This window comes from Streptomyces sp. EDA2-14 (assembly GCF_054963755.1).
On the sequence record NZ_JBUEGE010000012.1, the window covers coordinates 171,487 to 227,354 of the forward strand.

The 55,868-nt window shown below is 71.0% G+C and carries 54 protein-coding genes (2 of these 54 only partly in view); 31 read left to right on the top strand and 23 right to left on the bottom strand.

What is annotated here, in order from left to right:
* Positions 1-870 carry the 3' portion of a purine-cytosine permease family protein gene (locus ACY34M_RS26410; RefSeq protein ID WP_462721004.1) on the top strand. It extends 543 nt beyond the left edge of the window, so 870 of the gene's 1,413 nt are visible here — the last part of the coding sequence; its start codon lies off the left edge, out of view; the stop codon is at positions 868-870.
* 11 nt (positions 871-881) lie between these two features.
* Entirely contained in the window at positions 882-1,313 is a 432-nt protein-coding gene (locus ACY34M_RS26415) for a hypothetical protein (protein WP_462721005.1), read from the top strand.
* Positions 1,314-1,382: 69 nt separating this feature from the next.
* Here the strand turns inward: ACY34M_RS26415 and ACY34M_RS26420 are convergent, their stop codons facing one another.
* The 5 genes from ACY34M_RS26420 to ACY34M_RS26440 all read right to left on the bottom strand — a co-directional run bounded on the left by ACY34M_RS26420 (position 1,383) and on the right by ACY34M_RS26440 (position 5,089).
* The gene (locus tag ACY34M_RS26420) at positions 1,383-1,757 is read right to left on the bottom strand and encodes a hypothetical protein (RefSeq protein WP_462721006.1); all 375 of its coding nucleotides are present in this window, start codon (positions 1,755-1,757) and stop codon (positions 1,383-1,385) included.
* A gap of 44 nt (positions 1,758-1,801) precedes the next feature.
* A complete protein-coding gene (locus ACY34M_RS26425; RefSeq protein WP_462721007.1) occupies positions 1,802-2,311 on the bottom strand; it encodes a roadblock/LC7 domain-containing protein in 510 nt (169 codons plus the stop codon).
* A gap of 59 nt (positions 2,312-2,370) precedes the next feature.
* A complete protein-coding gene (locus tag ACY34M_RS26430; protein WP_462721008.1) occupies positions 2,371-3,135 on the bottom strand; it encodes a transcriptional regulator in 765 nt (254 codons plus the stop codon).
* The gene (locus tag ACY34M_RS26435) at positions 3,132-3,545 is read right to left on the bottom strand and encodes a hypothetical protein (RefSeq protein WP_462721009.1); all 414 of its coding nucleotides are present in this window, start codon (positions 3,543-3,545) and stop codon (positions 3,132-3,134) included. The genes ACY34M_RS26430 and ACY34M_RS26435 overlap by 4 nt, the downstream gene beginning before the upstream one ends.
* Positions 3,546-3,724: 179 nt before the next feature.
* On the bottom strand, positions 3,725-5,089 hold the full coding sequence (locus ACY34M_RS26440) for an APC family permease (RefSeq protein WP_462721010.1): 1,365 nt from the start codon (positions 5,087-5,089) through the stop codon (positions 3,725-3,727).
* Between the two features lie 162 nt (positions 5,090-5,251).
* Between ACY34M_RS26440 and hutU the strand changes: the two genes are divergently transcribed.
* The 5 genes from hutU to ACY34M_RS26465 all read left to right on the top strand — a co-directional run bounded on the left by hutU (position 5,252) and on the right by ACY34M_RS26465 (position 11,581).
* Positions 5,252-6,910, top strand: a complete 1,659-nt coding sequence (gene hutU / locus ACY34M_RS26445) for a urocanate hydratase (protein WP_462721011.1) — start codon at positions 5,252-5,254, stop codon at positions 6,908-6,910.
* 104 nt (positions 6,911-7,014) lie between these two features.
* On the top strand, positions 7,015-8,217 hold the full coding sequence (locus ACY34M_RS26450; protein WP_462721012.1) for an allantoate amidohydrolase: 1,203 nt from the start codon (positions 7,015-7,017) through the stop codon (positions 8,215-8,217).
* Positions 8,214-9,566, top strand: coding sequence for a formimidoylglutamate deiminase (locus ACY34M_RS26455; protein ID WP_462721013.1), 1,353 nt, complete (start codon positions 8,214-8,216; stop codon positions 9,564-9,566). Before ACY34M_RS26450 ends, ACY34M_RS26455 begins: the two co-directional genes overlap by 4 nt.
* A gap of 134 nt (positions 9,567-9,700) precedes the next feature.
* Positions 9,701-10,882: an imidazolonepropionase gene (gene hutI / locus ACY34M_RS26460; RefSeq protein ID WP_462721014.1), complete on the top strand. Its 1,182-nt coding sequence runs from the start codon at positions 9,701-9,703 to the stop codon at positions 10,880-10,882.
* Between the two features lie 150 nt (positions 10,883-11,032).
* The gene (locus ACY34M_RS26465; protein ID WP_462721072.1) at positions 11,033-11,581 is read left to right on the top strand and encodes a Uma2 family endonuclease; all 549 of its coding nucleotides are present in this window, start codon (positions 11,033-11,035) and stop codon (positions 11,579-11,581) included.
* A gap of 33 nt (positions 11,582-11,614) precedes the next feature.
* Here ACY34M_RS26465 and ACY34M_RS26470 read toward each other — a convergent pair whose 3' ends face one another.
* Positions 11,615-12,019, bottom strand: coding sequence for an ATP-binding protein (locus ACY34M_RS26470; protein ID WP_462721015.1), 405 nt, complete (start codon positions 12,017-12,019; stop codon positions 11,615-11,617).
* Positions 12,020-12,132: 113 nt separating this feature from the next.
* Here ACY34M_RS26470 and ACY34M_RS26475 point away from each other — a divergent pair, with 113 nt between their 5' ends.
* The 3 genes from ACY34M_RS26475 to ACY34M_RS26485 all read left to right on the top strand — a co-directional run bounded on the left by ACY34M_RS26475 (position 12,133) and on the right by ACY34M_RS26485 (position 14,061).
* A complete protein-coding gene (locus ACY34M_RS26475) occupies positions 12,133-12,915 on the top strand; it encodes a helix-turn-helix domain-containing protein (RefSeq protein ID WP_462721016.1) in 783 nt (260 codons plus the stop codon).
* Positions 12,912-13,109, top strand: coding sequence for a DUF397 domain-containing protein (locus ACY34M_RS26480; protein WP_462721017.1), 198 nt, complete (start codon positions 12,912-12,914; stop codon positions 13,107-13,109). Before ACY34M_RS26475 ends, ACY34M_RS26480 begins: the two co-directional genes overlap by 4 nt.
* A gap of 103 nt (positions 13,110-13,212) precedes the next feature.
* Positions 13,213-14,061: a hypothetical protein gene (locus tag ACY34M_RS26485; protein WP_462721018.1), complete on the top strand. Its 849-nt coding sequence runs from the start codon at positions 13,213-13,215 to the stop codon at positions 14,059-14,061.
* Between the two features lie 3 nt (positions 14,062-14,064).
* On the opposite strand, the gene ACY34M_RS26490 is transcribed toward ACY34M_RS26485, so the two are convergent.
* Together ACY34M_RS26490 and ACY34M_RS26495 are read right to left on the bottom strand one after the other, a co-directional pair.
* Complete coding sequence (locus ACY34M_RS26490) at positions 14,065-15,699, bottom strand: ricin-type beta-trefoil lectin domain protein (RefSeq protein WP_462721019.1); 1,635 nt, start codon at positions 15,697-15,699, stop codon at positions 14,065-14,067.
* 217 nt (positions 15,700-15,916) lie between these two features.
* Positions 15,917-16,816 carry an RNA polymerase sigma factor SigF gene (locus ACY34M_RS26495; protein ID WP_462721020.1) on the bottom strand — a complete coding sequence of 300 codons (900 nt, stop codon included), beginning with the start codon at positions 16,814-16,816 and terminating at the stop codon, positions 15,917-15,919.
* Positions 16,817-17,071: 255 nt separating this feature from the next.
* Between ACY34M_RS26495 and ACY34M_RS26500 the strand changes: the two genes are divergently transcribed.
* The 6 genes from ACY34M_RS26500 to ACY34M_RS26525 all read left to right on the top strand — a co-directional run bounded on the left by ACY34M_RS26500 (position 17,072) and on the right by ACY34M_RS26525 (position 22,738).
* Positions 17,072-17,455 (top strand): STAS domain-containing protein, encoded by a 384-nt coding sequence (locus tag ACY34M_RS26500; protein WP_356384460.1) that lies wholly within the window; start codon positions 17,072-17,074, stop codon positions 17,453-17,455.
* Positions 17,456-17,738: 283 nt separating this feature from the next.
* Positions 17,739-18,230: an ATP-binding protein gene (locus tag ACY34M_RS26505; RefSeq protein WP_462721021.1), complete on the top strand. Its 492-nt coding sequence runs from the start codon at positions 17,739-17,741 to the stop codon at positions 18,228-18,230.
* Positions 18,231-18,374: 144 nt separating this feature from the next.
* A complete protein-coding gene (locus tag ACY34M_RS26510) occupies positions 18,375-19,088 on the top strand; it encodes an LPXTG cell wall anchor domain-containing protein (RefSeq protein WP_462721022.1) in 714 nt (237 codons plus the stop codon).
* Positions 19,089-19,206: 118 nt separating this feature from the next.
* Positions 19,207-20,187, top strand: a complete 981-nt coding sequence (locus tag ACY34M_RS26515) for a COG1470 family protein (protein ID WP_462721023.1) — start codon at positions 19,207-19,209, stop codon at positions 20,185-20,187.
* Positions 20,184-21,317, top strand: coding sequence for a hypothetical protein (locus ACY34M_RS26520; RefSeq protein ID WP_462721024.1), 1,134 nt, complete (start codon positions 20,184-20,186; stop codon positions 21,315-21,317). Before ACY34M_RS26515 ends, ACY34M_RS26520 begins: the two co-directional genes overlap by 4 nt.
* Before the next feature lie 38 nt (positions 21,318-21,355).
* Entirely contained in the window at positions 21,356-22,738 is a 1,383-nt protein-coding gene (locus ACY34M_RS26525) for a hypothetical protein (protein ID WP_462721073.1), read from the top strand.
* Positions 22,739-23,040: 302 nt separating this feature from the next.
* Here ACY34M_RS26525 and ACY34M_RS26530 read toward each other — a convergent pair whose 3' ends face one another.
* On the bottom strand, positions 23,041-24,540 hold the full coding sequence (locus tag ACY34M_RS26530; RefSeq protein WP_462721025.1) for a peptide MFS transporter: 1,500 nt from the start codon (positions 24,538-24,540) through the stop codon (positions 23,041-23,043).
* Between the two features lie 458 nt (positions 24,541-24,998).
* On the opposite strand from ACY34M_RS26530, the gene ACY34M_RS26535 reads away from it, so the two are divergent.
* Positions 24,999-25,676: a response regulator transcription factor gene (locus ACY34M_RS26535; RefSeq protein WP_462721026.1), complete on the top strand. Its 678-nt coding sequence runs from the start codon at positions 24,999-25,001 to the stop codon at positions 25,674-25,676.
* 121 nt (positions 25,677-25,797) lie between these two features.
* Positions 25,798-27,072: an ATP-binding protein gene (locus ACY34M_RS26540; protein ID WP_462721027.1), complete on the top strand. Its 1,275-nt coding sequence runs from the start codon at positions 25,798-25,800 to the stop codon at positions 27,070-27,072.
* A 31-nt stretch (positions 27,073-27,103) separates the two neighbouring features.
* Here ACY34M_RS26540 and ACY34M_RS26545 read toward each other — a convergent pair whose 3' ends face one another.
* Positions 27,104-27,628 carry a GtrA family protein gene (locus ACY34M_RS26545; RefSeq protein WP_462721028.1) on the bottom strand — a complete coding sequence of 175 codons (525 nt, stop codon included), beginning with the start codon at positions 27,626-27,628 and terminating at the stop codon, positions 27,104-27,106.
* A 117-nt stretch (positions 27,629-27,745) separates the two neighbouring features.
* On the opposite strand from ACY34M_RS26545, the gene ACY34M_RS26550 reads away from it, so the two are divergent.
* The 4 genes from ACY34M_RS26550 (at position 27,746) to ACY34M_RS26565 (ending at position 31,955) form a co-directional block, all read left to right on the top strand.
* Positions 27,746-28,945, top strand: a complete 1,200-nt coding sequence (locus ACY34M_RS26550) for a 5-(carboxyamino)imidazole ribonucleotide synthase (RefSeq protein ID WP_462721029.1) — start codon at positions 27,746-27,748, stop codon at positions 28,943-28,945.
* Positions 28,942-29,487, top strand: coding sequence for a 5-(carboxyamino)imidazole ribonucleotide mutase (purE, locus tag ACY34M_RS26555; protein ID WP_462721030.1), 546 nt, complete (start codon positions 28,942-28,944; stop codon positions 29,485-29,487). The genes ACY34M_RS26550 and purE overlap by 4 nt, the downstream gene beginning before the upstream one ends.
* A 5-nt stretch (positions 29,488-29,492) precedes the next feature.
* A complete protein-coding gene (locus ACY34M_RS26560) occupies positions 29,493-30,680 on the top strand; it encodes a dipeptidase (RefSeq protein WP_462721031.1) in 1,188 nt (395 codons plus the stop codon).
* A gap of 135 nt (positions 30,681-30,815) precedes the next feature.
* Complete coding sequence (locus ACY34M_RS26565; protein ID WP_462721032.1) at positions 30,816-31,955, top strand: dipeptidase; 1,140 nt, start codon at positions 30,816-30,818, stop codon at positions 31,953-31,955.
* Positions 31,956-31,965: 10 nt separating this feature from the next.
* On the opposite strand, the gene ACY34M_RS26570 is transcribed toward ACY34M_RS26565, so the two are convergent.
* Positions 31,966-32,328 (bottom strand): VOC family protein, encoded by a 363-nt coding sequence (locus tag ACY34M_RS26570; protein WP_462721033.1) that lies wholly within the window; start codon positions 32,326-32,328, stop codon positions 31,966-31,968.
* A gap of 90 nt (positions 32,329-32,418) precedes the next feature.
* Here ACY34M_RS26570 and ACY34M_RS26575 point away from each other — a divergent pair, with 90 nt between their 5' ends.
* Positions 32,419-32,922, top strand: a complete 504-nt coding sequence (locus tag ACY34M_RS26575) for a CGNR zinc finger domain-containing protein (protein WP_462721034.1) — start codon at positions 32,419-32,421, stop codon at positions 32,920-32,922.
* A 15-nt stretch (positions 32,923-32,937) separates the two neighbouring features.
* Here ACY34M_RS26575 and ACY34M_RS26580 read toward each other — a convergent pair whose 3' ends face one another.
* Positions 32,938-34,263, bottom strand: a complete 1,326-nt coding sequence (locus ACY34M_RS26580) for a UDP-glucose dehydrogenase family protein (RefSeq protein WP_462721035.1) — start codon at positions 34,261-34,263, stop codon at positions 32,938-32,940.
* A 191-nt stretch (positions 34,264-34,454) separates the two neighbouring features.
* Here ACY34M_RS26580 and ACY34M_RS26585 point away from each other — a divergent pair, with 191 nt between their 5' ends.
* The 3 genes from ACY34M_RS26585 to ACY34M_RS26595 all read left to right on the top strand — a co-directional run bounded on the left by ACY34M_RS26585 (position 34,455) and on the right by ACY34M_RS26595 (position 36,219).
* A complete protein-coding gene (locus tag ACY34M_RS26585) occupies positions 34,455-35,615 on the top strand; it encodes an acyl-CoA dehydrogenase (protein ID WP_462721036.1) in 1,161 nt (386 codons plus the stop codon).
* A 109-nt stretch (positions 35,616-35,724) separates the two neighbouring features.
* Positions 35,725-35,913 (top strand): hypothetical protein, encoded by a 189-nt coding sequence (locus ACY34M_RS26590; protein WP_462721037.1) that lies wholly within the window; start codon positions 35,725-35,727, stop codon positions 35,911-35,913.
* A 6-nt stretch (positions 35,914-35,919) separates the two neighbouring features.
* Positions 35,920-36,219, top strand: coding sequence for a hypothetical protein (locus ACY34M_RS26595; protein WP_462721038.1), 300 nt, complete (start codon positions 35,920-35,922; stop codon positions 36,217-36,219).
* Between the two features lie 15 nt (positions 36,220-36,234).
* On the opposite strand, the gene ACY34M_RS26600 is transcribed toward ACY34M_RS26595, so the two are convergent.
* Genes ACY34M_RS26600 through ACY34M_RS26610 form a run of 3 tightly spaced genes read right to left on the bottom strand, consistent with a single transcriptional unit; the run spans position 36,235 to position 39,022 of the window.
* A complete protein-coding gene (locus ACY34M_RS26600) occupies positions 36,235-36,972 on the bottom strand; it encodes an SAM-dependent methyltransferase (RefSeq protein WP_462721039.1) in 738 nt (245 codons plus the stop codon).
* A gap of 12 nt (positions 36,973-36,984) precedes the next feature.
* On the bottom strand, positions 36,985-37,728 hold the full coding sequence (locus ACY34M_RS26605; protein WP_462721040.1) for an SDR family NAD(P)-dependent oxidoreductase: 744 nt from the start codon (positions 37,726-37,728) through the stop codon (positions 36,985-36,987).
* Between the two features lie 19 nt (positions 37,729-37,747).
* Positions 37,748-39,022, bottom strand: a complete 1,275-nt coding sequence (locus tag ACY34M_RS26610) for an LCP family protein (protein ID WP_462721041.1) — start codon at positions 39,020-39,022, stop codon at positions 37,748-37,750.
* Positions 39,023-39,129: 107 nt separating this feature from the next.
* Between ACY34M_RS26610 and ACY34M_RS26615 the strand changes: the two genes are divergently transcribed.
* The gene (locus tag ACY34M_RS26615) at positions 39,130-39,681 is read left to right on the top strand and encodes an acyl-CoA thioesterase (protein ID WP_462721042.1); all 552 of its coding nucleotides are present in this window, start codon (positions 39,130-39,132) and stop codon (positions 39,679-39,681) included.
* 105 nt (positions 39,682-39,786) lie between these two features.
* Here ACY34M_RS26615 and ACY34M_RS26620 read toward each other — a convergent pair whose 3' ends face one another.
* Positions 39,787-41,259 (bottom strand): LCP family protein, encoded by a 1,473-nt coding sequence (locus ACY34M_RS26620; protein ID WP_462721043.1) that lies wholly within the window; start codon positions 41,257-41,259, stop codon positions 39,787-39,789.
* A 124-nt stretch (positions 41,260-41,383) separates the two neighbouring features.
* On the opposite strand from ACY34M_RS26620, the gene ACY34M_RS26625 reads away from it, so the two are divergent.
* Positions 41,384-42,427, top strand: a complete 1,044-nt coding sequence (locus ACY34M_RS26625) for a glycosyltransferase family 2 protein (RefSeq protein WP_462721044.1) — start codon at positions 41,384-41,386, stop codon at positions 42,425-42,427.
* A gap of 58 nt (positions 42,428-42,485) precedes the next feature.
* On the opposite strand, the gene ACY34M_RS26630 is transcribed toward ACY34M_RS26625, so the two are convergent.
* The 4 genes from ACY34M_RS26630 to ACY34M_RS26645 form a co-directional block, all read right to left on the bottom strand.
* Positions 42,486-44,243 carry an LCP family protein gene (locus ACY34M_RS26630; RefSeq protein WP_462721045.1) on the bottom strand — a complete coding sequence of 586 codons (1,758 nt, stop codon included), beginning with the start codon at positions 44,241-44,243 and terminating at the stop codon, positions 42,486-42,488.
* A gap of 85 nt (positions 44,244-44,328) precedes the next feature.
* Positions 44,329-46,038: an LCP family protein gene (locus tag ACY34M_RS26635; RefSeq protein WP_462721046.1), complete on the bottom strand. Its 1,710-nt coding sequence runs from the start codon at positions 46,036-46,038 to the stop codon at positions 44,329-44,331.
* Positions 46,039-46,325: 287 nt separating this feature from the next.
* Positions 46,326-47,609 (bottom strand): LCP family protein, encoded by a 1,284-nt coding sequence (locus tag ACY34M_RS26640; RefSeq protein ID WP_462721047.1) that lies wholly within the window; start codon positions 47,607-47,609, stop codon positions 46,326-46,328.
* An 87-nt stretch (positions 47,610-47,696) separates the two neighbouring features.
* The gene (locus ACY34M_RS26645) at positions 47,697-48,452 is read right to left on the bottom strand and encodes a TIGR03089 family protein (protein WP_462721048.1); all 756 of its coding nucleotides are present in this window, start codon (positions 48,450-48,452) and stop codon (positions 47,697-47,699) included.
* 773 nt (positions 48,453-49,225) lie between these two features.
* Here ACY34M_RS26645 and ACY34M_RS26650 point away from each other — a divergent pair.
* From ACY34M_RS26650 to ACY34M_RS26660, 3 genes are all read left to right on the top strand, one after another.
* The gene (locus tag ACY34M_RS26650) at positions 49,226-50,530 is read left to right on the top strand and encodes a peptidoglycan recognition protein family protein (RefSeq protein WP_462721049.1); all 1,305 of its coding nucleotides are present in this window, start codon (positions 49,226-49,228) and stop codon (positions 50,528-50,530) included.
* Positions 50,531-50,621: 91 nt separating this feature from the next.
* Positions 50,622-51,704: a mannose-1-phosphate guanylyltransferase gene (manB, locus tag ACY34M_RS26655; RefSeq protein ID WP_462721050.1), complete on the top strand. Its 1,083-nt coding sequence runs from the start codon at positions 50,622-50,624 to the stop codon at positions 51,702-51,704.
* A gap of 266 nt (positions 51,705-51,970) precedes the next feature.
* Positions 51,971-52,996 (top strand): DNA-3-methyladenine glycosylase family protein, encoded by a 1,026-nt coding sequence (locus ACY34M_RS26660; RefSeq protein WP_462721051.1) that lies wholly within the window; start codon positions 51,971-51,973, stop codon positions 52,994-52,996.
* 132 nt (positions 52,997-53,128) lie between these two features.
* On the opposite strand, the gene ACY34M_RS26665 is transcribed toward ACY34M_RS26660, so the two are convergent.
* The 3 genes in view from ACY34M_RS26665 to ACY34M_RS26675 are tightly spaced (at most 43 nt apart) and all read right to left on the bottom strand, a layout consistent with a single transcriptional unit that may run on beyond the window.
* Positions 53,129-54,442, bottom strand: a complete 1,314-nt coding sequence (locus ACY34M_RS26665) for a coenzyme F420-0:L-glutamate ligase (protein WP_462721052.1) — start codon at positions 54,440-54,442, stop codon at positions 53,129-53,131.
* The gene (gene cofD, locus ACY34M_RS26670; protein ID WP_462721053.1) at positions 54,439-55,419 is read right to left on the bottom strand and encodes a 2-phospho-L-lactate transferase; all 981 of its coding nucleotides are present in this window, start codon (positions 55,417-55,419) and stop codon (positions 54,439-54,441) included. The genes ACY34M_RS26665 and cofD overlap by 4 nt, the downstream gene beginning before the upstream one ends.
* Before the next feature lie 43 nt (positions 55,420-55,462).
* A protein-coding gene (locus tag ACY34M_RS26675) for a cysteine dioxygenase (RefSeq protein ID WP_462721054.1) crosses the window boundary here: on the bottom strand, positions 55,463-55,868 show its 3' portion. 89 nt of this gene lie beyond the right edge of the window; only the last 406 of its 495 coding nucleotides appear in the window; its start codon lies off the right edge, out of view — the gene reads right to left on this strand; its stop codon occupies positions 55,463-55,465.

The window sequence follows — 55,868 nt, forward strand, 5'->3', positions numbered from 1 at the left end:
GGCTCGCTCCTGTCGGACGCGCACTTCTCGCTGCCGATGTTCCTGCTCGCCGTCTCCCTTTCGGCCTCGTGGCAGCTCGCCTTCGGCCCGTACGTCGCCGACTACTCGCGCTATCTCCCGCGGACGACCAGCGGCAAGGCCACGTTCTGGTGGACGCTCGCCGGCTCCGCGCTCGGCTCGCAGTGGTCCATGGCGTTCGGTGTGCTGGTCGCGGCGAGCTCGGGCGAGAAGTTCATCGACAACCAGGTCGGGTACGTCGTCTCGCTCGGCGGGGCGGGGCTCGTCGCCTCGTTCTTCTACTTCGTGATCGCGCTCGGCAAGCTCACCGTCAACGTGCTCAACACGTACGGCGGCTTCATGTCGATGGTCACCGGCATCAGCGGATTCCGCGGGCAGCGGGTCCTCTCGCAGCGCGGCCGGGCCCTCTACATCGGGACCATCATGGTCGCGGGCACCGTGGTCGCGCTGGCCGGCAAGGACAGCTTCCTGACCTCGTTCAAGGACTTCCTGCTGTTCCTGCTGACGTTCTTCACGCCGTGGTCCGCGATCAACCTGGTCGACTACTACCTGATCTCGCGGGAGCGCTACGACCTGCCGGCCCTCTTCGACGCGAACGGCCGCTACGGCGCCTGGCGCTGGGACGCGCTCGTGGTCTACGGGGTCGGGCTCCTCGCCCAGCTGCCGTTCCTGGCCACCGCCTTCTACACCGGCCCGCTCGTCGAGCCGCTCGGCGGGGCGGACGTGTCGTGGATCGTGGGACTCGTCGTCCCGGCCGCCCTGTACTGGCTGCTCGCCCGGCGCGGTGCGGGGGACCGGCCCAGCGAAAAGACGGGGGACAGCCCTACTGCGGTGGGGGCCGCCGCTCCGTAACGTCGAGCGGTATGGAAGCCCGCGAGCGTACACGCGACGCCGAACTGAAGAAGGAACTCGACGCCACCCTGCACGCCCGCAGGGAACTGGGCGAAGAGTACGAGCCGGCGCTCGTCGACTCGTTCCTGGACAAGGTCGAGCAGCGGCTCGACTCGGTCGTCGACCGCAGGGTGCGACGACAACTGGCCGAGCACCGGATCAGCGTGGCGCGCGGCGCCCGCGACTCCGGCGCGGAGAACTGGGGCGAACGCTTCGGCTTCGCCGTGGTCTCCCTCGTCCTCGCCATCCCGCTCTCCGCGATCGCCGTCGTCCAGGCCGGACTGGCCGGCCTGTTCGTGGCGTGGGCCGGGATCGTCGGGGTGAACGGGCTGCACGCGGTGCGCTGGTGGCCCGCCCACCGGCGGGAACGGCGGGACCGCGAGGAGTCCGACTGGGAGGGATAGACGTACGGAGACGCGCGGGGCGCCGTGCCCGGTGGGGCGCGGCGCCCCGCACGCTCTCGACGGTGGTCCTCAGACCTCCAGCTCGTTCTCGATCTTCTTCAGCTGATGGCGGGCCATCGCCAGGTTGGCGCGGGATTTGTCGAGCACCAGGTACAGGAACAGGCCGTTCCCGCCCCGCCCCTTGAGCAGCCTGATCAGGTGGTACTGGGTGCCGAGGGTGATGAGGATGTCCTCGATCCCGTCCTTGAGCCCCAGCTGGTCCATGGTGCGCAGCTTGGAGCGGACGACGTCGGTGTTGCCCGCCGCCGCGACCTCCAGGTCGAACGTCTTCGATCCGCCGATGGTGCCGAGGGCCATGCCGCTGGTGTAGTCGACGAGGGCCGCGGCGCTTGCGCCTTCGATGGAGGCGAGGGCGTCCTTGAGTGCGGTCTCGGTGTTGGCCATGATGCTTGGTCCTTTCGTGCGTGTACTTCAGGGCGTGCCGGCGGTCAACGCATGGGCTGTGTCGGCACGTTGGGGGACGGCCGGACGGGGAGTCCGGTCTCGGTCGTCGTGGTGCTGGGCGCCGTGCGGGCGCGGGCCCGGCCGCGGGTGCGGGGGGCCGGTTCGCGCGGCGTCTCCTCCTCGTCGGAGGGAGTGGTGAGTTTCCCGATGCGGGCGCCGGAGCGGCGCCCCTCGAGATGCAGGCGGCCGACGTTGACCCGGTCCTCCGCGAGGAGCGTGAGGACGGCGGTCTCCCCGGCCGCGTACGTGGCGACGTAGCCGCCGGCCCCGCGCACCAGGAGCTCCCGGAAGGCACCCTGCTCGGTGGCGTCGGCGAGCCGCTGGGCGACGCCGAGCGCGGTGGCGGTGAGCGCGGCGATCCCCTCCGGTTCGACGCCGGGGGTGTCGTGGGCGAGGACCAGGCCGTCGACGCTGGCCGCGATGGCGCCGGTGACCTGCGGTACGCGGACTCTCAACCGCTGGAGTTCGGCGATGAGTTCGGCCTCGTCGACCATCGGAGGTCTCCTTTCAGGGGTACGCGAGGAGCGCAGCAGGCGTCTCACAGGGCCTCCAGTCACAGGGCCTCCAGACCGGCACGCAGCCGCCGCAGCAGGGCTACGTCGGGGTCCTCGACGACAGCCAGCTCGGCCAGCTCGGGCAGTGCGGGCGGCGCCGGAGCGGGGACGGTGGCCACCAGTCCCGACGCGACGAGGCGCCGCAGGTCGACAAGGGTGTGGAAGGCGGGCCTGCCCAGGGCGAGCGCTATCTGGGGGGCCGTGCGCGCCCCGTCGACCAGGTCGAGGACGCGGCGTCTGCGCGGTGGCACGCTCGGCTCGCCGAGGGTGGTCCGGGTGAGCGGCGCGGTGTCCGCGCCCGCGTCGGGCCAGATCCGCTGGAGCAGCTCGCGGCGGCGCAGCGTCTCCCGCTCGACGGCCGCCACCGGCACCGGGCGCACCGAACCGAACCAGTGCGAGACCCCGTACCGGAACCGGCTCGGCCCGCTGCTCGGGGCGAGCGTGAAGTACGAGGCGTCGAACAGGGCGCCCAGATGGCACAGTTCGAGGGCGCCGTCGGAGAGCCGGCCCTGCTCGACGAGGTAGCGGCCGACCCGCTGCAGCGCGCCCGCCCGGTCCACGGCCTCCGACCAGCCCTCGGCCTGCACCGCGCCGCCCGTGGTGAGGAGCACGCCCATGCCGGGCGTCGCGGGCGACTCGGCGTGCACGACCCTGCCGTCCTCCAGGTAGAGGGTGCCGTGCTCCCGGATCAGTGCTCCGGTGGCCTGCTCGTCGGCGAGCCGGGTCAGCATCGGCGAGACCCCTGTGTGGAGGTCGGCGGTCATCCCAGGACCATCCGGTCGGCTATGTCGGCGAGCCGCAGCCGGGCGAGCGCGAGGTTGCCGTCGTCGCGGTCGAGCCACAGATGGAGGAAGACGCTGCTGTCGAAGGTGGTGCGGACGAAGCGGATCAGGTGGTAGCTGTCGCGGCTGGTGACGATGACGTCCTCGACGGGCGGCGCCTTGTCGCCGGTGGAGCCGAGGGTCCAGTCGTTGCCGTCGGCTGGGGCGAACGCGCGGTGCTCGGCGGCGATTCTGGCGAGTTCGGCGGTCTCGGCGGCGGTGGCCTCGTGGTCCTCGTTGCTCGAGTCGCCGACCGTGCCGAGGGCGAGTCCGCTGGTCCAGTCGACGACGGAGGCGCCGCGTGCCCCCGGAAGCCGCATGACTTCCAGGAGGCACTCGTCGATTCCGGGCACCCCTGCCCCTCCCCACCGCGATCGCCATGTGTGCAACTGGTGCACGAGTGACGGCGACGCTACGCAACGTACGGAGGGCAGGTGAGGCTTAGGGCATTTCCCGGTGGAACATGCGGCAGAGGGCTAGAATCCGCCAACTGGCTTGCGGGGTAGTCACGTTCGGATGATCGTCCGGCGCCTCAGTCCTCCCCTTGCGCCTTCAGTACCACCTTGTTGACCACCCACAGTCCGATGCCGATGGCGACGAGCACGCCCGCCCGGATGTAGACCTCGGCGGGCCGGTCGGCGAGCGGGCTGGCGAGGATCAGCGCGGTGAGCGCGCCGAGCACCGGCAGGACCGTCGGCGTACGGAAGTGCTGGTGCCCGACCCGGTCCTTGCGGAGCACGAGCACGGCCACGTTGACCACGGCGAACACGCACAGCAGCAGGAACGACGTGGTGTCGCCGAGCCCCTCGATCTCCCCGGTCGACACGAGCCCGACCGCGAGCAGCGACACGAAGACGATGCCCACGACGGGGGTGCGCCGCCGGGGCAGCACGCGGCCCATCGCGCGCGGCAGGATGCGCTCGTTGGCCATCCCGTAGCAGAGCCGCGAGGCCATCATGATGTTGATGAGCGCGGAGTTCGTGACGGCGAACAGGGCGATGAGTGCGAAGAGTTGGTGCGGGAAGGAGATTCCACCGGCCTTCACCACCTCCAGCAGCGGCCCGCTCGACGACTCAAGGACCTTGTGGTCGACGAGCAGCGAGGACACGAGCGCGACGAGCACGTAGATGGTGCCGGTCACGGCGACGCCGATGAAGATCGCGCGCGGGAAGGTGCGGGTCGGGTCCTTGGTCTCCTCGGCCATGTTGACCGAGTCCTCGAAGCCGACGAACGCGAAGAAGCCCAGCGCCGTCGCCCCCAACACCCCGGTCATCAGGGCGAATCCGGTCCCGTTGGTCTCGAGGTCGGTCAGCCGGGAGGGCTCGCCGCCGCCGGTCAGGACGGCGTACGCGCCGATGGCGAGGATGATGACGAGCCCGGTCAGCTCGACCAGGGTCAGCACGACGTTCGCCTTCACGGACTCGCTGACGCCCCGCAGGTTCAGCGCGGCGAGCGCGAGCACGAAGAGGATGGCGACCAGGGTGGGCGGCAGCGCGCCGTTCGTCAGCTCGCCGAGGTAGTCGCCGCTGAAGGCGCGGGCGGCGGCGCTCGCGGACGAGAGCCCCGAGCACATCACCATGAAGGCGACGATGAAGGTCAGGAACGGCACCTTGAACGCCTTCTGCGCATAGAGCGCCGCGCCCGCCGCCTTCGGGTACTTGCCGACGAGCTCGACGTACGAGGCGGCGGTCAGCAGCGCCACGACGAAGCCGATCGCGAACGGCAGCCACAGCGCGCCGCCGACCTTTCCCGCGACCTTCCCCGTGGTCGCGTAGATCCCGGTGCCGAGGATGTCCCCGATCACGAACAGGATCAGGAGTTTCGGCCCGATGGCCCGGTGCAGCGGGGTGTCGCCCGGTGCGGCCCGGTCGGCGGTGGATGGCGGTGGGCTTGTCACTGGACCTCCCGCGGGATGCGTGGACGTACGGCTGTGAACGCGGCGCCAGGTAGGGATTCCCCCGGCAGCTATTGACTAGCCTTATTCACGAAGTCAGGATGTGAATAGAAGTTCCAACAGTGATGACCCACCGGCTGGTGGATACGCCCCAGGAGGCCGCCGATGTCAGGACCCCGCCCCGTACGAGCCCCGCGCGGCACCGAGCTCAACACCCTGGGGTGGCAGCAGGAGGGCGCCCTGCGGATGCTCATGAACAACCTCGACGGCGAGGTGGCCGAGCACCCCGACAAGCTCGTCGTCTACGGCGGCACCGGCAAGGCGGCCCGGTCCTGGGAGGCGTACGACGCGATCGTGCGCACGCTGAAGACGCTGAAGGCCGACGAGACCCTCCTCGTCCAGTCCGGCAAGCCGGTCGGCGTGCTGCGCACCAGCGAGTGGGCGCCGCGCGTGCTGCTCGCCAACTCCAACCTCGTGGGCGACTGGGCCAACTGGGAGGAGTTCCGCAAGCTGGAGGCCGAGGGCCTCATGATGTACGGCCAGATGACGGCCGGTTCGTGGATCTACATCGGCTCGCAGGGCATCGTCCAGGGCACGTACGAGACCTTCGGCGCGGTCGCCCGCAAGAAGTTCGACGGCACGCTCGCCGGGACCATCACCCTCACCGCCGGCGTCGGCGGCATGGGCGGCGCCCAGCCCCTCGCCGTCACGATGAACGAGGGCGTCGCGATCTGCGTCGACGTCGACGAGACCCGCATCGACCGCCGCATCGGCACCCGCTACCTCGACGTGAAGGCCGACAACCTCGACCACGCCCTGGAGCTGGCGGTCCAGGCCCGCGACGAGCGCCGCGGCCTGTCCATCGGCGTCGTCGGCAACGCGGCCGAGATCTTCCCGGAGCTGCTGCGCCGCGGCGCCCCGATCGACATCGTCACCGACCAGACCTCCGCCCACGACCCGCTCGCCTACCTGCCCGTCGGCATCTCGGTCGAGGACTGGGACAAGGAGCGCGAGGCGGACCCGGCCGGCTTCACCGAGAAGGCACGGCAGTCGATGCGGCTGCACGTCGAGGCCATGGTCGGCTTCCTGGACGCGGGCGCCGAGGTCTTCGACTACGGCAACTCGATCCGCGACGAGGCCCGCAAGGCGGGCTACGACCGCGCCTTCGACTTCCCCGGCTTCGTCCCGGCGCACATCCGCCCGCTGTTCGAGGAGGGCCTCGGCCCGTTCCGCTGGGCGGCCCTGTCCGGCGACCCCGAGGACATCGCCAAGACGGACAAGGCGATCAAGGAGCTGTTCCCCGAGAACAAGCACCTGCACCGCTGGCTCGACATGGCCGCCGACCGCATCGCCTTCGAGGGCCTCCCGGCGCGCATCTGCTGGCTCGGCTACGGCGAGCGCCACCGCGCGGGCCTCAAGTTCAACGAGATGGTCGCGTCCGGCGAGCTGTCGGCCCCGGTCGCCATCGGCCGCGACCACCTCGACTCCGGTTCGGTGGCCTCCCCGTACCGCGAGACCGAGGCCATGAAGGACGGCTCCGACGCGATCGCCGACTGGCCGCTCCTGAACGCCCTGGTCAACACCGCCTCCGGCGCGTCCTGGGTCTCCCTGCACCACGGCGGCGGCGTCGGCATGGGCCGCTCCATCCACGCGGGCCAGGTCTGCGTCGCCGACGGCACCGACCTCGCCGCCCAGAAGATCGAGCGCGTCCTCACGAACGACCCGGCGATGGGCGTCATCCGCCACGTCGACGCGGGCTACGAGCACGCGGCGGATGTTGCGGCGGAGCGTGGCGTGCGGGTTCCTATGCGGGAGGGGGAGTGAACAATCAAGCAGAGCCGCTCAATCAAGCCCCTGCGGCGATTGAGCAGCGGGGTCCGGGGCAGAGCCCCGCGCCCGCAACGCCGGTTCCGCCAAGCTTCACGGAGATGTGGCACGATCTCCGCCCCATCGGCCGCAACGCCGACACGGGTGGCTACAGGCGCTACGCCTGGACCGGCGCCGACGCCGACTGCCGCGCCTGGTTCAAGGCCCAGGCCGAGAGCCGCGGCCTGACCTACGAACTCGACCGCAACGGCAACCAGTGGGCCTGGCTCGGCGACCCGGAGGCGGGCGACGCCGTCGTCACCGGCTCCCACCTGGACTCCGTCCCCGACGGCGGCGCCTTCGACGGCCCCCTCGGCGTCGTCTCCTCCTTCGCCGCCCTGGACGAACTCCGCCGCAGGGGAGTGGAGTTCACCAAGCCGCTCGCGATCACCAACTTCGGCGACGAGGAGGGCGCCCGCTTCGGCCTCGCCTGCGTGGGCTCCCGCCTCACCGCGGGCGTCCTCACCCCTGAGGCGGCCCACAAGCTCACGGACGCCGACGGGATCACCCTCCCGCAGGCGATGGAGCGGGCCGGGTACGACCCGGACGCCATCGGCGCCGACCGCGAACGCCTCGACCGCATCGGCGCGTTCATCGAGCTGCACGTGGAACAGGGCCGCGCCCTGGACCTGTCCGGTGACGCGATCGGCATCGCGAGCTCCATCTGGCCGCACGGCCGCTGGCGCTTCGACTTCCGCGGCGAGGCCAACCACGCGGGCACGACCCGTCTGGTCGACCGCCGCGACCCGATGCTGAGCTACGCGGAGACGGTCCTGGCGGCCCGCCGCGAGGCCGAACTCGCGGGCGCGGTGGTGACGTTCGGCAAGATCTCCGTCGAGCCGAACGGCGTCAACGCCATCCCCTCCCTCGTACGCGGCTGGCTCGACTCCCGCGCCGCCGACCAGGAGTCCCTGGACGCGACGGTCACCGGGGTGGAGCGGGCGGCCCGCGAGTACGCGCAGGCCCACGGCATCGACGTGTCGCTGACCCGCGAGTCGTTCACGCCGATCGTCGAGTTCGACGACGCGCTCCGCGACGAGCTGGGCCGGATCCTCGGCACGGACACCGACCTGAAGGTCCCCGTCCTCGGCACGGGAGCGGGACACGACGCGGGAATCCTCGCCCAGTCGATCCCCACCGCCATGCTGTTCGTACGCAACCCGACGGGCGTCTCGCACTCCCCGGCCGAGTCCGCGGCCGAGGACGACTGCCTGGAAGGGGTGCGCGCACTGGCCGACGTACTGGAAGGGCTGGCCTGCAAGTGACGACGACCTACTGGTTGGAACACGCCTGGCTCGGCACGCATGTCGAGCCCGGCGTGGCGGTGGACGTGTCGGACGAGGGCCGCTTCACGGCGGTCCGTACGGGGGTCGGCGCACCCCCGCCCGGCGCGACCGCGCTGCGCGGACTGACCGTGCCCGGCCTCGCGAACGCCCACAGCCACGCCTTCCACCGGGCGCTCCGCTCGACCGTGCAGGTCGGCTCGGGGACGTTCTGGACGTGGCGCGAGGTCATGTACTCGGTGGCCGACCGACTCACGCCCGACTCGTACCACGCGCTGGCGCGGGCCGTGTACGCCGAGATGGCGCTCGCGGGCATCACGTCGGTGGGCGAGTTCCACTACCTGCACCACGCGCCCGGCGGCACCCCGTACGCCGACCCGAACGCGATGGGCGAGGCACTGATCGCGGCGGCGGAGGAGGCGGGCATCCGCATCACGCTCCTCGACACGGCGTACCTGTCGTCCGGCTTCGGCAAGGAACCGGACCACCACCAGCAGCGCTTCAGCGACGGCACGGCCGAGGCGTGGGCCGAGCGGGTGTCCCTCCTGAAGGAGCGTCCCGGCGTACGGATCGGTGCGGCGGTCCACTCGGTGCGCGCGGTCCCGGCGGCGCAGCTGTCGGCGGTCGCGGACTGGGCCTCGGCCCGCCGCGCCCCCCTCCACGTCCACCTCTCCGAGCAGACGGCGGAGAACGACGCGTGCCAGGCGGCCCACGGCTGCACCCCGACGCAGCTCCTCGCGGACAACGGGGTGCTGAGCGCGCGCACGACGGGCGTCCACAACACCCACCTCACGGACGCCGACATCGCGCTCCTCGGCGGCTCGGGCACGGGCACGTGCATGTGCCCCACCACCGAGCGCGACCTGGCCGACGGCATCGGCCCCGCGGTGGCGCTCCAGAAGGCGGGTTCGCCCCTTTCGCTGGGCTCCGACAGCCACGCGGTGATCGACCTCTTCGAGGAGGCCCGCGCGATGGAACTGAACGAGCGCCTGCGGTCCCGGACCCGCGGCCACTGGACGGCGGCGGCGCTGCTGCGCGCGGCGTCGGAGGACGGCCACGCGGCGCTGGGCTGGTCCGACGCGGGCACGATCGAACCGGGCGCGCGGGCCGACCTGGTCACCATCCGGCTCGACTCGGTCCGCACGGCAGGCCCCGAACCCCGCTTCGGCGCGGAAACGGCGGTGTTCGCGGCGACGGCGGCGGACGTCTCCGACGTGGTGGCGGGCGGCCGCGTGGTGGTCCGCGACGGCGAACACGTCCGGGTGGGCGACGTGGCGGGGGCCCTGACGGAAGCAATCAGCGCACTGCACACATCCAGCCCGACCGGCTGAAATCAAGCCCCGCCGGCGATTGAGGCGCGGGGCCCGGGGCAGCGCCCCGCGACCTCAACCACGGGCGCGCAGCGCCACATTTCGGGAAGGGGCGGGTTGGGGAGAAGATCCCCACCCGCCCACGGAGAGGACCCATGACGAACACCCCGCCCACCACGACCATCACCAACATCGGCACGCTGGTCACGAACGACCCGACCATCGGCGAGGGCCCCCTCGGCCAGATCCACAACGCCGCCCTGGTCATCGAGAACGACAAGATCGCCTGGGCGGGCCCCACGGCCAAGGCCCCGGCCGCCGACACCACCCACGACGCCGCGGGCCGTGCCGTCATCCCCGGCTTCGTCGACTCCCACTCCCACCTGGTCTTCGCGGGCGACCGCACGGCCGAGTTCAACGCCCGCATGTCGGGCCAGAGCTACTCGGCGGGCGGCATCCGCACGACGGTGGCGGCGACGCGCGCGGCGACGGACGAGGCCCTCGAAGCGAACCTCACCCACCACCTCACGGAAGCCCTCCGCCAGGGCACGACCACGTTCGAGACGAAGTCCGGCTACGGCCTCACGGTCGAGGACGAGGAACGCGCCCTGCGCATCGCGGCGGCCCACACCGACGAGGTCACCTACCTCGGCGCACACATCGTGTCCCCCGACTACGCGGAGGACCCGGCCGCGTACGTCGAGCTGGTGACGGGGAAGATGCTGGACGCCTGCGCCCCGCACGCCCGCTGGGTGGACGTCTTCTGCGAGAAGGGCGCCTTCGACGGCGACCAGGCCCGCGCCATCCTCACGGCGGGCAAGGCCAAGGGCCTGCTGCCCCGCATCCACGCGAACCAGCTCAGCTACGGCCCCGGAGTCCAGCTGGCGGTGGAGCTGGACGCGGCATCGGCCGACCACTGCACGCACCTCACGGACGCGGACGTGGACGCCCTGGCGAACGGCAACACGGTGGCCACGCTGCTGCCCGGCGCGGAGTTCTCCACGCGCGCCGAGTGGCCGAACGCCCGCCGCCTCCTCGACGCGGGCGCGACGGTGGCCCTCTCCACTGACTGCAACCCCGGCTCGTCCTACACGTCCTCGGTCCCGTTCTGCATCGCCCTGGCGGTAAGGGACATGGGCATGACCCCCGACGAGGCCCTCTGGTCGGCCACGGCGGGCGGCGCCCAGGCCCTCCGCCGCACGGACGTCGGCCACCTCTCCCCTGGCGCGAGGGCCGACCTCACGTTCCTGGACGCCCCGAGCCACGTCCACTTCGCGTACCGGCCGGGGGTGCCGCTGGTCAGTGAGGTGTGGCGGGCGGGGGTTCGCGCCGCCTGAACGTCGGGCCGGGCCGCACCGCCCCGGGGCTGGAGGTATCCACTAGCCTGGAAACGGCCGTGTGGCCCGCGTCCGCGAGCCGGGATCACACCCTTGGACAGTCGTTACCAGGCGCTGGAGGAAGTCGTGACCGCTGAACTCCCCAGCTGGATGATCCCGCCCCGACCCAGCGGCTGGGAAGCGGACGATCTCGATCGCCTTCCCCAGGCGCCGCGGCACACCGAACTCATCGACGGAGCGTTGATCTTCATGATGTCGCCGCAGCGGTCCTGGCACTCCCGGCTCGTGGAGAACCTGACCTTTGCCCTGCGGCAGGCAGCTCCGGCGGGCTTCGACACCGAGCGGGAGATGACGGTCCGGCTCGACAAGAAGAGCCGCCCCGAGCCCGACATCCTGGTCACCACCGCTTCATACGACCCGGACCGTACGTGGTACGCCCCCGAGGACGTCGCACTGGTCATCGAGGTCGTCTCGGAGGAATCGGCCGACCGGGACCGGTCCCTCAAGCCGTTCAAGTACGCACAGGCCAGGATTCCCCATTTCTGGCGCGTCGAGGACGAGACCGGCACGCCCGTCGTTCACACCTACGAACTCGATGCCATGACCCACGCGTATGTGGCCACCGGCATCCACCGTGACCGTCTGAAGACCGCCGTACCGTTCCCCCTCGACATCGGTCTGACGGGCTTGGTGCCCTGAAGCTGCTGGACGGAGACGCGTGAGGTCATGCCCTCACTCTTTTCCTGTCAGCCGCGCCCACACCAGCTTCCCGTCCCGCGTCGGCAAGGTGCCCCACCGGTCTGCCGCCGCCGCGATCAGGAACAGCCCGCGCCCCGACTCCGCCTCCCAGTCCGGCTCCGCGCGCGGCACCGGCAGGACGGGGGAGCGGTCGGCCACGGACACCTGTACCGTGCCGTGCTCCTCCGGAAGCACCCGTAGCCGCACCTCGCACTCGGGGACCGCCACGTGCCGGTGCACGTTCGCCAGTATTTCCGTCACGCAGAGCTGCGCCGCGTCGACGAGGGCGGAGTGCCCCCAGGCCCGTAGGTGTGTGGCGAGCATTCGCCGCACGTCCGTGAACTTCTCCGGATCCGCCCGCAGTTGGAGCACGACTTCGGGTGGAGATTGCGTCTTCATGTGCTCACAGTGCGTGACTGCTCGCTAGCCTGACCAGGACTGTGAGCTGCACACAACGAGGTGTGCAGGCGAGGGGGTTCCCTGTGCAGGACTGTGTCGACGGTTCGTCGAGCATGCGGATGTTCGGAGCGGTGGTACGTGCCCTGAGAGAGGCGAGGGGCGGTTCGCGGGAGGACTTCGGGGCGTACGTCGGGTATTCGGCGTCGCAGGTGGCGATGGTCGAGCGCGGGGAGCGGATGCCGAGCGCGCGGTTCGTGGCGCGGGCGGGGGAGTTCCTGGAGGCGCGGGCGGCGGTGGAGGCAGCGGCGAATCACCTGGAGCGGCGGCGGTATCCGGCGTGGTTCGACGACTACGTGGAGAAGGAGGCGGCGGCGGTCAGCCTGTGGTCGTACGACTCCCACGTGCTCAAGGGGCTGGTTCAGACCGAGGAGTACGCCCGGACGGTGCTCGGCGCGCGCGTGCCGGTACTGGACGACGACGAGGTCGAGCGGCGCGTCCAGGCCCGCCTGGAACGGCAGGTACTCCTCACTCGCGTGCCGGCTGTGTCGCTGGCGCTGGTCGTCGAGGAGTGGGTGCTGAGGCGCCCGGTGGGTGGAGCGGCCGTCCTGCGTGGGCAGTTGGAACGCTTGCTGGAGCTGAGCGAGAAGCGCAACATCTCGATCCAGGTCATGCCCACCGCCATCGAGTCGCATGCCGGGTTCACCGGGCCGTGGACGCTAGTGGAGACGCCCGAGCGGGAATGGGTCGCGTACGTCGAGGGGCAGGCGGGCGGCCTGGTCCTCGAATACCGCACGCTGGTAAGTGAGTTGTTCCAGCGGTTTGGCATGATCCGGTCCCAGGCCCTCACTCCGGGGGACTCCGTGAAGCTCATCGAGAGGATGGCGAGCGAACTATGACCACTGCAGACCTCACGTGGTTCAAGTCCAGCTACAGCGGCGACTCGGGTGGCGACTGCCTGGAGGTCGCCCGCGCCGACACCGTTCACGTGCGCGATTCGAAGTCCGACCCCAACTCCGGCCCCACGCTCGCCATTTCGGTGGACAGCTGGACGACTTTCGTAAAGTTCGCCGTCGGATCCGCGCTACAGTAACCGCGCCATCACGCTCCGTGTGTAAACGCGGAGCGGCCCCCAGCGGTGCTGCGAACACCAATCTGAGGGCCTTCACCGACGAATGGATCAGAGGTCCATCGCGATGCTCAAGCATGCTATCCCTCCTGCCCGCTTCTTCTCTCAGGTCCCGAACGAGATCATTCGGAACCCCCGTCTGAACGGCACGGCCGTACGCCTCCTCCTCTGGGCCCTGTCCCTCCCCGAAGGGGCCAGGGAAACCGTCCAGTCCCTCGGCGAGAAGATGCCGGAAGGCCGCCTGGCCGTGCGCAAGGCCAGGCGGCAGCTGGAGGAGGAGGGTTACCTCCATACGCGCCGCTCGCAGAACCCGGAGACGGGGCGGTGGGCCACACAAGTCCTCGTCTCCAACGTTCCGTTGACGTCACCCGAAGAGGTCACCGCCGCCTTCGGCCCGAGTGACCAGGACCCGCCCGCCGGTGACGCGAAGGAGCAGGCCGTCGGCGCATACCCCTTGGGTGAAACCCCGAAGGACAACACCCCCAACCGCGGGGCGGCGTTCCTGGAACGCCTCGCCGATCGCGAACCGGCGCTGCACCTGGGCGCCCGCGACGTCGAAAGCCTCGCACCGCTCATCGACGGCGCACTGGCGACCGGTGCCACCGAAACCGACCTCCGCCGCTGCCTGACCACGGACCTGCCCCGCGCACTCCGCTCCGCTGCCGCCCTCGTCCGGTATCGCCTGGAGAACCGGCCGCCCACGGCCGCGCCGACTCCCGACGCGCACGAGCGCGTGGCACCCCTCGGCGAATGCGCGGAGTGCCGCGACCCGCTGCCACGAGGAGTCGGGAAGGGGATCTGTCGCGGCTGTGCCGGGTTGGCGACGAAGCCGACGTCGGCACCGGTGCCTGCTCACGGCCAGGGCCTGCGCGACGTGATCGCGCTGGCGAGGGCCGCCCTGCGCCCGGTCGACTAGCGGTTACAGGCTCTTCCCCGCCCGCCACCGCTGCTCGTCGCCGCCGTGGAACTTGCGTTGGCCCAGGCGGAACGAGTCGTCGGACAGCGGGGTCACGGCCGTGGTGGGGTCGGCGCCGGAGCGGATCGAGCCGTCGCCGTGGACGGAGAACGTGAGGTAGGCGCCGTTGTTGCCGTTCGCCGCCGTGCAGTGCCACAGGCCGATCGTGCGGTCGGGGTCGCCGCGGTTGTCGAGGCAGAAGCCGGGGTCGGCGGCGGACTGGACGACGCCGCTGTCGGGGTCCACGCGCCACTGCTGGCTGCGCGTGCGGTCGCACGTCGCGGCCACCACGTCGTCGCCGTCCGCCAGGGGCGTGCGGGAGATGTCGAGGCACCTGCCCGACGCCTCGTTGACCACCTCCGCGTAGTCCCCGCCGGGTGGGCGGGCGGACTTCGAGGGCTTTGAACTCGGCTTGGCATGCGGTGACTTGGTGGTGGGGTGCGGACCGGACGGCGGGGGTGCCGTGACTGTCCTCGTGCTGGTCGCCGTCGCCGTTGTCGTCGCTGTAGCCGTGGCTGTCGCCGTGGCCGTTTCCGTCGTCGTGGCCGTCACCGTCGACCGGGTCGGCGTCGGTGTCATTCCGCTGCCCACCGACGACAGGTCCGGGCGGCCCTCCGTCAGCGTCAGGATCAGCAACGGCACGAACGCCACGCCGACCGCGGCCGAGGCGAGCGCCACGCCCATCGGGGTCGCGCGGACGACCGCGGGACGCCGTGGTGCCCTCCGGCGAGCGCGGTGGGTCGGGCGCGGCGCGCGGTGGCGGCGTGGGGCCGCGCCGCGCGGCACCGGTATCGGCACCGGAGCCGCCGCGGGCTCCACGGTCAGCAGGTAGTCCGCGCCGCCCCACGGCAGCAGCCCATCCGCGAGCGCCCGGCGCGGGTCGTCGTGCAGGGCCGTCAGCTCCAGGTACGCGGCGGTGCAGCTCGGGCAGCGGGCCAGGTGTGCGTCCAGGTCGACGGTGGTGCGGGGGCGGGCCGTGCGCGTCGCCTCCTCGATGAGGCGGCGGTAACCCCGGCAGTGCGTGCCCTCGGCGCGGGCCACCCGCGCCGCGAGACAGGCGCCGCGCAGCGCGTCGAGCGCCGCCCCGCGGGCCTGCGCCACGTCCCGCGCGGGCATGGAGAGCGCGATGCCGGTGGCGGCGTCGGAGTCCCCGTCCACCACGGAGTGCCACAGCAGCGCCTGTGTGCGCGGGGGCAGCGTGTGGAAGGCGGCGAGCAGCGCGGGCGTGCGGCCGGCGTCCGGCGCCTGGAGGGCGGCGAGCAGACCGGGGGCGAGCCGGGCGCCGCGCCCGTCGGCGGCCCACTCGGCCGCGGTGCGGTGGACGTGCAGCAGCGCGTGGTGGCGCCAGGAGCCGCGCGGTTCGGCGCCGCGTGCGATCTCGCGGGCGGCGCGGGCGAAGGCCTGCGCCGCCAACTGCCGTGCGCTGTCGGCGTCGTCGGCGCACACCCGCGCGTAGGCGAGGAGCGCGTGCCGGTGCCTGCTGCGCAGCTCGCCGAGGGCCGGGTACGCGGTCGCGGTGTCGGCCCGCAGCAGGGCGACGAGCCGGTGGTCGGGCGCCGAGGCGTGGCCGCCGCCGGGTGCAGTCGCAGACGCAGACACCGTGTCCTCCTGTCACTGGAGCCCCAGATGGGTGCTCATAGTGGTGCAGGAGCGGTGGCACGGAAAGGTGTTTCCCTCGGTAACAGGGCGTGGCGGGCCGGGAGTTGGTAAGGCCGCGGCCGTCCCGGACACACCGAGGGGGCCGACCGGACTCCGGTCGACCCCCTCGACGTGACAGGGCTGTGCGGGTGGTGCGGGTGGTGCGGGATCCGCGCGATTACTCCTCGAGCGTCAGACCCTTGCGCAGGCGCACCAGCGTCCGCGACAGCAGCCGCGACACGTGCATCTGCGAGATGCCCAGTTCCTCGCCGATCTCGGACTGGGTCATGTTGGCGACGAAGCGCAACGAGAGGATCTTGCGATCGCGCGGCGGGAGATCGGCGATCAGCGGCTTCAACGACTCGACGTACTCGATGCCTTCGAGTCCGTGGTCCTCGTAGCCGATGCGATCCGCGAGCGCGCCCTCGGAGTCGTCCTCCTCGGGCTGTGCGTCGAGCGAGCTGGCGGTGTAGGCGTTCGACGCCGCCATGCCCTCCACGACCTCGTCCTTCGACAGGCCCAGGCGTTCGGCGAGCTCGCCCACCGTGGGGGCGCGATCGAGCTGCTGGGCGAGTTCGTCGCCCGCCTTGGCAAGGTCGAGGCGGAGTTCCTGGAGACGGCGCGGTACGCGCACGGACCAGGAGGTGTCGCGGAAGAAGCGCTTGATCTCGCCGACGATGGTCGGCATCGCGAAGGTCGGGAACTCGACGCCGCGGCTCAGCTCGAACCGGTCGATCGCCTTGATCAGGCCTATGGTGCCGACCTGAATGATGTCCTCCATCGGTTCGCTGCGGGAGCGGAACCGGGAGGCCGCGAACTTGACCAGAGCCAGGTTCAGCTCGACCAGCGTGTTGCGGACATACGAGAATTCGTGCGTGCCTTCTTCGAGGGACTCGAGTCGCTCGAAGAGGGTCTTGGAGAGGGCTCGTGCGTCGAGCGGCCCCACCTCGTCGTACGGGGGAATCTCCGGGAGGCCTTCGAGGCCATCAAGGCCTTCGGTCTCGACGTCGACGTGCGTTTCCGGGGGGAGAGTCGACGTCGCCTGGTCAGTACGCGATTCGTCGAGCCGGGCTGACATGATGTCCTCCATGCGTTCTCGGCATATGGCTGCCGATGCCAATGCGTGCACTGCTTCTAAGTGCGGCGCCTCCAAAGCCGGCCGTGGTCGATTGGTGTCCTTACTAGGCCTACCCGTTTTTTGCACCGAGTCGCAAGTGCGTTTAGCAGTGAAATGTCCGAATTCTAGAGGTTGTTCGGGTGTCGGCGCACAGTCAGAAGGCGTAGTGTTCGAGGGCGTCAATCGGCACGTCGTAGGCAGCGAGAGAGAGACGTCATGGACCGCGGGACAGTCGGCAGTGCGCATCGGGGCCGGCTTCTGGTCGAGGTGCGACAAGAGGGCTCCAGTGCCGTCGTGACCCCGGCCGGTGAGTTGGATCACCACACGGCCGATTTGCTGCGCGAACCCCTGGACGAATGCCTCAATAATGGACATTCCCGTCTGGTGATCGACTGTTCTCGCCTCGAATTCTGCGATTCGACGGGGTTGAACGTGCTGCTCGGAGCCCGGCTCAAAGCCGAGGCGGCCGGTGGTGGAGTGCACCTCGCGGGCATGCTCCCGGTGGTTGCCCGGGTGTTCGAGATCACTGGCGCGGAGGCCGTCTTCACGGTGCATGCGTCGCTCGACGACGCACTCGCCCCGGACCCCTCGGGCGACTGACCGGAACCGGACGGCTGCGTGCGGTGATCAACCGCAGAAGTTACGCTCCAGTTGTCTCTGCGTGATCGAGGCGTTACCAGTGTCACAGGAGCCGTTCTCAACAAGTGGGTGTTTCCGTCGTTCCGCCGGGCAGGAGACCCCCCGAACACGACCTCGACCCTGCGACTCAAGACGACCCTGCGACCCCGATCCTCGACCCGGACTTGTTGGCCGGGCAGTGGGCACTCGGACCCTGAACCTGAATCCTGAAGCTGAATTGGTGAATCGGTGAGGTGAAGTGCTGATGAGCACCACCCGGCCTTACTCGCCGGGCGACCACGGCCCCGAGTCCGGCGAAGTTCCGGTCGTCGCGGGTGCGCAGGTCCGCAGGCTGAGCCTCAGCGGGGCGAGCGGCATCGTGCCGCTGGCCCGCGACTTCACCCGCGAATCGCTGCATGCCTGGGGCTGGCTGCCGGCGGCGACCGCGGACCGCCGGGCCGCGGCGGAGGACGTCCTGCTGGTCGTCTCCGAGCTGGTCACGAACGCGTGCCTGCACGCCGAGGGTCCGGACGAGATCATCCTGTACTTCGGCGACGCCCCGGCCAACAAGGTGCTGCGCATCGAGGTCGCCGACCGGGGGGCCGGGCAGCCCGCCCCGCGCACCCCGCACCGGGTCGGCCGTCCCGGCGGGCACGGCATGTTCATCGTCCAACGCCTCTGCCTCGACTGGGGAGTTGTCCGCACCCCCGGTGTCACGGGCAAGGTCGTGTGGGCGGAGGTCGGCGCCCCCGCGTAGCCGCCCCCGCCCCTTCTTCGGAGCACGTCGGATCGACTTCGATCCGGCGTGCTCTTTGTCTTCCCTCGGCAAGGTCCCCGGCGTACCTTGAGCCACCCAGATCTGATGAACCGTCAGTAACCTGCGGTCTGAAGGGACTTCGAGGTGACGTACCGGACGTACCAGAAACGAACCGCCGCGTTCGCGCTCAGCGCGGCCCTGGCGGGCTCGGCGGTGCTGATGGCCGCCCCCACCGCTTCGGCCACGGTGCAGAACGTGAACTACCAGTGCAAAACCCCGATCGGGAACAAGGGAGCCGTGTCCCCGATCGACATGAAGAGCGCCAAGAGCGGCAGCGGCTACAAGATCACTATGTCCTTCCAGAAGGGCGTCTCCTCCAGCCCTGTCGAGCTCGGCAAGGGCGCCATGCACCCGAGCGCGGTCATCAAGGTGGGCGGCGCCGACAGCGGACAGTTCACGGCGACCGGGCCGCCCAACGACAAGGCGATCCCCGCCAACACCCCGATCAAGATCAGTGACCTCACGGGCACGTACACGCCCAAGAAGAGCGGCAAGGTGAACTTCACCGCCGGCGTCCTCACCATCAAGGCGCTCGGTACGAACACCACCTGTACGCCGTCCAACAGCCCGAAGCCGTCCCTCGAGATGGACGTGAAGGCGGCGGCGGGCGGCGGCGGGGCCGCGGATCCGGGGTCGGGTTCCTCGGGGTCCTCAGGGTCCTCGTCCGGCGGGGAGCTGCCGCAGACCGGGCCGGAGGACTCGGCGGTCGCGCTCGGCACGCTCGGCGGAACGGTGCTCCTGGCCGGAGCGGCGGGTGTGCTGTGGCTGACCCGGCGTCATCAGGCGGCGTCCCGTTAAGGGGGCGTGAGTCGCCGAGATGACGTTGCGCTCGTCTTTGGTGGGTGGGGTCCCGCGGGGTTGCGGCCGCGGGGCTCTGCCCCGGACCCCGCTGCTCAATCGCCGCAGGGGCTTGAATATGGGCAACCGCCGCCGGGGATCGAATATCGGCAACCGCCGCAGCGCACTGAAGCGCTTGCGGGCCCTGATCGTCGCTGTCACGGCGCTTGCCGTGGGCGGTCTCGCGGTACCTGCCGCGACCGCCGCGCCCAGCTGGACCATCAGTCCCTCCGCGGGGGGCGGCACCCGGCCCGCCGACGACGACGGACGCCCCTACATCTACGCGGAGGGGACACCCGGGTCCGTGCTGGAGGACAAGGTGGCCGTCAGCAATCCCAGTGGCAAGCCGCTGAAGGTCTCGTTGCGCGGGGCCGACGCCGACAACACGGGTGACGGTGCCCTGGACGTGCGCAAGAAGGCCACGGACACCGGGGCCTGGATCCGGTTCGCCGAGGAGTCCGTGAAGATCCCGGCGCGTACCCGCGCCGAGATCCCCTTCACGGTCTCCGTGCCCGCGGGCACGACACCCGGCGACCATCCGGGCGCGGTCGTGGCGACGGCCGGCGGGCGCGACTCAGGGGTCAGCGTCCACCTGCGGGTCAGCGGCCCCACCCTGTCCGCCCTCACGGTCGAGAACGTGCGCGTGGACAAGGGCTCCATCGCGTACGACGTGGTGAACCGCGGCAACACGACGCTCTCGCCGCGCCTCTCGGTCACGGCCGACGGGATGCTCGGCGCCACCCTCGACAAGAGCCGGGCCCTGCCGGTGCAACTCCTGCCCGGCCGCAGGGTCAGCCTCACCGAACCGTGGAAGGACGCCCCCGCGCTCGACTCCGTCGACGTGAAGGTGACGGTCACCGCGGGCGGCGGCGCGGCGGACTCGGCCACGGCGAGCGCCCGGTTCGTGCCGTGGGCGGCGGTCGGCGGGGTCCTCGCCGTGCTGGTGGGGGCGGGCTGCGCCGCCTACTGGTACGTACGCCGGAGACGGCCCTCCTGGCCCGTCCCGCCGCACCTGCTCCGACTGCTCCGCCGACAAGGGAACGTAAGGAGTGCGCCATGAACCCCCGCGGCGCCCGCGCCTCGCGGCTGCTGACCGTCCTCGCCCTCGTGGGCGCCCTGCTCGCGGGCACGGCGCCCTGGGCGGCCACCGCCTCCGCCGCCGACAAGCCGTCCGTGACCCTCTCCAAGTCCCAGGCGGGGACCGGGGGATCGATCACCGTGAAGGGCGCGGGCTGGCGGCCCGACACCCTGCTGATGATGCTGATCTGCGGGCAGTCCAGCCCGCAGCGCGGTGTCATCGGCGGCACCAACTCCTGCGCCAACGCGGAGGGGCGGGCCGTCACCACCGACACCGAGGGGGCGTTCAGCAAGTCGCTCCCGGTCGCCGAGCCGCCGAAGCCGTGCCCGTGCGTCGTCCATGTCGCCACGGTGACCGGGCAGAAGGCGCAGGCGGACGCCGTGTTCCAGGTGGCGGGGCATCCGGTGAAGGCGCTGCCGAAGACGTCGGGCGGCGGGCAGCTGTCCATGGTGGCCGACACCCGGCTCGAAGGGTCGAGCGGGCTGCTGACCTGGTTCGGCGCCCCGCCGTCGCGGTCCTTCACGTTCACCGTCGGCAACGTCGGATCGACCCCGGTCAAGAACCCGATCTTCCAAGTCGGCACCTCCCACGGCGTGTTCGCGCCGCAGTGGGAGGACCAGCAGTGGCGCGGCACGATCCAGCCGGGCCGCAAGGCGCAGATCAAGCTGCCCGTCGAACTGTCGGCGGGCGCGCACGGCGACTATCTCGTCTCGCTCAAGTACGGCGGGAAGGTGCTGGCCGAGCAGCCCTGGGGCGTGGGCCGCCCCTGGGGCGTCACCCTCTTCTGGATCCTGCTCTGCGTCGTCGTGCCGGCCGCCGTGTTCCGGATCGGCATGGCGGTCGTGGACCGCGTACGGCCGCGTGATCGCCGGTCGTACGCCAAGAGGGCCAAGGGGACGACGGGCGGGCACACCGTGCGGCTTCCGAAGGTGCGCCTCCCGCAGCAGAAACCGAAGCGGCCCGTGCCCGCAGAGGAGCCCACCGGGCCGACCGACTCGACACAGACCACGAGCCTGCCCTGGTTCACCCCGGACACCGGTCCGGAGCGTCCCGCGGCCGGCCAACTCTCCGCACCGCCCGAGAACAGTCCGACGACGAAAGGAAACACGTGAGCACCCAACGGAGAGTGAGCGCGGCCGGTGTCGCCCTGATGCTCGGAGGGGCGGGCCTGCTGTTCGTGGCGTCCCCCGCGCAGGCCGCCGCCGAGACCTCGTACAAGACGGAGTGCATACCGCCCTCGATCTCCGGGCTCGACCCGGTGCAGGGCACCACGATCACCCAGATCGCGGCGCCCGCCACGGCGAACGTCGGCGACACGGTCAAGGTGACCTGGAAGTTCATCCAGGGCGCGTCGAAGAACCCGGACGTCCTCGACCTCGGCGAGAACACCGTCCAGCCCACCGGCACGCTCAAGTCGTCCGGAGCACAGAGCGGTGACATCGACATGCAGGGCCCGCGCGAGAACCCCGCGATCCCCAAGAACAGCCCGATGAAGCTCTCCACGATGACCGGTGAGCTGAAGCTGACGAAGCCGGGAGAGGTGAAGCTGACCCCGGACAAGTACAACATCAACGTCAACAAGCCGGTGTCGACGGACACCAAGTGCTCTCCGACGGGCAGCGTGGATCCGGGCGCCGTCATCAAGGTCCTTGAGGGGGCCGGGAGTTCGGGCGGCTCCGGCGGCGGAGGGGCGATCGGCGGTCTGCCGGGCACCTCGTCCGGCGGCGGCTCGGGCGGCGGCGGCGTGATCGGCGGCCTGCCGGGCACGTCGAGCGGCGGCTCCTCCGGCGGCTCGTCGAGTTCCGGTGGCTCGGGCGGCTCGTCCGGCTCGGGCGGCTCGTCCAGCTCCGGTGGCTCCTCCGGCGGCGACAGCGGCCAGAGCGACTTCACGGGCAAGGAGGTCAGCGTCCCGTACTCCTGCAAGACCCCCATCGGCGACAAGAGCGCCACGTCTCCGGTGCAGATCAACGCCAAGAAGGACGGCGGGAACTTCGGCCTCACGGTGAAGTTCAAGAAGTCCGTGATGGACAGCCCCGCCGACATCCCGGCCGACTCGGTGAAGCCGTCGATGCAGGTGAAGCTGGGCGGCTCCGACAAGGGCACCGTCCCCGTCGAGGGCCCGACCAACAAGAAGGCCTTCAAGTCCGGCGACCCGATCGAGATCCCGGACCTGACGGGCACGTACAAGCCGGGCGCCGACGGCAAGTCGACGCTGTCGCCGGGCGTCCTCACCGTGAAGGCGCTGGGCACGACCACCACCTGCACGCCGAACAAGGCTCCGGTCTCCCTGGAGCTCGACACGTCCAAGCAGGCGGGCGGCGCGGCAGGCGGCACCGGTTCGTCCGGCGGCGAGGCGGGCGGAGCGGCGGGCGGCGGTTCCGCGGCGACCGGCGGCGGCCTCGCCGAGACCGGCGCCTCCAGCGACGGCGCCCTGCGCGCCCTCGGCCTGGCGGCCGGCACGGTGATCCTCCTGGGCGGCGCGGTCTTCACGTTCCTGCCGCGGGCACGGAAGGCGGTGGTCAGGACCCGCTGACGGGCCGCAAGCGTGCTCGGCCCGTCAGCGGCCACCCCTCGCCGAACCCTTTGCTGTGTGCTTGTGTGGATGAACCTCGGCTCGCTCCGAGGCCATCGAGGCAAAGGGAATTGCAGTGCGCAAGCTGCGACGGGCCGGCGCGGTCGGCGGAGGCACCGGGTACGCCCTCGGCTGCTCCATGGCGCACTGGCTCTTCCACACGCACTGCAAGTAGCGAGTACCGCCGCATACGCGAAGGGGCCCGGCCGCACCGAACGGTGCGGCCGGGCCCCTTCGTTGTCACGAGGACCGGGGCGGCGGGGTCAGTGCACGCCACCCATGAGCGGCTTGACCTTCTTGCGGAGCATGAAGACCGCGACACCGGCCAGGACGGCGAGGGCGCCCTGCGCGGCGAACCACCACTCGCTGCCGGTCGGCGCGCCGATCAGCTGCAGCAGCGCGATGACGGAGTCACCGGCGGTGACGGCCAGGAACCAGACACCCATCATCTGGGAGCCGTACTTCTCCGGCGCCAGCTTCGTGGTGAGGGACAGGCCGACCGGGGAGAGCGTCAGCTCACCGATCGTCTGAACCAGGTAGACGATGACCAGCCACATCGGGGTGACCTTGGCGTCGCCGGAGGCGGCGGCCTGGGCCAGCATCATCACGAAGAAGGACAGGCCGATCAGGAAGACACCGTTGGCGAACTTCGAGAGGGAGCTGGGCTCCTTGCCGCGGCGGTTCAGCCACAGCCACAGCCAGGCGAAGACCGGCGCGAGCGCCATGACGAACAGCGAGTTCAGCGACTGGAACCAGCTGGACGGGAACTCGAAGCCGAACAGCGTGTTCGCGGTGCTCTTGTCGGCGAACAGGTTCAGCGTGGAGCCGGACTGGTCGAAGATGCCCCAGAACACGGCGGCCACGATGAAGAACCAGATGTACGCGGAGACCCGGGACTGCTCGGTGTCCGACAGCTCGCGGTCGCGCTTCATCTTGACCAGGTACCAGATGGGCAGGACCAGGCCGAGGATGGTGAGCGGCCACAGGATCCAGTTCACAGTCAGCGCACCGGCGGCGCCGGCGGCGGCGTAGAACAGGACGGCCACGACGGCCCAGATTCCGCTCTTCTTCCAGAGGTCGCGCTTCTCGTTGTCGCTCATCGGCGACGGGACGACGTTCGACTCGCCCGACAGGTAGCGGTAGCCGAAGAGGAAGCAGATCAGGCCGAGCGCCATGCCGACACCGGCCATCGCGAAGCCGAGGTGCCAGTTGACCGTCTGGCCGACCGTGCCGATCGTCAGCGGCGCGAAGAAGGCGCCGACGTTGATCGCGATGTAGAAGATCGAGAAGCCGCCGTCACGCCGCGGGTCGTTCTTCTCCGGGTACAGGTGGCCGACCATCGTCGAGATGTTGGCCTTGAGCAGACCCGAACCGGCGGCGATCAGGCCGAGGCCGAGGTAGAACGAACCGGCCCACGGCAGGGCCAGCGTGAAGTGACCGGCCATGATGATCACGGCGCCCACCGCGGTCGTCTTGCGCGGACCCCATACGCGGTCACCGAGCCAGCCGCCCGGCAGCGCGAGCAGGTACACAAGAGCGTTGTAGACGGAGTAGATCGCCGTCGCCGTGGCGACGTTGAGACCCAGACCGCCGTCGATGACGCCGGCCGACAGGTACAGCACGAGAAGCGCACGCATCCCGTAGAAGCTGTACCGCTCCCACATCTCCGTCAGAAACAGAAAGGCCAGGCCGCGAGGGTGGCCAAGGAAGGTCTTCTCACCGGCGCCGGGCGCGGTGGTGTCCTTCGTCAGGCTGGACGCCATGGGGGTTCCTTGCTCGCTCGGGACGCTGCACCTTCGTGGGGAGCGGGCGCCCGCGTGGGGGAGGCCGGCACCGTAGCCCGCCGGTACGGCGGGTCCGAGATCCACACCCCGGCGCGCTTCCTTACACGCGGGGCCCGGCCACAGGTCATTCCTAAAAAGGCTGACGGACGTCAGCTCACACAAGAAAGGGACCTTGGGTGCGCAGTGCGCTCCAAAGGTCCCCCAGTAGTGCATCAGGCGTTGAATCACCTTACGGACGACTCAACGGCATATGGAAGGACTTGAGAGATGGATCACAGGTCTCCATGGAACCGTCCGCGCTGTTTCCAAGGTGTTCCCCAGGATGGCACCCGCCGACCGCAGGGCGCGAACCCGGAGGCAAAAATTCCGTTCGCCACCGGGAGGCTCAGTGGGCGATCACCCCACTAGCGTCGTCCGCTGCGGACTACCATCACCCCATGACCCGTGTACTGCTCGCCGAGGACGATGCGTCCATCTCGGAGCCGCTGGCCCGCGCCCTGCGCCGGGAGGGTTACGAGGTGGAAGTGCGCGAGGACGGTCCCACCGCCCTCGACGCCGGACTTCAGGGGAGTATCGACCTCGTCGTGCTCGACCTCGGACTGCCCGGAATGGACGGCCTCGAGGTGGCCCGCAGAATGCGCGCCGAGGGGCACACGGAGCCGATTCTGATCCTCACCGCGCGCGCGGACGAGGTGGACACGGTCGTCGGTCTCGACGCCGGCGCCGACGACTACGTGACCAAGCCGTTCCGCCTCGCCGAGCTGCTCGCCCGGGTCCGGGCCCTGCTCCGCCGCGGCGCCACCGAGCCCAGCCAGGCCCCGGCCACGCACGGCGTCCGCATCGACGTCGAATCGCACCGGGCGTGGATGGGCGAGGAGGAACTCCAGCTCACGGCAAAGGAGTTCGACCTCCTGCGGGTCCTCGTCCGCGACGCCGGCCGGGTGGTCACCCGCGACCAGCTGATGCGCGAGGTCTGGGACACGACGTGGTGGTCGTCGACGAAGACCCTCGACATGCACATCTCCTGGCTCCGGAAGAAGCTCGGCGACGACGCGGCGAACCCGAGGTACATCGCGACGGTGCGCGGCGTGGGCTTCCGCTTCGAGAAGAGCTAGCCACTCATCGTGCTCAGCCGTGCACATTGAGCCCCTGCGGCGCTTGAGCAGCGGGGTCCGGGGCAGATCCCCGAGACGTTGACCCCGGTGCGGGCCGAACCAATCCGGGACACTGAGACGTATGCGTCGCCGACTGATCAACTCCACCCTCGCCGTGGTCCTGGTGGTGATCGCCGTATTCGGCGTCTCCCTGGTCATCGTGGAGACCCGAACCATCACCAACAGCGCCCAGGAACGCGTGGAGTCCGAGGCCGTCCGCCTCGCCTCCATCGTGGACAGCAGGATCCTCGGCGAGGAACAGATCACCGACAGCATCCTCCAGGACCAGGTCGCGGGGGAGCGCTACGCCGAGATCGACATGCCCGGCCGCCGGCCGCTCACCATCGGCACCGAACCGGTCGGCGACGTCATCTCGTACACGGCCACCGGCGAGCAGGGCGAGAAGGTCACCGTCCAGGAGGCGAGGTCGGCCGTCACCTCGGAGGTCGGCCGCACCCTGCTGATCATCGCGGGCGTCGCCCTGCTCGCGATCGTGGCGGCCGTGCTGCTCGCCGTACGCCAGGCGAACCGGCTCGCCTCGCCCCTCACGGACCTCGCCTCCACGGCGGAACGCCTGGGATCCGGCGACCCGCGGCCCCGGCACAAGCGCTACGGCGTCCCGGAGCTGGACCGCGTCGCGGACGTCCTCGACGGCTCGGCGGAGCGCATCGCCCGCATGCTGACGGCGGAGCGGCGCCTCGCGGCCGACGCCTCGCACCAGCTGCGTACGCCCCTCACCGCGCTCTCCATGCGGCTCGAGGAGATCACGATGACCGAGGACCTCGACGAGGTGAAGGAGGAGGCGACGATCGCGCTCGCGCAGGTCGAGCGGCTCACCGACGTCGTCGAGCGGCTGCTCACGAACTCCCGCGACCCGCGCACCGGCTCCGCCGTCCCCTTCGACCTCGACGAGGTGATCAAGCAGCAGCTGGAGGAGTGGCGGCCCGCCTACCGCAGCGCCGGGCGCGCGATCGTCTCCTCCGGAAAGCGCCACCTCACGGCGGTCGGCACCCCCGGCGCGGTGGCCCAGGTGCTCGCCGCGCTGATCGAGAACTCCCTGATGCACGGTGGCGGCACGGTCGCCCTGCGCACCCGGGTCACCGGCAGCCAGGCCATCGTCGAGATCACCGACGAGGGCCCGGGGGTCCCGGCCGAGCTGGGCTCACGGATCTTCGAGCGGACCATCAGCGGCCGCAATTCGACGGGCATCGGCCTCGCCGTCGCCCGCGACCTGGCGGAGGCCGACGGGGGCCGCCTCGAAATGCTCCAGGGCAGCCCGCCCGTCTTCGGCCTGTTCCTGTCCCGTACGCCGTTGAAGAAGACGCCGGACGACGGCGGCGAGCAGATGATCCGCTGACGTACCGGCGTGCTGGTGCTGGACCGGGGTGCTAGCGGCTCCGGACCGGCGGCGCCGCCTGCGAGTCGCCGAGGAACGATTCCGCGCTGGCCACGGCCTCCCGCGCGGGCAGCGTCCTGAACACCCACGTCCGGTACGACCAGAACCGGAAGAGGGTCGCGAGACCCATGCCGAGGAACTTGAAGATGTTGCTCTGCAACGAGCTGTTCCAGCCGAACCCGTACGTCGCCGCGTACAGGACCCCGTTCTCGATGACCAGGCCCGCCGCGCTGAACAGCAGGAACAGCGTCAGTTCCTTGGTGCGCCCGCTCTTGTCGCGGTCGCGGTACGTGAAGTAACGGAACCCCACGTAGTTGAAGGCGATGGCGACGACCGTCGCGATCACGCTGGCGCGCACCACCTGGAGGTCGGTGCTGTGCCGCATGAGGTTGAAGACGGCGAAGTTCACGAGGACGCCGAGGGCGCCGACGACACCGAACTTGGCGACCTCACGGGCCACGCCCGCGATCCGCTGTCGCAGTGCGCCCGTGCGGCCGGTCCGTCCGGTGATGCCCATGATGGTCGCCTCAGCCCCCGTGGTGTCTGTGGTGTCCGACGTGTCGGGTCGGTCAGGTCAAGTCAGGTCAGGTCCGGTCACGACCGACCCAGCCATGCTAACCACGAGCCCTCCCGCATGCCCGTGCTCTGGAGGACGCCGTGCGGAGACCGGACACCTGGCCGATACCCTGTGGGTGTGACGTTCCCCGTAGTCGGCATGGTCGGCGGTGGACAGCTCGCTCGTATGACACACGAGGCAGGCATCCCGCTCGGCATCAGGTTCAAGCTCCTCAGTGACACTCCGCAGGATTCCGCGGCGCAGGTCGTCGGTGATGTCGTCGTAGGCGACTATCGCGACCTGGACACGCTGCGTGAGTTCGCGCGCGGTTGCGACGTGATCACCTTCGATCACGAGCACGTACCGACAGAGCATCTGCGGGCCCTGGAGGCGGACGGCATCCCCGTCCGTCCGGGGCCCGACGCGTTGCTGTACGCCCAGGACAAGGGCGAGATGCGCGCGAAGCTCACGTCGCTCGACGTGCCGTGCCCGCGCCACCGCATCGTGCGGGACCCGGCCGATGTGGTCGCGTTCGCCGAGGAGGGCGAGGGCTTCCCCGTCATCCTCAAGACGGTGCGCGGCGGCTACGACGGCAAGGGCGTGTGGTTCGTACGCTCCGAGGCCGACGCCGCGGACCCGTTCAAGGCGGGCGTGCCGGTCCTCGCGGAGGAGAAGGTCGACTTCGTACGGGAGCTGGCGGCCAACGTCGTGCGCTCCCCGCACGGCCAGGCCGTCGCCTACCCCGTCGTCGAGTCCCAGCAGGTCGACGGCGTCTGCGACACCGTGATCGCCCCGGCGCCCGAGCTCGACGAGGCCCTCGCGGGCGAGGCCCAGGAGCTGGCGCTGCGCGTCGCGCGCGAGCTCGGCGTCGTCGGCCACCTCGCGGTCGAGCTCTTCGAGACCCACGACGGCCGCATCCTGGTCAACGAACTGGCGATGCGCCCGCACAATTCCGGCCACTGGACGATGGACGGGGCGGTCACGTCCCAGTTCGCGAACCATGTGCGCGCCGTGCTCGACCTGCCCCTCGGCGACCCGCGCCCGCGCGCCCCGTGGACGGTCATGTGCAACGTCCTCGGCGGCGACTACCCGGACATGTACAGCGCGTACCTGCACTGCATGGCCCGCGACCCGCAGCTCAAGATCCACATGTACGGCAAGGACGTGAAGCCCGGCCGCAAGGTCGGTCACGTGAACACCTACGGCGACGACCTCGACGCCGTCCTCGACCGCGCCCGGCACGCCGCCGGATACCTGAGGGGCACGATCACCGAATGAGCACCAGCACGGCCAGCACGTCCCCCGTCGTCGGCATCGTCATGGGCTCGGACTCCGACTGGCCCGTCATGGAGGCCGCGGCCAAGGCCCTCGACGAGTTCGAGATCCCCTACGAGGTCGACGTCGTCTCCGCGCACCGGATGCCGCACGAGATGATCTCGTACGGGGAGCAGGCCGCCGGGCGCGGCCTCAAGGCGATCATCGCGGGCGCGGGCGGCGCGGCCCACCTGCCCGGCATGCTGGCGTCGGTGACGCCGCTGCCGGTGATCGGCGTGCCGGTCCCGCTGAAGTACCTCGACGGCATGGACAGCCTGCTGTCCATCGTGCAGATGCCGGCGGGCGTCCCGGTCGCGACGGTGTCGGTGGGCGGGGCGCGCAACGCGGGCCTGCTCGCCGCCCGCATGCTGGCCGCGCACGACGAGGAACTCCTCGGCCGTATGAAGGACTTCCAGCAGGAGCTGAACGACCAGGCCACCGAGAAGGGCAAGCGGCTGCGCGCCAAGGTCGAGGGCGCGGGCGGCGGCTTCGGCTTCGGGAAGTGACGGACATGACCACGTCGCTGGAGCAGGCCAGGGCGCTGCTCGCCGAGTTCCCCGTCGTCGACGGGCACAACGATCTGCCGTGGGCGCTGCGCGAGCAGGTCACGTACGACATCGACGCGCGGGACATCGCCGCCGACCAGAGCGCGCATCTGCACACCGACCTGGCCCGCCTGCGGGCCGGCGGGGTCGGCGCACAGTTCTGGTCCGTCTACGTCCGTACGGATCTCACGGGCGACGCGGCGGTCAGCGCCACGCTCGAACAGATCGACTGCGTCGACCAGTTGATCGCCCGGTACGCGGGTGAGCTGCGGGAGGCGCGGACGGCGGCCGACATGGAGGCGGCGCGCGCCGAGGGCCGTATCGCCTCGCTCAAGGGCGCCGAGGGCGGCCACTCCATCAACAACTCCCTCGCCACGCTGCGCGCGCTGTACGCGCTGGGCGTGCGCTACATGACGCTCACGCACAACGACAACATCGCGTGGGCGGACTCGGCGACGGACGAGCCCGGCGTCGGCGGCCTCTCCGCCTTCGGCCGCGAGGTCGTCCGGGAGATGAACCGGGAGGGCATGCTGGTCGACCTCTCGCACGTCGCGGCGACGACGATGCGGGCGGCGCTCGACGTCTCCGAAGCGCCCGTGATCTTCTCCCACTCCTCCTCCCGCGCGGTGTGCGACCATCCGCGCAACATCCCGGACGACGTGCTGGAGCGCCTGTCGGGGAACGGGGGAGTGGCCATGGCCACCTTCGTCCCCAAGTTCGTCCTCCAGGCGGCGGTGGACTGGACGGCCGCGGCCGACGACAACCTCCGCTCGCACGGCTACCACCACCTGGACACGTCCCCCGAGGCGATGAAGCTGCACCGCGCCTTCGAGGAGGCGCGGCCGCGTCCGGTCGCGACGGTCTCCACGGTGGCCGACCACCTCGACCACATGCGCGAGGTCGCGGGCGTCGACCACATCGGGATCGGCGGCGACTACGACGGCACGGCGTTCACACCGGACGGCCTGGACGACGTCTCCGGCTACCCGAACCTGATCGCGGAGCTGGCCGACCGGGGCTGGTCCCGCGCCGACCTCTCCAAGCTGACGTGGCACAACGCGGTCCGCGTCCTCGGCGACGCGGAATCGGTGGCGGCCGACCTCCAGTCCCGCCGGGGCCCGTCGAACGCGACGCTGTCCCAGCTGGACGGGTAGCGCTGGGCGGCGGGCCTGCCGACGTCACGCGACGACAGGCCCGCCCACCCGAACGGCACCGCTCGCCGAGACCCCGCTCGCGCGGCGTGCAACGGTGGTTCGAACGACTGTCCCATCGACGTCCGGAGCCCTGCCATGGCAGACCTACAGGACGAACTCAACGCCCCCGCCGAGGCAGGCGACCTGGAACCCACCAAGTCGGCCCCCGCCGAGGAGGACGATCCGGAAACTCCCATGCCCCGAGGCCCCGTCCCGGCCGCATCGGGCAACGCCGAACCCCTCGCACCCCCACCACCCCGCGACCTCCCGGCCCGCCACCCCGTCGCCGACGGCTACTGCGGTCTCCCGCAAGTGCTGCGCACCCTCCCCTGGTACGACCTCGAACTCGGTGAGAGCGCCGTGCAGGTCGATCTGCCGAGGCTGCGCGCAGGCGGCACCGGCGCCCAGCTGTGGGCACCGCACGTGGACCCGGACGCCCCGGTCACCTCGGTCCTGGAGCAGATCGACCTGATCAACCACGTCGTCGCCCGCCACCCGGAGGACTTCCGGCTCGCCCGCTCCGCCTCCGACACGGCGGACGCCCACGCCCACGGCCGTATCGCCGTCCTGATCGGCCCCGCCCCGGCCGCGGCGGTGGCGGACTCGCTCGGCACGCTGCGCTCGCTGCACGCCCTCGGCCTGCGCGCCCTCACGTTGAGCGGCACGACATGGACGTCGCAGGAGGACGGCCTGACCCGGTTCGGCGACGAGGTCGTCCGGGAGATGAACCGGCTCGGCATGCTCATCGACCTCACCGGCGCGTCGCCCGCCACCGCCACCCGCGTACTCGCCGTCTCCAAGGCCCCGGTCGTCCTGACCCGCTCCGGCGCCCACGCCCTGAACCGGCACCCGGACAACGCCCCGGACGAGCTCCTCGCCGGGCTGGGCGAGCGCAAGGGGCTGTGCCTGGTGCCGTGCTCCGCCGCCCGCACGGGCCCCGCCCTGCGCGACGTGGCCGACCACGTCGACCATGTGCGCCGCCTCGCCGGTCCCGAGTCGGTGGGCCTGTCCGGGACGTACGACACCGGGGACACGCACCCCGAGGGTCTCGCCGACGTCGCCGGCTACCCGGCCCTGGTCGCGGAGCTCAGGGACCGCGGCTGGCCGGATGCCGACCTCGCCCTGCTCACCTGGGGCAACGTCCAGCGGGTGCTGCGCAGCACGGAGTTCGTCTCCCGCGCCGCCCGGCACCGCCGCGTCCCGGCTGCGGCGGTCCCCGGACTCCAGGCCCCGTAGCCGACGTCCGTCAGCAGGCGCAGAGGCAGAACGGGTGCCCCGCAGGGTCCGCGTAGACCCGCCAGCTGCGGTCGCGGTCCTCGGCGTCGAGCACGGTGGCGCCGAGGGCGAGGACCTCCTTCTCCGACGCGTCGAGGTCCTCCGTGGTCAGGTCGAGGTGGAACTGCTGCGAGGCGTCCGGCGCGGGCCAGGAGGGCGCCTCGAACCCCGGCGCCTGCTGGAACGCGAGGCGGTGGCCGCCCGGCGCCTTCACGTCGACCCAGGACCCCTCGTCGCCGGTGATGCTGCCGCCGAGCACGGCCGCGTAGAACTCGGCCAGCTCGCGCGGCCGCGGACAGTCCAGGACGACGACTCCGAGTTGTGCGATGGGCATGATGCTGCCTCCTCGTGTTACCCCTAGACGGGGTCAACTGGTAACTCCGGCGTTACTGCATGCTTCCCTATTGGGGGTAACGTCGCAACCATGAATGCCCGCCAGACCGCCCCCGGCGGCCTCGCCCTGATCGAGGCCCTCGTGAACACGCTGCTCGACATCACGGCGGGCGAGGACGCGCTGGAGCGGGCCGAGGTGCGCGAGCGCTTCGGCATCGCGGGGGACGGACTGGAAGAGGCGCGCGAGCTGCGCGAGTCGCTGCGGGCCGCTTGTCTGGCCCACGCGGGGCATCCGCCGCACCGCGCCGTGACCCCGCTGGGCGAGCTGCTCGAACGGGCGCCGCTGAGGGTGGCGGTCGACACGCGGGACGGCGCGGCGAGCCTGGTCCCGGTGGACGGGGCATCGCTGGCAGGGCGGGTGGCCGCCGCCATCGCCGAGGCGCGCGGCGACGGCACCTGGGCGCGGCTCAAGGCCTGCGAGGCCGCCGACTGCCACTGGGCGTACTACGACCGGAGCCCCGCGGGCCGCGGTCGCTGGTGCGACATGGCGGTCTGCGGGGCCCGGGCGAAGATGCGGCGCTACCGCGCCAGGTAGTACCTCGGAGAAGGGCTACGCGTTCGGACGTCCCATCGCCCGGTACGTCCACCCGGCCTCCCGCCACAGCGAGCTGTCCAGCGCGTTGCGGCCGTCCAGGATCACCGGGTTCGCCGCGACCTTGCCCAGCTCGGTCGGGTCGAGCTCGCGGAACTCGCGCCACTCGGTGAGGTGCAGCACGATGTCCGCCCCGCGCACCGCCTCAAGGGCCGAGTCCGCGTAGCCGAGGGTCGGGAACAGGCGCCGCGCGTTCTCCATGCCCTTCGGGTCGTAGACGGTGACCTGGCCGCCCTGGAGGTGGATCTGCCCGGCGACGTTCAGCGCGGGGGAGTCCCGTACGTCGTCCGAGTCCGGCTTGAACGTGGCGCCGAGGACGGCCACCCGCTTGCCGAGGAACGCGCCGCCGCCGAGGGCCTCGCGGGCCATCTCGACCATCGCGCCGCGCCGCCGCATGTTGATGGAGTCGATCTCGCGCAGGAACGTCAGGGCCTGGTCCGCGCCCAGCTCGCCGGCGCGCGCCATGAACGCCCGGATGTCCTTCGGCAGGCAGCCGCCGCCGAAGCCGATCCCGGCCCGCAGGAACTTGTGCCCGATCCGCTCGTCGTGGCCGATGGCCTCGGCGAGCTTGGCGACGTCGCCGCCGCCGGCCTCGCAGACCTCGGCCATCGCGTTGATGAAGGAGATCTTCGTGGCGAGGAAGGAGTTCGCCGACGTCTTCACCAGCTCGGCCGTCGGGTAGTCCGTCACGATGAACGGCGTGCCCTCGGCGAGCGGCTTCGCGTACACCTCGCGCAGCAGCTTCTCGGCCCGCTCACTGGTCACGCCGACGACGATCCGGTCCGGGTGCAGCGTGTCCTTGACCGCGAAGCCCTCGCGCAGGAACTCCGGGTTCCACGCCAGCTCCGTGCCCTCGGGAAGGAGTTCGGTGAGCCGGTCCGCCGAGCCCACCGGCACGGTCGACTTGCCGACGACGAGCGCGCCGTCCTTGAGGTGCGGCGCGAGCGAGGCGAAGGCGGAGTCGACGTAGCTCATGTCGCAGCCGTACTCGCCGTGCTTCTGCGGAGTGTTCACGCACACGAAGTGCACGTCGCCGAAGTCCCCGGCCTCGGCCCAGTCCATCGTGAAGCGCAGTCGGCCGCTCGAACCCTCGAAGCCCGCGACGTGCCGGCGCAGGAGGTCCTCGAGGCCCGGCTCGTACATCGGGACCTCGCCCCGCGTGAGCATGTCGATCTTCTCGGGCACGACGTCCAGGCCGAGCACCTCGAAGCCGAGTTCGGCCATGGCCGCGGCGTGTGTCGCGCCGAGGTAGCCGGTGCCGATCACGGTGATCTTGAGGGCCATATCGCGGTGCTCCAGAGGTGTGGGTGCTTCGGGGCGCTGCCGAGCATAGCTGTGGCATGCGAAGGCGCCTCACCGGGCACTTTCCCGTTGTCGCATAGCTCACGTATCCGTGCCGTGGGCAGAGATCTAAGATTCGGGTTACTTAACGGTAATTAGCACTGGTAAGTGCGTGGCTTGGAGCGTGAGAGACCTTGGCCGGATCGGCTGACTTCGACCTGTACCGCCCGTCCGAGGAGCACGACATGCTCCGTGACACGATCCGTTCGCTGGCCGAGGCGAAGATCGCCCCGTTCGCCGCCGCGGTGGACGAGGAGGCGCGGTTCCCGCGCGAGGCCCTCGAGGCGCTCGTCGCCGCGGACCTGCACGCCGTGCACGTACCCGAGGAGTACGGCGGCGCGGGCGCCGACGCGCTCGCCACGGTCATCGTGATCGAGGAGGTGGCGCGCGTCTGCTGCTCGTCCTCCCTGATCCCGGCGGTGAACAAGCTGGGCTCCCTCCCCGTGATCCTCTCCGGCTCCGAGGAGCTGAAGAAGAAGTACATGGGCCCGCTGGCCAAGGGCGAGGGCATGTTCTCGTACTGCCTGAGCGAGCCGGACGCCGGTTCGGACGCGGCGGGCATGAAGACCCGCGCCGTGCGCGACGGCGACTCCTGGGTGCTCAACGGCGTGAAGCGCTGGATCACCAACGCCGGCGAGTCCGAGTACTACACGGTCATGGCGGTCACGGACCCCGAGAAGCGCTCGAAGGGCATCTCCGCCTTCGTCGTCGAGAAGTCCGACGAGGGCGTCTCCTTCGGCGCCCCGGAGAAGAAGCTCGGCATCAAGGGCTCGCCGACCCGCGAGGTCTACCTCGACAACGTCCGCATCCCCGCCGACCGCATGATCGGCGCCGAGGGCACCGGCTTCGCCACCGCGATGAAGACCCTCGACCACACCCGCATCACCATCGCCGCGCAGGCGCTCGGTGTCGCGCAGGGCGCCCTCGACTACGCCAAGGGCTACGTCCAGGAGCGCAAGCAGTTCGGCAAGCCGATCGGCGACTTCCAGGGCATCCAGTTCATGCTCGCGGACATGGCCATGAAGATCGAGGCCGCCCGCCAGCTGACCTACGCGGCCGCCGCCAAGTCGGAGCGCGGCGACAAGGACCTCACCTTCCAGGGCGCCGCCGCCAAGTGCTTCGCCTCGGACGTCGCCATGGAGGTCACCACGGACGCCGTCCAGCTGCTCGGCGGCTACGGCTACACCCGCGACTACCCGGTCGAGCGCATGATGCGCGACGCCAAGATCACCCAAATCTACGAGGGCACGAACCAGGTCCAGCGCATCGTGATGGCCAGGAACCTGCCGCAGTAGGGCTTGCGTGGTCCAGAACTGTTCAGCCCCCGGCACACCGCCGGGGGCTGCTTTCGTACGAGGATCGAGCGACGCAGTACAAGCCGGCGAGAGTGCCGAGCCGCCGGCCGTGGCCCACCTCGTGCAGGTCGACTCGCAGGTGCCGCAGCCCCCGGCCCGGCTGCGGCCGAACGCCTTCGACGGGTCACCGGGGCTGCTGACCCGCGCCGGGGAGATCGACGACCGGCTGTTCCGGCTCAACCCCGTGAACGCCCTGGTCCGCGGCGGCAAGGAGCGCGAGGCGATGCACGGTGACTGAGGGTCGTTGGCGGGTGCGCCCTCGTGCCGCTCAAGTTGGAGAACCCCTGCCACGTCCTCGTACCACCTGGTGCGGGTCGAGGGGCGGATCGCGCGGGGCGAGGTCGGTCCGCGTGCGGAACTGGCCTGGTCGCTGCCGCGTCAGGGCCTTGCCTGGGTGCGCGGTCGCAACGACATCAAGCACAACACCCACGAGCTGGGTTTCGCCGACGGCTCCTGGACGACCGTCCTGTTCACCAGCGACGGATCGCACGCCGTCGGCCGCACCTTCCCGCAGCGCCTCCCGTACAGCGCGCCCCGCCCGTAAGCCCGGGAGGGGGCGTCAGGGCAGCGTCCGCCGCAGGACCAGGCAGGCGAAGCCGAAGGAGTGGCGGTAGGTGCGGAGCCATTCCGTGCGGCGGGCGGCGACCAGGTCCAGGAGGTCGGCGCTGTCGGGGGAGTCCGGGTGGTCGAGAGCGTGGTTCGCCACGGAGCCGAGCCAGGACCATTCGTACGCGTCCAGCTCGTGCCGGGTGCTGAGGTGCGCCGCGACCGGCGTCCAGCCGGCCTCCGCGACCCGGTCGAGGGTGGTCGCCAGGTCGGCGAAGTCGCCGAGCATCTCCACCGCCGCGGGGGAGGGCTCGGCCTCCCAGTAGCCGTCGCCGATCAGGACCCGGCCGCCCGGCGTCAGGTGGGCACGGGCCGCGTCGAGCGTGGGCAGGAGGCCGCCGAAGGCGTGCGCGGCGCCGACGCTGAGCACCGTGTCGAAGGGCTCGTCCGGCGCGAAGTCCTCGGCCGCCTTGTGGTGCAGCGTGAGCCGGTCGCCCACACCCGCCGCCTCCGCCCGCTCGCGCGCCTCGGCCAGGGCGCCCTCGTCCAGGTCGATCCCCTCGGCCCGCAGACCGGGCCGGGCGGCGAGGGCGCGCAGCAGCCATTCGGCGGGGCCGCAGCCGAGGTCGAGGACGCGTTCGTCACCGCGCGGCAGGGCGTGGCGCAGCAGCTCGCGTACGGAGTCGTCGCCGAGCGGGGCCTTGATGGCGTGATCGGCATGGGCGATACGGGAGATCTCTTCGCGATGCACCGGCGCAGCGTGTCAGGAGCCGGGCCCCGCCGCATCACCTTTTCCGGCTTCCGGGAGGGCCGCGAGGTACCCGCCGTCCACGGGCAGGCAGACCCCGTTGACGTACGAGGACGAGGGTCCGGCCAGGAAGGCGACGACGTCGGCGATCTCCTCGGGGGAGCAGAGCCGGCCGAGCGGGTAGTCCGCCGCCGTGCGGGCGCGTGCGGCGGGCTCGCGCCAGCGGTGGGCGTTGCGCTCGACGGGGACGAAGCCCGGCTCGACGACGTTCGTGCGCACGCCCAGCGGCCCCCACTCGGTGGCCGCCGCGCGGGCCAGGGCGCCGAGCCCCGCCTTGGCGACGGCGTACGGGGCGCAGTCGGGCGCGGCGCCGTGCGCGTGCACCGAGCCGACGAGGACCACGGACGCGGGCCCCTCGCCCTTGCGCCGTACGAGTTCGGCGGCGGCCTGCCAGGCGGAGACGAGCCCGACGTCGAAGACCTTGTGCCACTGCGCCGGGGTCAACTCGCCGAGAGAAACGCGCAGTTCGTGCAGCAGCGCGTGTACGAGCACCGAGGGCGGTTCGGGCGCGGCGTCGAAGGCCCGCCCGACGGCCTCCGCGTCGGTGGCGTCACCCACCAACGCCGCGTGAGCACGGGGAAGTTGACGCACCGCCGGGCTCAGGTCGACCGCGACGACATGCGAACCGCCGGCGGCGAGCCGGGCCACGACAGCCCGGCCGACACCACCGGCGGCACCGAGAACGAGAGCGGATGCCATGAAGACATCCTGGCGTCGGTCAGTCGCTGGAGACCGTGACCTTCTCGTCGTTGTTGAACTGGTCGACGAGCTGCTTGACCTTGGCCTTGTCCCACAGCAGGTTGCCGCCGACGCTGCCGCTGGTCGGCATGTTCATCGACTTGCCGTCGCCGCCGTTCACGGACTTCATCGCGAGGAACATCTTGCCGAGCGAGTACAGGCTCATGTCCTTGTCGACGGTCAGCGAGTCCAGGCCCGCGCCCATCGTCGGGTACAGCGTGAACGGGTTCAGGACCGTCCCGGGCGAGGACACCTTGTGCGCGAGCGCCCCGAGGAACTGCTGCTGGTTCTTGGTGCGCTGCAGGTCGGACTGGGCGAAGGCGTGCCGGGTGCGGACGAAGGCGAGGGCCTGCTGGCCGTCCAGGGTCTGCTTGCCCTTCTGGAAGTCGGCCCCGGACCACTTGTCCTTGAAGCCCTCCTTCAGGTTCATCTCGACCCCGCCGACGGCGTCGACGATGCTCGCGAAGCCGCCGAAGCCGATCTCCGCGTAGTGGTCGATGTGCAGCCCTGTGTTGGACTCGACGGTGCGCACGAGCAGCGTCGGGCCGTCCTCCGCGTACGCGGCGTTCAGCTTCGTCTGGCGGCCGGTGGCCGGATACGTCTTGCCGGACTCGGCGCCCTTGTACGAGGGGATCTCGACGTTCGAGTCACGCGGCAGCGAGACGAGGGTGTCCCCGTTCGAGCCGACGTGCAGGATCATCATCGTGTCCGTGCGCTTGCCCTCGGCGGAGCCGGTGTGCAGCTTCTTCTTGTCCTCGGCGGACATGCCCTCACGGCTGTCGGTGCCGACGATCAGGTAGTTCGTGCCGTCCCCGGCCTCGGGCCGGTTGATGACCTTCGACAGGTCGACGTCGCGGTGCAGCTTGGAGTCGGCCCAGAAGTACGTGCCGACGCTCGCGACGACCACCACGACGACCACGGCCAGGACGGTCCGCTTGATGCGCCTGCCCCAGTTCGGGGGCCGCACCGGGCGGCCGGTCGGCGGCCCGTAGTCGCCGCCGTCGTCGAAGCCCGGACCGCGGCCGCGGCCCCGGCCGCTCGGCTGGCCGTAGACCTGGCCCGTGTTGTACCCGTCGTCGTACGACGGGTCGTACCCGCCACCGTCGTACGAGGGCGGCGGCTGCTGCGGGACGGGGCGCTGCACCTGCCGCATGACACGGGCGCCCTCCGGACGCGTGCTGCCGCTGCCGCGGCCGTATCCGCCGCGGCCCGCGCCGCCCTGCCTGTCGCTCCGCCCGTCGGGCCAATCATTCATGGGCTCAGTGTGCCGTGCGCGAATACGTGCCTTACAAGCCCTGAGGTGAAATCGCACCAGGGCTGTTGCAGAGCTAACACAATCGGCGCGCGCATAAGGTTGGTGGCATGACAGACCTGGCCCACGGCGCGGAATCGGATATTCCGGGCAAGCCGACTTCCGCTTCCCGCACGACGTTGTCGCACATCATGACGCACAACGACACCAATCTCCTCGGCACGGTGCACGGTGGCGTGATCATGAAATTGGTGGACGACGCGGCGGGCGCCGTGGCCGGCCGGCACTCGGGCGGACCTGCGGTGACGGCCTCGATGGACGAGATGGCGTTCCTGGAGCCGGTGCGCGTCGGCGACCTGGTGCACGTGAAGGCGCAGGTGAACTGGACGGGGCGCACGTCGATGGAGGTGGGCGTGCGGGTCCTCGCCGAGCGCTGGAACGAGTCGACCCCCGCCCAGCAGGTCGGCTCGGCCTATCTCGTCTTCGCCGCGGTCGACTCGGACGGCAAGCCCCGCACGGTCCCCCCGGTCGAACCGGAGACCGACCGCGACCGCCGCCGCTACCAGGAAGCCCAGATCCGCCGCCAGCACCGCCTGGCCCGCCGCCGCGCCATCAAGGAACTGCGGGCGCAATCAACCCATTCAAGCCCCGCCGGCGATTGAGGCGCGGGGCCCGGGGCGGAGCCCCGATCTTTCAAGCCCCTGCGGCGATTGAGCAGCGGGGTCCGGGGCAGAGCCCCGAGACCGCGACCCCGGACCCGCCCCACCTCACCCGCACACCACCTGATCCCCGGTAACCGCCCCGAACGACCCCGGATCCGCATCCTGCGCCCGCACCGCCCGCACTCCTTCGTAGTCCGCCCCGGCAACCACCTTCAGCAGCGGCCCCAGCCCGTCCACCGCCTTCATCTCCGCCCCCGGAAACGCCGCGGCGAGCGACTTCGCCGACCGGTCCCACCCGGGGTCGTACAGCACGGTCGTCCGCTTCTGGGTGCGGTCGTCCGCGTTGACCGGCGCCCCGGTCGTCCGGAACCCGGTCCCCTTCAGCGCGGAGTCGACCTTCTTGCCGAGGCCCGCGGTCATCGTCCCGTTCTCGACCTGGACGCGGATCTCCTTCGGTGAGACGTCGACCACGGCCGCCTTCTTCGCCTTCGGCCGGTGCGGAGCGAGCGGCTTGTCCTCACGCAGCGCCTTGAACAGCTCGGCGGACTTCCGGTCGTCCCACTTCACGGTCGAGCCGATGTTCGGCACGGGGTAGCTCATGTTCCCGATCGGCACGGTCGTGAACTCCGAGGACGATGGCGAGAAGTTCCGCATGGCCCGCGCCAGGTCCACCATCTCGTCCGTCCCGAACCCCTTGTCGGCGCGGACCGAGCTCAGCGCCGTACTGGCGACGTCGCGGAACCGGACCGGATTGAGCAGCACGCCCGACGACGTCGCCTTCGAGATCAGCGCGGCCATGAAGCGCTGCTGGCGCTGCATCCGGCCGAGGTCGCCCGCGCTGTCCATGTGCCGGGCCCGCACGTACTGCAGGGCCTGCCCGCCGTTCAGCCGGTGCGTGCCCGCGCTCAGGTCGAGCCCGGTGTAGGAGTCCTTGAGCGGGGTGTCCGTGCAGATGTCGACGCCGCCCAGCTCGTCGACCGTCTTCATGAAGCTGGTGAAGTCGACCTCCAGATAGTGGTCGAGCTTCACCTTCGTCATGTGTTCGACCGTGCGCAGCGTCAGCTGCGGCCCGCCCTCCGCGTACGCCGCGTTCAGCTTCACGGGGTGCTGGTGGTGCTTCTCCCCGCTGTTCTGGTCGGTGTGCGCGGGGATCTCCGCGTACGAGTCGCGGGGGAGCGAGACGACCGAGGCGCGCTCGTGGTTCGCCGAGATGTGCACGATCATCACGGTGTCCGTGCAGTGGCAGGGCGCGCCGCCGAGCTTGTACTTCCGGCGCTCCTCCTCGCTGATCTTGTCGCGGCCGTCGGTGCCGACGAGCAGCACGTTCATGCCGTCGCCCGCGGCGGGCCGGTTCTTCATGTCCTTGAAGGGGTCGATCCGGTGGATCCCGGAGCCGATTCCGGTGACGAGCGCGTGCCCGACGCCGGCGGCGGCGAGCACCGTGACCGAGAGCGCCGTCGCCACCCGCATGGCCCACCGGGAATTCTTCCTGAGTGGTGGACGACCGGGCCTGCGGGCCTGCCCGTGGGGGCGGGAAGGCCGTTGCGGACGGTCGGGGGAGCGGGGCGGCGTGGGCACCGGGGGACACCTCCGCGACTGTGGGCGTGGGACGCCAGCACAGTAGGCCCATACGATCTGCTGCCCACGGCAGCGACTCAGCGGCGCGCGCCCGTGTCCCCCATTAGCGGTAACGTGACCCGCGATGAACGCAACCGCCAACTCTGTCACGCAGCCCCCGGCCGTGTCCGTGATCATGCCCATCCTCAACGAGGAAAGGCATCTGCGGGAGGCCGTCGAGGCGATCCTGTCGCAGGAGTACGACGGCGAGATGGAGGTCGTGCTCGCCCTGGGCCCCTCCACCGACCGTACGGACGAGGTCGCCGCGCAGCTCGTCGCCGAGCACCCCAAGGTGTCCACGGTGCCGAACCCGACGGGCCGCACCCCCGCCGCCCTGAACGCCGCGATCAAGGCGTCCCGCCACCCGGTGATCGTCCGCGTGGACGGCCACGCCGCGCTGTCCGCCGGCTACATCGCCACCGCCGTCCGCCTCATCGAGGAGACCGGGGCGATGAACGTCGGCGGCATCATGCACGCGGAGGGCACCAACGCCTGGGAGCAGGCCGTCGCCGCCGCGATGACCTCGAAGATCGGCGTGGGCAACGCCGTCTTCCACACGGGCGGCGCCGCGCAGCAGGCCGAGACGGTCTACCTGGGCGTCTTCCGGCGCGAGGTCCTGGAGAAACTCGGCGGGTACAACGAGGAGTTCATCCGCGCCCAGGACTGGGAGCTGAACTTCCGGATCCGCGAGTCGGGCGGCCTCATCTGGTTCTCGCCCGACCTGAAGGTCGCCTACCGGCCCCGGCCGAGCGTCAGGGAGCTCGCCAAGCAGTACCGGAACTACGGCCGCTGGCGGCACGTCGTCGCCCGCTTCCACTCCGGCTCGATCAATCTGCGCTACCTCGCCCCGCCGACCGCCGTCTGCGCGATCGCGGCCGGTGTCGTGGTCGGTGTCGCGCTCACCCCGTGGGGCTTCGTGATCCCCGGCGGGTACCTCGCGTCGATCGTCGCGGGCTCGATCCCGGCGGGCAAGGGGCTGCCGCTGAAGGCGCGCGCCCAGATCCCCGTCGCGCTCGCCACGATGCACATGACGTGGGGCTGGGGCTTTCTGACCAGCCCGAAGTCGCTCGCCAAGAAGGTCATCGCCTCGCGCCGGCCGGCCGTCAGGCCGGAGCCCGCGGCCAACTGACCGTCACTTCACCTGTGGGGCGCGGGAGTTCACCTCCCGCGCCCTCGGCGTGTCCGCGCTACCAGGTGTAGCCCTGCTCCACCTGCATGCACTTCGAGTCGTCCGCGCCGTTCTGCGTCTGCTCCTTGTCCAGCGCCTTGCTCGGTTCCTCGCTCTTCGCCCCGTCGTCCCCGTCGCCCGCGGACTTCGGGTAGTCGGTGCCCGTCTTCCAGTCGGCGCCCACGATCAGCGTCACCCCGGACACGGACGTCGACTGCTGCACCGAACTCAGCGGAATCCCGAGGGACTTGGCGACCTCCTGGGCGTCGCCCTCCAGATCGGTGGACGGATAGCGGATCACCGTCCTGTCCTCGACGAGGGACTGCGCCTGGTCCGGGAGCGTCTGTGTGAAGCCCTTGGCGGTGAGGGCCTGTGCCACCTGCGCGGCCCGGCCTGGTGTCGCGGGCGTCGTGGCCGTCCGCGTCCCGTTGCGCACCTGCACGGCGATCTTGTCGTCGGCGGCGGCCGGATCGTCGGACTGCTCGTCCTGCGACGACTCCTCGTCGCCCCCGTCCTTCTTCGCCGTCTCCCCGGCCTTCTCCCCGTCCTTGTTCTTGTCCTTCTCCTCGTCCTTGCCGTCGAGCGCGACGTCGTCCCGGATCAGCTTCCACAGCGCGTCGGCGGCGTTCGCCTTCGGCACCACCCGCGCGCCCTCGTACACGAACGGCATCGTCGTCATCGTGATCCGGTCCGGCTCGGGCTGCTTCAGCTCGTTGCTCAGGTCGTACAGCTTCTTGACGGTGTCGAGGCCCTCGTCGACGCTGAGCGCGGTCGTCGCCTCCTCGGCGAGCGTGCGCAGCTTGCCCGGATGACTGAACGTCGCGTTCTTGCGCAGCTCGCGCACCATCGCGCTCATGTACATGTGCTGCGCCTTGGCGCGCGCGATGTCGCTGCCGTCCTCGAAGCCGTGCCGGGTGCGCAGCCACTGCAGGGCCTGCTCGCCCTTGACGTACGTCGTGCCCTTCTTCAGCTTCAGGCCCGAGCCCTCGCCCGTGCTGTTGCGGGAGAGGACGTTGGCGTCGACGCAGACCGGCACGCCGCCGACCGCGTCAGCCATCGACACCACACCGGAGAAGTCGACCATCATGTAGTGGTCGATGTGGATGCCGGTCAGCTGCTCCCAGGTGGCGACCGTGCAGCCGGGGCCGCCGCGGGCCAGCGAGGAGTTGACCATCTGCCGGGAGACCGTCGCCTCGTACACCTTGCCGGAGTCCGGGTCGGTGCACTTGGGCAGCGGGGTCAGGGTGTCGCGCGGCATGCTCACCACGGACATGTTGCTGCGGTCGGCCGACAGGTGCAGCAGCATCTGTACGTCGGCCAGCGGGGCGGAGCCGACGCTCTGCTTGTGCCCGCCGAGCTTCAGGTTCTCCTTGGTGTTCCGGCTGTCGGAGCCGATCAGGAGGATGTTCAGCGGCCGCTGGCCCGCCGCGTTCGGCGTCGGCTCGGGCACCTTGTGCTCGCCGAGGTTGAGCTTGCCGGTCTGGAGATTGCCGTTGAGATGCCGGTAGTAGAGATAGCCGGCGCCGGCCGTGCCGAGGATCAGGAACGCGAGGACGCCCACACCCCAGCGGAGTATCCGGCGTCTGCGGCGGCGCGGGCGGCCCCCCGCACGCCGCTGGCCGCGGGCCGTGCGGCCCCGGCTGTCCGCGTCACGGCCCGCGGTGTCCTCGTCCTCGTACGGACCCTCGTCCCACGCCCGGTCGGCCGCCGACCGGCCCGGTGGTGCGCTCCGCTCCGCGGGCCGTGTGCGCTCCCCGCGCACGGTGCCTCGCCCCATGTCCTCCCCGCCCTCCCCGCCAGGTGACAGCGGCTCGACCGCCCTCTGTCACTTGGTTAGACAGTCAACAGGCGGCCGAGGTTGGTCACTTGGCGCACACAGCCTTGTCCGCTGTTGTCTTGTCGACGTCCGGCGCCTTCGCCGAAGCTCCGTCGATGGGTGTCCCCGCACCCTTGAAGTCACCGCCGAGGATGAGAGTCATCGCCGGCAGCCCCTGATCGTTGGTCTCGCTCTTGCCTTCCTTCAGCGCGGACGCCGGAAGGCCCATGATGTCCGCGAGTCGCCGGGCCTGATCGGCCTGGTCCGGCGCGTACTCGAGGCTCGTCTTCGCCTGATTCGGCTTGTTGCCCATCTGGCTCGACTTCAGTACGCCCTCAGTGTTCTGCAGTTCCGTGAGAGTTTCCTGAGCGGCGCCCGTCCTGCCACTGCCGTTGTAGATGTTGACGCGGACCTCGGAGGCGGCGGACTTGGGGCCCTTGAGCTTCGCCTCCTGCTTCTCCTTCTGCTTCTTCTTCGTCGCGGTGAGGGACACGTCGTTCTTGATCGCGTTGAAGACCGGCGGCCCGGCCGTCGGATTCACGACGACGGTCACGGGCGTCGGCTCCGCCGGGTTGTCGATCACGGGCACCGTGGTGAACGACAGGTTCTTCGGCGGCACCTTCCTGATCTCAAGGGCCAGGTCCTTGAGGCTGTTCAGGCTGCCGATGCCCTTGTCGACGGTGAGCGCCTTCGTCGCCGCCTCGGCGAGGTTCGTCAGCTTGCGCGGGTTGGTGAGCGTGTCGCTCGAACTCATCTTGCGGGCCAGGGAACCGAGGAACTGCTGCTGCACCTTGATCCGGTCCAGGTCGCCCTGGTTGCCGAAGCTGTGCCGGGTACGCAGGAAGGCCAGCGCCTGCTCGCCCTGCAGATTGTGCGTGCCCGCCGTCAACTTGAGGTGCGAGTCCGGGTCGTTGACGTCCTTGGCGACACAGACGTTGACGCCGCCCACGGCACTGGACAGCGTCTTCACCGCGTTGAAGTCCGCCATCATGAAGTGGTCGACGGTAATGCCCGTGACCGCCTTGACGGTCTTCATGACGCACCCGGCGTCGCGGTCGGACTGCCCGAGGCTGGTGTTGAAGCGGCTGTTCGGCGTGCCCTTGATGGTCTTGAGCGAGCCGTCCTTCTGCTTCACCTGGCAGTCCGGCACGTCCACGACGAGGTCGCGCGGAATGCTCAACGCGGTCGCGTTCGTACGGTCCTTGGAGACGTGCAGCAGCACGTTGGTGTCGGCGTGGCCGACGCTGCCCTTGTCGCCGTAGCCCTCGTTGCCCTTGCCGGTGCGCTTGTCGGTGCCCATGACGAGGATGTTGATCGCCTCGTCCTTGGCGAAGCCGTCCTTGGCGCCGACCACGTCCTGCGACGTGATGTTGCCGTTGAGGTGCTCCCAGTACCAGTAGCCGACGCCGGCGCCCACCAGGACGACCATGGCCATGCCGCCGGACGTCCAGAGCAGGATCTTCTTGGCCTTCGACTTCTTCTTCGGCCGCGAGCGCCGCCGGCCGGAGCCCTGGTCCTGCGCGGGCTGCGGGCTGCGGCGTCTGCGCTGCGGAGGAACGTCGCGGCGGCCGGAGCCGCCCGAGCCGCCCGTGTCGCGCCGACCCGCACCACGCGGGGCGGCGCGACGGGGGCCGGGCACCGACGACTGCCCAGAGGAAGGAGTCAGTCGCAGTTCGTAGTCGCCGGTTTGGGGGTTGAGCACCCACTGGTCAGCGGGGTCGATGTTCTCCGCCCGTCCACGGCCTTGCGCGTCCACGGTTGTCTGTGTCCTCCGTCGGGGGCCACGCGGCGCCCCACCCCCCTCAAAGCGGGCGCCCGGTCAAGTCGGTCAGTAGTGCGCGACCGGCTCGCAAGCATGGCCGGGTGCACCGGATCGCTCACACTATCCGCCCAGTTCAGCGTCAAGCGAGGACGGTGACAAATTCCACTCCCATACAACTGGGCAATCCGGACCATTTCTTTGAACCTGTGAGTCAGCTGATGACTTGCGCTTTACCCGGGGGCGGTTGAGGCGCCGTCGGACGGTCCGGTCTCGGCCGAATCTCAGTCGCAGGCGGCCTGCCCGGCGGTGTTCCCGCGGAAGGTGGGGGCGGGGGAGGCGCCGGGGCCCGCATGCCCGCTCTTGGAGTCGTCGTACGCCCCGTATTCGCCATACGTACCCGATTCGTCATACGTACCGGATTCGCTCGACCCGTCGGATTCGCCTTCTGTGCCGTATTCGTCCTGTGCGCCGTACTGCTCGTCCGCGGACGGCTGTTCGGCGACCTTCACGGGCGTGTCCTTGCGCAGCTGCGTGAACAGCCGCTCGGCCGCCGGCTGCACGAGCTGATCGCGATTGGCGTTGTAGACGTACGACTCGCGGGGCACGGTCAGGAACCGGACGCGCTCGACAGGGATGCCCCGCATGCCGCGCACCAGGTCGTAGAGCCCGCGCAGGCTCGCGAGTCCGGGGTCCGTGGTCAGCGAGGAGGTGGCGGCGTCGAGCACGGGATAGAGGCGGGTCGGGTTCAGCAGCACCCCGCTGCTCTGCACCTTCTCGACGAGCGCGCCGAGGAACCGCTGCTGACGGTCCATCCGGTCGGTGTCGCTGCCGTTGCCGAGGCTCTTGCGGGCGCGTACGTAGCCCAGGGCCTGCTCGCCGTTCAGGTGGTGGGTGCCCGCGGCGAGCCGCACATGCGCGTCGTCGTCGTCGATCGGCCGCTCCAGGCAGACCGTGACGCCGCCGACGGCGTTCACCATGTCCTTGAAGCCGTCGAAGTCCACGACCATGTGGTGGTCGACCCGGACTCCGGTCATCTTCTCGACCGTACGGATCGTGCAGGCCGAACCGCCGACCTCGAAGGCGTAGTTGAACATCGCGAACATCGCGTCGTGCTTGGAGCCGTCCCGCGACCGGCAGGACGGCACGTCGGTCATCAGGTCGCGCGGGAACGAGACGGCCGTCGCGCTCTTCCGGTCCGCCGCGATGTGCAGCAGGATCGTGGTGTCGGAGCGCTGCGTGCCGTCGTTGCGGCCGTACTTCCCGTTCTTGCCCGCCCGCGAGTCGGAGCCGATGAGCAGCAGGTTCTGCGCGCCCTCCGCGAGCACGGTGGGCCGCTCCTTCTCGTAGCGCTTGAGTTCGGCGGCGGTGTCCGTGTCCTCGGTGATGTTCCCGTTGAGCCGGCTGTACGCGACCCAGCCGACGCCGCCCGCCACGAGCACCAGGAACGCCGCGCAGATCGCCGAGTACCGCAGCCATCGCCTGCGCCGCCGCGTGCGCCCGGCGCCGGTGGGCGAGGAGCCATGGGCCTGCCCGGGTTCCGGGGGCGTGGCAGCGGAGTCGGTCACGTACAGGTCCCCCTCATGGAAACGTAGGCGTCCCTACGACCATGGACCCCGCCGCGCGAACGGGCCGGGGGAGCTGAGCCGAACGGGCTAGCGGGCCGTCGCCGTGACGCGCTCGCTCTCCACGCGCTTGGCGAGGGCCGCCTCGTCGAGCCGGTCCAGGTTGCGGCACAGGACGACGGAGCCGCCGGTGGCCAGCGGCGCGTAGAGGCCCGCGGCGAGCCCGTGCCAGGTGTCGTACGGCAGCCCGGACAGCAGCCGCGAACCGGGGCCGGTGAGGCCGAGCCCGGTGGCGTCGGCCGTGGCCTTCTCCACGACTTCCGCGCCCGTCCACTCGGCGCCCGCGACGACGAGCGCGGGCTCGTCCGCGTCGACGGGGGCGAAGGGGGCGAACACGTCGCCCTGGCCCGGTACTTCGACGGCGTAGTCGAGGAAGCCCTCGGGCGGCTGCGGGAACCGTCCGCCGAGCGGCCGCAGCGCGAGCGCGATCCGCTCGCCGGAGCAGGCGCGCGCCGCGTCGAGCGTGTCGGGGCCGCTGACCGCGACGTCGGCGGCGGCCGGGTCCCCGCCCACGTCGGCGACGACGCCGACGGACGAGCAGGCCAGCAGCCACACCGCGGTCTGCCAGTGGGCGGGCAGCGACAGCGCGACGCGGTCGCCGGGCTCGGCGTTCAGCTCGCCCTGCAGCAGGTTGGCGGTCTTGGACACCCAGTTCGCGAGCGTGGCGACGGACAGCTCCACGCGCTCCCCGGTCGCGTCGTCGTAGAACGTGACGAGCGGCCGCCCCGGATCGGCGACGAGAGCGGCCTGCAGAAGTCCGGCGGGAGTACGCGCAACATCATTCACACCCGCCAGCCTACGCACCGTGGCTGCCCCCCCGGGCCCCTGGTCGCCCACCCGACTTCGGGCAATCCGCCGCCAGAATCAGCTTCCCACCCGAGACGGCCGCCCGCCCCCTCGCCTCCGGTGCCGCCTTTCGCTTTGGGCGATCTGCCGCCGGAATCGGCTTCCCGCCGGAGGCGGCCGCCTGCCCCCTCGCGTCCGGTGCCGCCGTCGCCGTCCGGTATCGCCTTTCGCCTTGGGCGATCCGCCGCCTGAATCGGCTTCCCACCGGAGGCGGCTGCCCGCCCCCTCGCCGTCCGGTGCCGCCTTTCGCCTTGGGCGATTTGCCGCCAGAGACGGCTTCCCACCCGAGACGGCCGCCTGCCCCCTCGCGTCCGGTGCCGCCGTCGCCGTCCGGTGCCGCCTTTCGCCTTGGGCGATTTGCCGCCAGAGACGGCTTCCCACCCGAGACGGCCGCCCGCCGCCTCGCCTCCGGTGCCGCCGTCGCCCTCCGGTATCGCCTTTCGCCTTGGGCGATCTGCCGCCTGAATCGGCTTCCTACCGGAGGCGGCCGACCCCCGCCTCGCGTCCGGTGCCGTCGTCGCCGTCCGGTGCCGCCTTTCGCCTTGGGCAATCTGCCGCCTTGGGCGGCAGGGTGGGCAAGGCGGCGCCCGGTGCGGCGCGACGATGACGACGGGCGCCGACCCCGGTACGGCCCCAAGAACCCCGGTGCCGCGCAACACCCGTATGACACGCCCCAATGGCCGACCCCCACGGATCCGCCCACGATCGTGCGCATGCGTGGATTCCTTGCTTCATCGATCGGCGTCACCTGCGCGGCCGCCCTGGCCCTCCCGCTCACCCTGCCCACCGCCTCACACGCCGCGCCGCCCCCGACGCGCGAAGCGATCCCCGGCAGCACCCAGTCCCTCCCCCTCGACCCCCCGGCCGACGGCACGTCGACCCGCGCCGCCGGCGCACCCCGCGAACAGGGCCTCACACGCCGCGAGGTGCGCCCGTTCTCCCTGGTCGGCGTCGTCTGGGACGACCCGGCCGCCCAACTCCACGGCCACGTACAAGTACGTACGCGCACCACAGGCACCACCCGCTGGTCCACCTGGCAGGACGTGGAGACCCACAGCGACGACGCCCCCGACCTGAACACCCCGGAACGCGCCTCGGGCCACCTGCACGGCGCGACCGCCCCGCTCTGGGTCGGCGACAGCGACGGCGTGGAGGTCCGCGTCAAGGCGGACGAGCCCACCGACTCCACGGACACCGGCGCCACCACTCACACCCACACCCGCGCCGCCGGGCCGACCACCCTCCCCAAGGGCCTCCGCGTCGAACTCGTCGACCCCGGCGACGACCCCCAAGAGGGATCCCGCGCCGAAGGCGCCAACGCCGGTGTCATCCCCGCCCTCGACAAGAAGCAGACGGAGGACGAGCTGATCGAGGCCCGCGGCGGCACACAGGCCGCGGCCGGCTCCCGCCCGTTCATCGGCCCCCGCCCGCGCATCATCACGCGCAAGGGCTGGGGCGCCAACGAGAAACTGCGGGAACGCAAGCTCGGCTACACCAAAACCGTCAAGGCGGCCTTCGTCCACCACAGTGCTTCCGGCAACAACTACCGCTGCTCGCAAGCCCCTTCCGTCATCCGCAGTATCTACCGCTACCACGTCAAGAGCAGCGGCTGGCGCGACATCGGCTACAACTTCCTCGTCGACAAGTGCGGAAACATCTACGAAGGCCGGGCCGGTGGCGTCACCAAGCCCGTCATGGGCGCACACACCCTCGGCTTCAACACCAACAGCACGGGTATCGCGGTTCTGGGCTCGTACAGCAGCTCCAACCCGCCCTCCGCGGCCGTCAAGGCCATCGCGCGGCTCACGGCCTGGAAGCTCGGTCTCTACGGCGCGAATCCCCGCGGAACGACATATCTGAAGTCGGGCGGTGGCAATCTGTACCGCAAGGGAAAGAATGTACGACTCAAGGTGATCTCCGGGCACAGGGACGGTTTCGCAACCGAATGTCCGGGACGCCGTCTCTACAACAAGCTCGGCAGTGCCCGCACCAGCTCCGCCCACCTACAGGGCCGCTGACGCCGGCCGGCCTGGGCGCCTCGCACGGTCTGCATACACTGGCCGGCCGAAAGACAGTTCGGCCGGCCCCAGCAGGAAGCAGAGACGACAGGTGACAGAAGCGATCCTCCTGGTCGGCGGCAAGGGCACCCGACTCCGGCCGCTCACGGTGAACACGCCGAAACCCATGGTCCCGGCGGCCGGTGTGCCGTTTCTCACCCATCAGCTCGCGCGTGCGAAGGCGGCGGGCGTCGACCACATCGTCCTGGCCACCTCGTACCTGGCCGAGGTCTTCGAGCCGTACTTCGGCGACGGCTCACGGCTCGGCCTCCACCTCGAGTACGTCACCGAGGTCGAACCCCTCGGCACCGGCGGCGCCATCCGCAACGTCGCCTCGCGCCTGCGCTCAGGACCCGACGAGCCGGTCCTGATCTTCAACGGGGACATCCTCACGGGCCTGGACATCAAGGCGCTCGTCCACGAGCACGAGACGTCGGGCGCGGACGTCTCCCTCCACCTGTCGCGGGTCGACGACCCACGCGCGTACGGACTGGTCCCGACGGACGAAACGGGCCGGGTGACGGCCTTCCTGGAGAAGCCCCAGACCCCCGAAGAGATCGTCACGGACCAGATCAACGCGGGCGCGTACGTCTTCCGCCGCTCGGTGATCGACACGATCCCGACGGGGCGCCCGGTCTCGGTGGAACGCGAGACGTTCCCGGACCTCCTGGCCTCCGGCGCCCACCTCCAGGGCATGGTCGACTCGACCTACTGGCTGGACCTCGGCACCCCGCAGGCCTTCGTCCGCGGCTCCGCCGACCTGGTCATGGGCCGCGCCCCGTCGCCCGCCGTCCCCGGCCGCCGCGGCGACCGCCTGGTCCTGCCGACGGCCAGGGTCGCCCCGGACGCGAAGCTGACCGAGGGCACGGTGGTGGGCGAGGGCGCGACGGTGGGCGAGGGCGCCCGCGTCTCCGGCTCCGCGATCCTGCCCGACGCGGTGATCGAACCGGGCGCGGTGATCACGGACTCCCTGGTCGGCACCGGCGCCCGCGTAGGCGCCCGTACGACCCTCAAGGACGCGGTGATCGGCGACGGCGCCCACGTGGGCGCGGACAACGAACTCCAGGCAGGCGTACGCGTGTGGTGCGACACAACCGTCCCCCCAGCCACAATCCGCTTCTCGTCGGACCAGTGACGTAATCCAAGCCCCTGCGGCGCTTGAGCAGCGGGGCCCGGGGCAGAGCCCCGCAACCGCAACGTCGGTCCCGCCATCAAGCCCCTGCGGCGATTGAGCAGCGGGGTCCGGGGCGGAGCCCCGAGACGTCGACCACTCGGCCCCGCAGGGGCACTTTCGGGAAGGGGCGGGTTGGGGGAGAAAACCCCCTACCCTCGAAGACCACACCCTTCCCCAAGCTCTCAACTACGTCCGAGCAGGGGAGACCCCATTACCCGAAGGACCCCGTGGCCGGCCGCCGACACACCCCTCGTACGCAACCCCCGCCCACCCGCACCACGGTGCGCGGCGGCGAAATCCGCGTACCCGGCCCCACCCGGCCCCCCGCCACCGCGGCCCCCCACACCCGTACCCACACCTCCGAAACCCCCCTCCACCTGGGCCTCACCCTCGGCCCCCTGCGCAGAGGCCCCGCCGACCCCACGTTCCGCACCACGCCGGACGGCGCGGTGTGGCGGGTCAGCCGCACCCCGCAGGGCCCGGCCACCCTCCGCGTGAGCGAGGAGCGCGACGGCACGGTCGGGGCCCGGGCCTGGGGCGAGGGAGCCGACTGGTTCCTGTCCCAACTCCCCGAGCTGCTTGGCGAGTCGGACGACCGCGCCGTCTTCGAACCCCGCCACCGCCTCGTCGCGCAGACGAACCGTCGCCGCCCCGGCCTCCGCCTGACCCGCACGGGCCTGATCCTCGAATCCCTGATCCCGTCGATCCTGGAGCAGAAGATCACGACGGACGAGGCGTACCGCGCCTGGCGCCTGCTCCTGAACAAGTACGGCGAACCGGCGCCGGGCCCGGCCGGCCAGGACCTGCGCATGCGCGTGATGCCGGACCCGCGCACGTGGGCGCTGATCCCGTCCTGGGAGTGGCACAAGGCGGGCGTCGACAACAAACGCGCGTCGACGATCCTCAGGTCCGTGAAGGTGGCGCGCCGCCTGGAGGAGGCGGCGCTGATGGAGCCGGGGGAGGCCCGCACCCGCCTCGAACTGGTCCCCGGCGTCGGTCCCTGGACCTCCGCGGAGACGGTCCAGCGCACGCACGGCGCCCCCGACGAGGTGACGACCGGGGATCTGCACCTGCCCGGCATCGTCGGCTACGCCCTCGCGGCCAACCGGGACGCGACGGACGACGACATGCTGGAGCTGCTCGCCCCGTACGAGGGCCAGCGCCACCGGGCGGCCCGCCTGATCATGCTCAGCGGCGTCTCCCCGCCGCGCAGGCAGCCCAAGATGCGCAGGGTGAACATCGCGGAGTGGTGAAGCGCAGCCGCGCCCGCACGGAGTGGTGAGGCCCAGGCGCGGCCCAAAACCGCGCCCGCGCCGCCCACCGATCGCTACGAAGCTTCCTACCGAACCGCTCCGAAGCTCCCCACCGAACCGCTCCGAAGCTCCCTACCGAACCTCTACGAAGTCGGAGACGACCCGCTCCGGCCGCGCCCCCGGCTCGCCCGCCGCATGCCCCACCGCGACGGCCCCCATCGGGTCCCACGACTCCGGCAGCCCGAGCACGTCCCGTACGACGTCCCGGCAGAACATGGTCGAGGACACCCACGCGGACCCGAGCCGCTCCCCGGCCAGGGCGACCAGGAAGTTCTGCACCCCGGCCCCGGCGGCCACGACGAACATCTCCCGCTCGGCGGCGTCCCGCCGCGCGTCCCCGTACGTGTGCGACCCGTCCATCACGAGGCACGGCACCACGAGGTAGGGCGCGTTGCGCAGCACGTCCCCGCGCCGCACGCGCTTCGCGATGGACTCCTCGCTCTTGCCGTCCCGCCGCAGGTCCGCGATCCACGCGTCCCGCATGGCGTCCAGCAGCCGGGTCCGCGCCTCCTGCGACTCCAGGAGCACGAACCGCCACGGCGTCGTGTGATGCGGCGCGGGCGCCGTGACGGCCGCGGCGACGGCCCGTCGTACGGCCCCCGGATCGACCGGCTCGTCGGTGAAGGCCCGCACGGTGCGCCGCTGCGTCACGGCCTCCCGTACCGCCTCCGACGTGCCGAGCCGGAACATGTCGTCGCGTGCGACCCGCACCATGTCCCGCGCGGACCCGCCCTGTTCCTGGACGACGGCCGGGCCGAGTCCCCGCACCACGGCGACCGGCAGGCCGCCGGCCTTGCCCTTCACCAGGTCACCCGCGGCCGCCAGCTCGTCGGCGGTGGCCACCACGGTGGCGGCGAGCGGGTTCCCGTACGCGTCCGTGCCGCCCCGCAGATCGTCGAGTACGCGCACCCCGGCCGCACCGATGGCGACATCGGTCAGCCCGTTCCGCCACGGTCTGCCGAAGGTGTCGGTGACGACGACGCCGACGTCGACGCCCAGCGTGTCCCGCAGGCCGTCCCGGATCGCGGCCGCCGAGGCGTCCGGGTCCTCGGGCAGCAGCAGCACCGTGCCCGCCGGGGTGTTGGAGGCGTCGACCCCTGCCGCGGCCATCACGAGCCCCAGCTTGTTCTCGACGATGCGCAGTGTGCCGCGGCGCGCCACGACCCGTACGGTCTCGGCGTCGATCGCGGCCTCCCGGTCGTCGGCCCGCAGGACGCGACCCTCGGCCTTGCTGACGATCTTCGAGGTGACGAGCAGGACGTCACCGTCGACGAGGCCCGGCTCGGTGGCGGCGATCAGCTTCGCGATGTCGTCGCCCTCCCGCACCTCGGGGATCCCGGCGAGGGCCCACGCGCGAAAGCCGGGGGCGGCAGGGGTGCTCGTCATGCGCCGCGCACCTCCTCCGCGAGCTTCAGCGCCTCGCGGGCCATCTCGGCGGCGGCGGTGCCCTCCACGGGGTCCGTCATCATCAGCGGGACGGCCCGGCAGGGGATCCCGGCCTCCTCGACCCGCCGCACGGCCTTCTCGTCCACGGTGTCGACCAGCCACCCGTCGAGCAGCCCGCCGTCCTTCGCCGACCCGTAGTGCTCGGCGACGGCCGCCGCGCTGGACTCCACGCCGACGGCGGCGAGCACCTTGTCGGCCATTCCGCGCACCGGGGCGTCGCCCACGATCGGCGAGAGCCCGATCACGGGGGCGTCGGCCTTCTCGATGGCCTCGCGGATGCCCGGCACGGCCAGGATGGTCCCGACGCTCACCACGGGGTTCGACGGCGGGAAGAGGATCACGTCGGCCTCGGCGACGGCCTCCAGGACGCCCGGCGCGGGCTTCGCCTGCTCGGCGCCGACCGGCACGACGGCCTGCGCGTCCACGGAGGCGCGCAGCTTCACCCAGTACTCCTGGAAGTGCACGGCCTTGCGCTCGCCGTCGATGTCGACCGCCACGTGCGTCTCCACGCGGTCGTCCGACATGGGAAGGAGCTTCACGCCCGGCTGCCATCGCTCGCACAGCGCCTCGGTGACCGCGCTGAGCGGGTAACCGGCGCCGAGCATCTGCGTACGGACGATGTGGGTCGCGAAGTCCCGGTCGCCGAGCCCGAACCACTTGGGTCCGACCCCGTACGCCGCGAGCTCCTCCTTGACCGTGAACGCCTCGTCCGTCCGTCCCCAGCCCTGCTCCTCGTTGATGCCGCCGCCCAGCGTGTACATCACCGTGTCGAGGTCCGGACAGACCTTCAGGCCGAAGAGATGGATGTCGTCCCCGGTGTTGCCGATGACGGTGATGGCCGCGTCCGGCGCGGCCTGCTTGAGACCGCGAAGGAACCGGGCACCACCGATGCCGCCTGCCAGAACCACAATGCGCATGTGCCCAGCATCTCAGGCAGGTCTGACAGCGCGTCGGCCGGTCTCAGACAGTGGCGCCTTCGGCGACCGAGCAGGTGGGGGTGTGCATGGGCATCTCGGTCAGTCCGGGGAAGTACACGTGCAGGCTGACCGCGGGCTCCAGGGAGTCGTTGACGACCTCGTGGACGTAGCCGGGCGCGAAGACCCGCTGTGCGCCGGTGCCGAGCGCGCGCACGCCCCCTTCCGTACGCTCCGTCAGTTCGCCCTGGAGCAGCGTCAGTACGCCGGAGGAGCGGCCGTGGTCGTGCAGCCCGCTGCCCTGGCCCGGCACCCACGACAGGAGCCACACCTCGTAGCCGGGGCCGGTGCGCAGCCGGTGGTACCAGCGGGTCGTGGCGTCGTACTCGACGAGGTGCTCCCACTGGGAGCGGTCGGCGGCGACGGAGCGTGCGAGGCCGACGAATTCGGCC

Bases quoted from the DNA above. Each gene is read 5' to 3' on its own strand.
- ACY34M_RS26415 (WP_462721005.1), top strand. From the start codon at position 882: ATGGAAGCCCGCGAGCGTACACGCGACGCCGAACTGAAGAAGGAACTC.
- ACY34M_RS26420 (WP_462721006.1), bottom strand. From the start codon at position 1,757: ATGGCCAACACCGAGACCGCACTCAAGGACGCCCTCGCCTCCATCGAA.
- ACY34M_RS26425 (WP_462721007.1), bottom strand. From the start codon at position 2,311: ATGGTCGACGAGGCCGAACTCATCGCCGAACTCCAGCGGTTGAGAGTC.
- ACY34M_RS26430 (WP_462721008.1), bottom strand. From the start codon at position 3,135: ATGACCGCCGACCTCCACACAGGGGTCTCGCCGATGCTGACCCGGCTC.
- hutU (WP_462721011.1), top strand. From the start codon at position 5,252: ATGTCAGGACCCCGCCCCGTACGAGCCCCGCGCGGCACCGAGCTCAAC.
- ACY34M_RS26450 (WP_462721012.1), top strand. From the start codon at position 7,015: ATGTGGCACGATCTCCGCCCCATCGGCCGCAACGCCGACACGGGTGGC.
- hutI (WP_462721014.1), top strand. From the start codon at position 9,701: ATGACGAACACCCCGCCCACCACGACCATCACCAACATCGGCACGCTG.
- ACY34M_RS26465 (WP_462721072.1), top strand. From the start codon at position 11,033: ATGATCCCGCCCCGACCCAGCGGCTGGGAAGCGGACGATCTCGATCGC.
- ACY34M_RS26470 (WP_462721015.1), bottom strand. From the start codon at position 12,019: ATGAAGACGCAATCTCCACCCGAAGTCGTGCTCCAACTGCGGGCGGAT.
- ACY34M_RS26475 (WP_462721016.1), top strand. From the start codon at position 12,133: ATGCGGATGTTCGGAGCGGTGGTACGTGCCCTGAGAGAGGCGAGGGGC.
- ACY34M_RS26480 (WP_462721017.1), top strand. From the start codon at position 12,912: ATGACCACTGCAGACCTCACGTGGTTCAAGTCCAGCTACAGCGGCGAC.
- ACY34M_RS26485 (WP_462721018.1), top strand. From the start codon at position 13,213: ATGCTCAAGCATGCTATCCCTCCTGCCCGCTTCTTCTCTCAGGTCCCG.
- ACY34M_RS26495 (WP_462721020.1), bottom strand. From the start codon at position 16,816: ATGTCAGCCCGGCTCGACGAATCGCGTACTGACCAGGCGACGTCGACT.
- ACY34M_RS26500 (WP_356384460.1), top strand. From the start codon at position 17,072: ATGGACCGCGGGACAGTCGGCAGTGCGCATCGGGGCCGGCTTCTGGTC.
- ACY34M_RS26505 (WP_462721021.1), top strand. From the start codon at position 17,739: ATGAGCACCACCCGGCCTTACTCGCCGGGCGACCACGGCCCCGAGTCC.
- ACY34M_RS26515 (WP_462721023.1), top strand. From the start codon at position 19,207: ATGGGCAACCGCCGCCGGGGATCGAATATCGGCAACCGCCGCAGCGCA.
- ACY34M_RS26520 (WP_462721024.1), top strand. From the start codon at position 20,184: ATGAACCCCCGCGGCGCCCGCGCCTCGCGGCTGCTGACCGTCCTCGCC.
- ACY34M_RS26525 (WP_462721073.1), top strand. From the start codon at position 21,356: ATGCTCGGAGGGGCGGGCCTGCTGTTCGTGGCGTCCCCCGCGCAGGCC.
- ACY34M_RS26530 (WP_462721025.1), bottom strand. From the start codon at position 24,540: ATGGCGTCCAGCCTGACGAAGGACACCACCGCGCCCGGCGCCGGTGAG.
- ACY34M_RS26535 (WP_462721026.1), top strand. From the start codon at position 24,999: ATGACCCGTGTACTGCTCGCCGAGGACGATGCGTCCATCTCGGAGCCG.
- ACY34M_RS26540 (WP_462721027.1), top strand. From the start codon at position 25,798: ATGCGTCGCCGACTGATCAACTCCACCCTCGCCGTGGTCCTGGTGGTG.
- ACY34M_RS26545 (WP_462721028.1), bottom strand. From the start codon at position 27,628: ATGGGCATCACCGGACGGACCGGCCGCACGGGCGCACTGCGACAGCGG.
- ACY34M_RS26550 (WP_462721029.1), top strand. From the start codon at position 27,746: ATGCCCGTGCTCTGGAGGACGCCGTGCGGAGACCGGACACCTGGCCGA.
- purE (WP_462721030.1), top strand. From the start codon at position 28,942: ATGAGCACCAGCACGGCCAGCACGTCCCCCGTCGTCGGCATCGTCATG.
- ACY34M_RS26560 (WP_462721031.1), top strand. From the start codon at position 29,493: ATGACCACGTCGCTGGAGCAGGCCAGGGCGCTGCTCGCCGAGTTCCCC.
- ACY34M_RS26565 (WP_462721032.1), top strand. From the start codon at position 30,816: ATGGCAGACCTACAGGACGAACTCAACGCCCCCGCCGAGGCAGGCGAC.
- ACY34M_RS26570 (WP_462721033.1), bottom strand. From the start codon at position 32,328: ATGCCCATCGCACAACTCGGAGTCGTCGTCCTGGACTGTCCGCGGCCG.
- ACY34M_RS26575 (WP_462721034.1), top strand. From the start codon at position 32,419: ATGAATGCCCGCCAGACCGCCCCCGGCGGCCTCGCCCTGATCGAGGCC.
- ACY34M_RS26580 (WP_462721035.1), bottom strand. From the start codon at position 34,263: ATGGCCCTCAAGATCACCGTGATCGGCACCGGCTACCTCGGCGCGACA.
- ACY34M_RS26605 (WP_462721040.1), bottom strand. From the start codon at position 37,728: ATGGCATCCGCTCTCGTTCTCGGTGCCGCCGGTGGTGTCGGCCGGGCT.
- ACY34M_RS26610 (WP_462721041.1), bottom strand. From the start codon at position 39,022: ATGAATGATTGGCCCGACGGGCGGAGCGACAGGCAGGGCGGCGCGGGC.
- ACY34M_RS26615 (WP_462721042.1), top strand. From the start codon at position 39,130: ATGACAGACCTGGCCCACGGCGCGGAATCGGATATTCCGGGCAAGCCG.
- ACY34M_RS26625 (WP_462721044.1), top strand. From the start codon at position 41,384: ATGAACGCAACCGCCAACTCTGTCACGCAGCCCCCGGCCGTGTCCGTG.
- ACY34M_RS26630 (WP_462721045.1), bottom strand. From the start codon at position 44,243: ATGGGGCGAGGCACCGTGCGCGGGGAGCGCACACGGCCCGCGGAGCGG.
- ACY34M_RS26650 (WP_462721049.1), top strand. From the start codon at position 49,226: ATGCGTGGATTCCTTGCTTCATCGATCGGCGTCACCTGCGCGGCCGCC.
- ACY34M_RS26665 (WP_462721052.1), bottom strand. From the start codon at position 54,442: ATGACGAGCACCCCTGCCGCCCCCGGCTTTCGCGCGTGGGCCCTCGCC.
- cofD (WP_462721053.1), bottom strand. From the start codon at position 55,419: ATGCGCATTGTGGTTCTGGCAGGCGGCATCGGTGGTGCCCGGTTCCTT.